Source organism: Streptomyces sp. NRRL S-37 (assembly GCF_000721605.1).
GTDB lineage: Bacteria > Actinomycetota > Actinomycetes > Streptomycetales > Streptomycetaceae > Streptomyces.
The window spans coordinates 57,672-114,480 of the sequence record NZ_JOIZ01000009.1 but is presented as its reverse complement, the minus strand read 5'-3'; the positions used below and the strand labels follow the sequence as shown (position 1 = coordinate 114,480).

At 73.0% G+C, this 56,809-nt stretch carries 46 protein-coding genes and 1 pseudogene (2 of these 47 only partly in view); 20 read left to right on the top strand and 27 right to left on the bottom strand.

Going from position 1 to position 56,809, the window contains the following annotated elements; all coding sequences use genetic code 11:
• Window positions 1–467 carry the 3' portion of a ZIP family metal transporter gene (locus IH50_RS0115825; RefSeq protein WP_030861749.1) on the top strand. 295 nt of this gene lie to the left of the window's left edge, so 467 of the gene's 762 nt are visible here — the last part of the coding sequence; its start codon lies off the left edge, out of view; the stop codon is at window positions 465–467.
• Window positions 468–535: 68 nt separating this feature from the next.
• Here IH50_RS0115825 and IH50_RS0115820 read toward each other — a convergent pair whose 3' ends face one another.
• Window positions 536–904, bottom strand: a complete 369-nt coding sequence (locus IH50_RS0115820) for a transglycosylase family protein (protein WP_030861748.1) — start codon at window positions 902–904, stop codon at window positions 536–538.
• Between the two features lie 152 nt (window positions 905–1,056).
• On the opposite strand from IH50_RS0115820, the pseudogene IH50_RS0115815 reads away from it, so the two are divergent.
• A pseudogene (locus IH50_RS0115815) lies at window positions 1,057–2,400 on the top strand (erythromycin esterase family protein); the annotation flags it as partial.
• 30 nt (window positions 2,401–2,430) lie between these two features.
• On the opposite strand, the gene IH50_RS42545 reads toward IH50_RS0115815, so the two are convergent.
• The 6 genes from IH50_RS42545 to IH50_RS41645 form a co-directional block, all read right to left on the bottom strand.
• Window positions 2,431–2,871 (bottom strand): DoxX family protein, encoded by a 441-nt coding sequence (locus IH50_RS42545; protein WP_030861745.1) that lies wholly within the window; start codon window positions 2,869–2,871, stop codon window positions 2,431–2,433.
• 182 nt (window positions 2,872–3,053) lie between these two features.
• On the bottom strand, window positions 3,054–6,302 hold the full coding sequence (locus IH50_RS0115805; protein ID WP_030861742.1) for a family 78 glycoside hydrolase catalytic domain: 3,249 nt from the start codon (window positions 6,300–6,302) through the stop codon (window positions 3,054–3,056).
• 260 nt (window positions 6,303–6,562) lie between these two features.
• Window positions 6,563–9,991 (bottom strand): glycosylhydrolase-like jelly roll fold domain-containing protein, encoded by a 3,429-nt coding sequence (locus IH50_RS0115800; protein ID WP_030861740.1) that lies wholly within the window; start codon window positions 9,989–9,991, stop codon window positions 6,563–6,565.
• Window positions 9,992–10,054: 63 nt separating this feature from the next.
• Entirely contained in the window at window positions 10,055–12,664 is a 2,610-nt protein-coding gene (locus IH50_RS0115795) for a beta-L-arabinofuranosidase domain-containing protein (RefSeq protein WP_030861738.1), read from the bottom strand.
• Window positions 12,665–12,950: 286 nt separating this feature from the next.
• Window positions 12,951–15,950, bottom strand: coding sequence for a glycosyl hydrolase (locus tag IH50_RS0115790; RefSeq protein ID WP_234328166.1), 3,000 nt, complete (start codon window positions 15,948–15,950; stop codon window positions 12,951–12,953).
• 444 nt (window positions 15,951–16,394) lie between these two features.
• On the bottom strand, window positions 16,395–16,538 hold the full coding sequence (locus IH50_RS41645; protein WP_158801240.1) for a hypothetical protein: 144 nt from the start codon (window positions 16,536–16,538) through the stop codon (window positions 16,395–16,397).
• Between the two features lie 151 nt (window positions 16,539–16,689).
• Here IH50_RS41645 and IH50_RS0115780 point away from each other — a divergent pair, with 151 nt between their 5' ends.
• The 3 genes from IH50_RS0115780 to IH50_RS0115770 all read left to right on the top strand — a co-directional run bounded on the left by IH50_RS0115780 (window position 16,690) and on the right by IH50_RS0115770 (window position 18,821).
• Window positions 16,690–17,316, top strand: a complete 627-nt coding sequence (locus tag IH50_RS0115780) for an SAM-dependent methyltransferase (RefSeq protein WP_030861734.1) — start codon at window positions 16,690–16,692, stop codon at window positions 17,314–17,316.
• Window positions 17,317–17,345: 29 nt separating this feature from the next.
• Window positions 17,346–17,834, top strand: coding sequence for a DinB family protein (locus IH50_RS0115775; protein ID WP_030861731.1), 489 nt, complete (start codon window positions 17,346–17,348; stop codon window positions 17,832–17,834).
• 87 nt (window positions 17,835–17,921) lie between these two features.
• Window positions 17,922–18,821 carry an NAD-dependent protein deacetylase gene (locus tag IH50_RS0115770; RefSeq protein ID WP_030861729.1) on the top strand — a complete coding sequence of 300 codons (900 nt, stop codon included), beginning with the start codon at window positions 17,922–17,924 and terminating at the stop codon, window positions 18,819–18,821.
• A gap of 31 nt (window positions 18,822–18,852) precedes the next feature.
• On the opposite strand, the gene IH50_RS0115765 is transcribed toward IH50_RS0115770, so the two are convergent.
• The 8 genes from IH50_RS0115765 to IH50_RS0115730 form a co-directional block, all read right to left on the bottom strand.
• Window positions 18,853–21,840: a hypothetical protein gene (locus IH50_RS0115765; RefSeq protein ID WP_030861728.1), complete on the bottom strand. Its 2,988-nt coding sequence runs from the start codon at window positions 21,838–21,840 to the stop codon at window positions 18,853–18,855.
• Between the two features lie 2 nt (window positions 21,841–21,842).
• On the bottom strand, window positions 21,843–23,684 hold the full coding sequence (locus tag IH50_RS0115760) for an HSP90 family protein (protein WP_030861726.1): 1,842 nt from the start codon (window positions 23,682–23,684) through the stop codon (window positions 21,843–21,845).
• Between the two features lie 50 nt (window positions 23,685–23,734).
• Window positions 23,735–24,721: a hypothetical protein gene (locus IH50_RS0115755; RefSeq protein ID WP_030861724.1), complete on the bottom strand. Its 987-nt coding sequence runs from the start codon at window positions 24,719–24,721 to the stop codon at window positions 23,735–23,737.
• Window positions 24,722–24,872: 151 nt separating this feature from the next.
• Window positions 24,873–25,280, bottom strand: a complete 408-nt coding sequence (locus IH50_RS0115750; RefSeq protein WP_030861722.1) for a RidA family protein — start codon at window positions 25,278–25,280, stop codon at window positions 24,873–24,875.
• A gap of 167 nt (window positions 25,281–25,447) precedes the next feature.
• Window positions 25,448–25,855, bottom strand: coding sequence for a hypothetical protein (locus tag IH50_RS37700; RefSeq protein WP_051767325.1), 408 nt, complete (start codon window positions 25,853–25,855; stop codon window positions 25,448–25,450).
• Entirely contained in the window at window positions 25,839–26,330 is a 492-nt protein-coding gene (locus IH50_RS0115740) for an RNA polymerase sigma factor (RefSeq protein WP_030861718.1), read from the bottom strand. Before IH50_RS0115740 ends, IH50_RS37700 begins: the two co-directional genes overlap by 17 nt.
• Window positions 26,331–26,431: 101 nt before the next feature.
• Entirely contained in the window at window positions 26,432–27,046 is a 615-nt protein-coding gene (locus IH50_RS0115735; protein ID WP_030861717.1) for a class F sortase, read from the bottom strand.
• Window positions 27,043–27,396, bottom strand: a complete 354-nt coding sequence (locus IH50_RS0115730) for a hypothetical protein (RefSeq protein ID WP_030861715.1) — start codon at window positions 27,394–27,396, stop codon at window positions 27,043–27,045. Before IH50_RS0115730 ends, IH50_RS0115735 begins: the two co-directional genes overlap by 4 nt.
• Window positions 27,397–27,757: 361 nt before the next feature.
• Here IH50_RS0115730 and IH50_RS0115725 point away from each other — a divergent pair, with 361 nt between their 5' ends.
• The 3 genes from IH50_RS0115725 to IH50_RS0115715 all read left to right on the top strand — a co-directional run bounded on the left by IH50_RS0115725 (window position 27,758) and on the right by IH50_RS0115715 (window position 30,779).
• The gene (locus IH50_RS0115725; RefSeq protein ID WP_030861713.1) at window positions 27,758–28,000 is read left to right on the top strand and encodes a DUF6411 family protein; all 243 of its coding nucleotides are present in this window, start codon (window positions 27,758–27,760) and stop codon (window positions 27,998–28,000) included.
• Window positions 28,001–28,243: 243 nt separating this feature from the next.
• Complete coding sequence (locus tag IH50_RS0115720; RefSeq protein WP_030861711.1) at window positions 28,244–30,133, top strand: LamG-like jellyroll fold domain-containing protein; 1,890 nt, start codon at window positions 28,244–28,246, stop codon at window positions 30,131–30,133.
• A 196-nt stretch (window positions 30,134–30,329) separates the two neighbouring features.
• Window positions 30,330–30,779: a hypothetical protein gene (locus IH50_RS0115715; RefSeq protein WP_030861709.1), complete on the top strand. Its 450-nt coding sequence runs from the start codon at window positions 30,330–30,332 to the stop codon at window positions 30,777–30,779.
• Window positions 30,780–30,994: 215 nt separating this feature from the next.
• Here the strand turns inward: IH50_RS0115715 and IH50_RS0115710 are convergent, their stop codons facing one another.
• The 3 genes from IH50_RS0115710 to IH50_RS0115700 form a co-directional block, all read right to left on the bottom strand.
• Complete coding sequence (locus IH50_RS0115710) at window positions 30,995–31,216, bottom strand: hypothetical protein (RefSeq protein ID WP_030861707.1); 222 nt, start codon at window positions 31,214–31,216, stop codon at window positions 30,995–30,997.
• A 78-nt stretch (window positions 31,217–31,294) separates the two neighbouring features.
• Window positions 31,295–31,537, bottom strand: a complete 243-nt coding sequence (locus IH50_RS0115705) for a hypothetical protein (RefSeq protein ID WP_030861705.1) — start codon at window positions 31,535–31,537, stop codon at window positions 31,295–31,297.
• Between the two features lie 83 nt (window positions 31,538–31,620).
• Window positions 31,621–32,037, bottom strand: a complete 417-nt coding sequence (locus tag IH50_RS0115700) for a DUF2809 domain-containing protein (protein ID WP_030861702.1) — start codon at window positions 32,035–32,037, stop codon at window positions 31,621–31,623.
• A 238-nt stretch (window positions 32,038–32,275) separates the two neighbouring features.
• Between IH50_RS0115700 and IH50_RS0115695 the strand changes: the two genes are divergently transcribed.
• The 6 genes from IH50_RS0115695 (at window position 32,276) to IH50_RS0115670 (ending at window position 39,148) form a co-directional block, all read left to right on the top strand.
• Window positions 32,276–33,961 carry an ABC-F family ATP-binding cassette domain-containing protein gene (locus IH50_RS0115695; protein WP_037872453.1) on the top strand — a complete coding sequence of 562 codons (1,686 nt, stop codon included), beginning with the start codon at window positions 32,276–32,278 and terminating at the stop codon, window positions 33,959–33,961.
• A 159-nt stretch (window positions 33,962–34,120) separates the two neighbouring features.
• Entirely contained in the window at window positions 34,121–34,564 is a 444-nt protein-coding gene (locus IH50_RS0115690) for a glutaredoxin domain-containing protein (RefSeq protein ID WP_030861699.1), read from the top strand.
• Between the two features lie 169 nt (window positions 34,565–34,733).
• Complete coding sequence (locus IH50_RS0115685) at window positions 34,734–35,756, top strand: LacI family DNA-binding transcriptional regulator (RefSeq protein ID WP_030861697.1); 1,023 nt, start codon at window positions 34,734–34,736, stop codon at window positions 35,754–35,756.
• Between the two features lie 262 nt (window positions 35,757–36,018).
• Entirely contained in the window at window positions 36,019–37,146 is a 1,128-nt protein-coding gene (locus tag IH50_RS0115680) for a GH12 family glycosyl hydrolase domain-containing protein (protein ID WP_030861695.1), read from the top strand.
• Between the two features lie 193 nt (window positions 37,147–37,339).
• Window positions 37,340–38,425 carry a lytic polysaccharide monooxygenase auxiliary activity family 9 protein gene (locus IH50_RS0115675; RefSeq protein WP_030861694.1) on the top strand — a complete coding sequence of 362 codons (1,086 nt, stop codon included), beginning with the start codon at window positions 37,340–37,342 and terminating at the stop codon, window positions 38,423–38,425.
• Window positions 38,426–38,530: 105 nt separating this feature from the next.
• Window positions 38,531–39,148, top strand: a complete 618-nt coding sequence (locus tag IH50_RS0115670; protein ID WP_030861692.1) for a TOPRIM nucleotidyl transferase/hydrolase domain-containing protein — start codon at window positions 38,531–38,533, stop codon at window positions 39,146–39,148.
• Here the strand turns inward: IH50_RS0115670 and IH50_RS0115665 are convergent.
• The gene (locus IH50_RS0115665; RefSeq protein WP_078913981.1) at window positions 39,070–40,308 is read right to left on the bottom strand and encodes an NAD(P)/FAD-dependent oxidoreductase; all 1,239 of its coding nucleotides are present in this window, start codon (window positions 40,306–40,308) and stop codon (window positions 39,070–39,072) included. The genes IH50_RS0115670 and IH50_RS0115665 overlap by 79 nt on opposite strands.
• Window positions 40,309–40,566: 258 nt before the next feature.
• Here IH50_RS0115665 and IH50_RS0115660 point away from each other — a divergent pair, with 258 nt between their 5' ends.
• Complete coding sequence (locus IH50_RS0115660; RefSeq protein ID WP_030861689.1) at window positions 40,567–41,616, top strand: LLM class flavin-dependent oxidoreductase; 1,050 nt, start codon at window positions 40,567–40,569, stop codon at window positions 41,614–41,616.
• A gap of 20 nt (window positions 41,617–41,636) precedes the next feature.
• Here the strand turns inward: IH50_RS0115660 and IH50_RS0115655 are convergent, their stop codons facing one another.
• From IH50_RS0115655 to IH50_RS0115630, 6 genes are read right to left on the bottom strand one after another with little or no spacing between them, the layout of a single operon-like run.
• Window positions 41,637–42,635 carry a formylglycine-generating enzyme family protein gene (locus IH50_RS0115655; protein WP_030861688.1) on the bottom strand — a complete coding sequence of 333 codons (999 nt, stop codon included), beginning with the start codon at window positions 42,633–42,635 and terminating at the stop codon, window positions 41,637–41,639.
• A gap of 24 nt (window positions 42,636–42,659) precedes the next feature.
• Entirely contained in the window at window positions 42,660–44,168 is a 1,509-nt protein-coding gene (locus IH50_RS0115650; RefSeq protein WP_030861687.1) for a sulfatase-like hydrolase/transferase, read from the bottom strand.
• A complete protein-coding gene (locus IH50_RS0115645) occupies window positions 44,165–45,166 on the bottom strand; it encodes an aliphatic sulfonate ABC transporter substrate-binding protein (protein ID WP_030861686.1) in 1,002 nt (333 codons plus the stop codon). Before IH50_RS0115645 ends, IH50_RS0115650 begins: the two co-directional genes overlap by 4 nt.
• A gap of 20 nt (window positions 45,167–45,186) precedes the next feature.
• Window positions 45,187–45,996, bottom strand: coding sequence for an ABC transporter ATP-binding protein (locus tag IH50_RS0115640; RefSeq protein WP_030861685.1), 810 nt, complete (start codon window positions 45,994–45,996; stop codon window positions 45,187–45,189).
• Window positions 45,993–46,850 carry an ABC transporter permease gene (locus tag IH50_RS0115635; protein ID WP_030861684.1) on the bottom strand — a complete coding sequence of 286 codons (858 nt, stop codon included), beginning with the start codon at window positions 46,848–46,850 and terminating at the stop codon, window positions 45,993–45,995. Before IH50_RS0115635 ends, IH50_RS0115640 begins: the two co-directional genes overlap by 4 nt.
• Complete coding sequence (locus tag IH50_RS0115630; RefSeq protein ID WP_030861683.1) at window positions 46,837–48,102, bottom strand: ROK family transcriptional regulator; 1,266 nt, start codon at window positions 48,100–48,102, stop codon at window positions 46,837–46,839. Before IH50_RS0115630 ends, IH50_RS0115635 begins: the two co-directional genes overlap by 14 nt.
• Before the next feature lie 241 nt (window positions 48,103–48,343).
• Here IH50_RS0115630 and IH50_RS0115625 point away from each other — a divergent pair, with 241 nt between their 5' ends.
• Complete coding sequence (locus tag IH50_RS0115625) at window positions 48,344–49,678, top strand: family 43 glycosylhydrolase (protein ID WP_030861681.1); 1,335 nt, start codon at window positions 48,344–48,346, stop codon at window positions 49,676–49,678.
• 186 nt (window positions 49,679–49,864) lie between these two features.
• Entirely contained in the window at window positions 49,865–51,328 is a 1,464-nt protein-coding gene (locus tag IH50_RS0115620; protein WP_030861679.1) for an MFS transporter, read from the top strand.
• Between the two features lie 21 nt (window positions 51,329–51,349).
• Here the strand turns inward: IH50_RS0115620 and IH50_RS0115615 are convergent, their stop codons facing one another.
• Window positions 51,350–52,207 (bottom strand): endonuclease/exonuclease/phosphatase family protein, encoded by an 858-nt coding sequence (locus IH50_RS0115615; RefSeq protein WP_030861677.1) that lies wholly within the window; start codon window positions 52,205–52,207, stop codon window positions 51,350–51,352.
• A gap of 419 nt (window positions 52,208–52,626) precedes the next feature.
• Here IH50_RS0115615 and IH50_RS0115610 point away from each other — a divergent pair, with 419 nt between their 5' ends.
• Window positions 52,627–53,523 carry an RNA polymerase sigma-70 factor gene (locus IH50_RS0115610; protein ID WP_030861676.1) on the top strand — a complete coding sequence of 299 codons (897 nt, stop codon included), beginning with the start codon at window positions 52,627–52,629 and terminating at the stop codon, window positions 53,521–53,523.
• A 120-nt stretch (window positions 53,524–53,643) separates the two neighbouring features.
• Here IH50_RS0115610 and IH50_RS0115605 read toward each other — a convergent pair whose 3' ends face one another.
• The gene (locus IH50_RS0115605) at window positions 53,644–55,152 is read right to left on the bottom strand and encodes a PTS transporter subunit EIIC (protein ID WP_030861675.1); all 1,509 of its coding nucleotides are present in this window, start codon (window positions 55,150–55,152) and stop codon (window positions 53,644–53,646) included.
• 267 nt (window positions 55,153–55,419) lie between these two features.
• On the opposite strand from IH50_RS0115605, the gene IH50_RS0115600 reads away from it, so the two are divergent.
• Window positions 55,420–55,893 (top strand): carboxymuconolactone decarboxylase family protein, encoded by a 474-nt coding sequence (locus IH50_RS0115600; protein ID WP_030861668.1) that lies wholly within the window; start codon window positions 55,420–55,422, stop codon window positions 55,891–55,893.
• 390 nt (window positions 55,894–56,283) lie between these two features.
• A protein-coding gene (locus tag IH50_RS0115590; RefSeq protein WP_030861666.1) for an SDR family oxidoreductase crosses the window boundary here: on the top strand, window positions 56,284–56,809 show its 5' portion. The gene runs 221 nt beyond the window's last position; 526 of the gene's 747 nt are visible here — the first part of the coding sequence; it begins with the start codon at window positions 56,284–56,286; its stop codon lies beyond the right edge, outside the window.

The following is a 56,809-nucleotide window of genomic DNA, read 5'->3' as shown; positions in this document are numbered from 1 at the left end:
GGCGGGAACAGGCGCAGCCGTCGGAGGGACAGCAGGCCGGCTCCGGTCTCGCGCTCGCCTTCGGGGCGCTGCTCGACGGTGTCCCGGAGTCCGCGGTCATCGGCGTGAGTCTGCTCGACGGCGGAGCGGTGAGTCTGGTGACCGTGGCGGCGGTGTTCATCAGCAACGTCCCCGAAGGGATGTCCAGTTCGGCGGGCATGAAGAAGGCCGGACGCGGCAGGGCCTACGTCTTCGGGGTGTGGGCCGCCATCGCCGCCGCGAGCACCCTCGCGGCGGTCCTCGGCTACACGGTGATCGGGGATTTCTCCCCGGCTGTGATCGCCGCCGTGACCGCGGTGGCCGCCGGGGCCATCCTCGCGATGATCGCCGACACGATGATCCCCGAGGCGTTCGAGGAGGCCCACCTGGCCATCGGTCTGGTCACCGTGAGCGGCTTCCTGGTCTCCTTCGCCCTCTCCCACGGCTGAGGCCCGCCGTTCCGCCTCCGTCCACCGGCTGTCGGCCGGGCCGCCGCTCGCCGCCGCGGGGCGGGGAGTCAGGCGCAGGACCAGGCCGACATCCCCTGGATCCGGGCCAGACGCCTGGCCACGGCGATCTGTTCCTCGCGGGTCGCCAGGTCCGCACGCGGGGCGTACTCGAGTCCCCCGGCCGCGGCCCAGCTCGACTGCGTGAACTGCAGGCCGCCGTAGTGACCGTTGCCGGTGTTCGCCTGCCAGTCGCCGCCGGACTCGCACGCGGCGATGGCGTCCCAGTCGGTGCCCCGGGGAGCCGACGGGGACGACGCCTCCGCTTCGGCGGTCGTGCCCAGGGCTGCCGCGGCGACCAGGACGATCACGGCGGCCCGGATCCGGCTCCCCCGTGAACTCCGCACGTCGCCTGTAGGGGTACTTCGTCCATGACTCATACGGAACTGTTACACCGTGTCGTCGGGCGACGGCTCGTCGGCGGCCGTCTCCTTGCCCCGGACGGGGTACGTGGTGGTCCGTCTCGGCGATATTGGTCCGGTCGGGTGACCTCCGGAGCGCGGTCCGGCGTCGCGGCGGCGACGCTGACGCCATGACACCCTTCATATCGAGGCGGTCGGCCGCCGCGCTGCTGGTCTGGCTCGCCGTCGCCCCCGGGACGGCCGTGGCGGCGGCCCCGGCCGGCGGGGACCCCGGGGCCCCGGACGGATCTCCCACGGCCGCCGGTGACGCGCTGTCGCCCCTGGAGGAGGCCGCCCGTCCGCTGCGCACCACCGAGCCCTCGGGCCCCTTCGAGGACCTGCGCCCCTTCGGGGAGGCGGTCGGTGACGCCGTGGTGGTCGGCGTCGGCGAGGCCGCCCACGGCTCCCACGACTTCGTCACCTTCCGGCACCGGGTGCTGCGGTACCTGGTCGAGGAGAAGGGCTTCCGCTCCTTCGTCCTGGAGGCCAACTGGAGCGCGGGGCTGCGGCTGGACGACTACCTGCTCACCGGGCGCGGCGACCCCGCCCGGATCATGTCCGAAGAGTTCCGGAACGCCTACCTGCTGCTGCACAGCCAGGAGTACCTGGACATGATCCGCTGGATGCGCGCGTACAACGTCGCCCATCCCGGCGACCCGGTCAGGTTCGCCGGCACCGACAACGGCTACGCCGGCCCCGAGCTGTACGACCGGGTCGTCGGCCACGTCCGGCGCGCCCACCCCGGCCTGCTGCCCGCCGTCACCGAGCTGTACCGGGGGCTGCGCCCCGCCCTGCCCGTCGACGCGTGGATGCGCGCCGCCGTGACCGCGCCCCTGGACGAGCGCCGCGCGCGGGCCGAACGCACCGGCCGCGTCCTGGAACTGCTGCGCGCCCGCGGACCCGGCGGGACGGGCGACGACCACGCCTGGGCGCTCCGGCACGCCACCGTCATCGACCAGGTGGCGCGCCTGTACGCCTTCGACCTCTCCGACCCCCGGACCGGGCCGCAGGCCATGGCCTACCGCGACACCGTCATGGCGGAGAACACCCTGTGGTGGCACCGCCACACCGGCCACCGGCTCGTGCTCGGCGGGCACAACAGCCATCTGTACACCAGGAGTTCCACCCCCACGCTGCCCCTCACCCAGGGAGCGGTGCTCCGGCGGCGGCTGGGCGACGGCTATCTGGCGGTGGGGCTCTCCTTCGACCGGGGCGCCGTGCACGCCACCGCACAGGGCCTGCAGAACCCGGCCGACCAGGACGTCGGACGGGTCGAGGTGGAGCCCGCCGCTCCCGGCTCGGCCGAGCACGTCCTGGACCGGGTGGGACACCGGAACTGGTACGCCGACCTGCGCACCGCACCGCCCGCCGCCCGCGCCCTGCTGGACGTCACCCGGCCCAAGCGGGAGATCGGCACCGACTACCCGCCGGCCGGCGACCGGGTCGACCTGCTGCGGTCGGCGGACCTGGTGGTGCACCTGGACGAGATCCGGCCGAGCCACGCACTACCTCGATGCGGGGACCGCCTCGGTGTCCCCGGACGCACCGCGGCGGAGCAGACCCGTCAGGGACAGGGCGCCCGGCCCGAAGAAGACCAGGAGCAGGAAGCCCCAGCAGAACAACACCGGTGACAGACCGCCGTTCTGGAGGGGGAACAGACCGTCCTTCTGGTGTTCGGTGAAGTAGGCGAAGGCCATGGCCCCCGAGCTGAGGAACGCCGCGCCGCGGGTCGCGGCCCCGAGGAGGACGAGGACACCGCAGACGAGTTCGATCACGCCCGCGTACCAGAACGGCCAGTCACCCGCCGGGGCGGCCTTCCTGCCCAGTACGCCGAAGACCGTGGCGGCGCCCTCGCTGGTGAACAGCAGGCCGAGGACGATGCGGAACAGGCCCAGAACGAGCGGTTGGTGACCGGCCAGCCGGTCGCTCAGGCGTGCGGTGCTCATCGTCGCGTACTCCTCGCGTCGGTCGGTGCAACGTGGAGGGCCGGCGCCGGGGGGCGCGTGTGCGAAAGGCCGTCCGCCCTTCTCCCACGTTCCCGGCGGTCCGCCCGTTCAGCCGGACCGCCGTGAACGTGCGGCCGGGCGGCGACGCGCTGTCGTCGCCGCCCGGCGGGAGGAGTCGTCGCTCAGGACCGCGGCGGGGCCGAGCGGAAGGTCCAGTGTCCCGACCCCACCTGGTACACGGCCTCCTCCCCGGACGTGTGCAGCAGGCGCGCTCCCTTCGGCGCCCCGGCCCGGCCGCCGGCCGCGGGGACGTGCACCTCGGCGGTGCTGCCGGCGGGGACGTCCACGGTCAGCCGGAAGCGGCCGTCCGTCCGCTCCCAGTCGCTGCGGGCGATGCCGTACGGCGTCCGGTAGGAACCCGACGCCGAGGTCATGTCGCCCTCGACGGCCGGGTCGATCAGCAGCTCGGCGTAACCGACCGAGTCGGCGGTCTGGGAGATGCCGGCGACCCGGGTGGTGAACCAGGAGTCGATGGCGCCGAGCATGAAGTGGTTCTGCGACTGGCCGGGGCCGCCGTCCCAGGACTCGCCGAGGGTGGTGTTGCCGGCGCGTACCTGGTAGCCGTAGCTGGGGCTGGTGGTCTGCGTGGCGATGGCGTGCACGATGTCGTCGCGCCCCGCCCCGCTGAGGACCCGGAAGGCGGCGGGCAGGGAGATCTCGCCCAGGATCAGGTGGTGGCCCGCGTCCTTGACCGCGGTGGTGAAGTGGGTGAGCAGGCGGTCCCGCTCCCCCGCCGGGTGGGCGCCCATGTCCAGGGCGAGCGCCTCGGCCCCGTGACCGCCGCCGCCGAAGGTGCCGGTGGTGGTGTCGTAGTACTTCGCGGACAGGGCCTCGGCGCTGGCGTCGGCCTTGGCGCGGTACTCGTCCTCGGCCGCCTCGTCGCCGAGGACGCCGGCGATGCGGCCGAGGGCGTCGGCGACCCGCCAGTAGCCGTAGGTGCCGGCCACGGCGCGCGGGAAGGTCCGGTCGGGCGTGAACCAGTCGCCGAGGCCGTAGTCGAGGATGCCGTCCTTGACCTGGGTCTCCAGGAAGGCCGCGTACTGCCGCATGCGCGGGTAGTACGTCCGCAGGGTCTCCTCGTCGCCGTAGGTGGTGTAGAGCTGCCAGGGGACGAGGACGAAGGCGCCGCCCCAGTTGGAGTCGTTGCGGTAGCCGCCGGGCAGGCTGGTGTACTCCGGGACCGTGCTCGGGATCAGTCCCTCGGTGGTCTGCGCGTCCGCCATGTCCCGGACGATCTTGCGCAGGTAGGCCTGCATGTCGTAGTTGCCGGCGAGCGCCGGGAAGACCAGCTGGTTCTGTTCCAGCCAGCCCAGCTTCTCGCGGCTCGGGCAGTCGGTGAGGACGCTCATCATGTTGCCCTCGATGGAGCGGCGGATCAGCGCGTGGATGTCGTTGATCAGCGGGTCGGAGCTGGTGAAGTCACCGGCGGAGGTGTTGTCGGTGCGCAGGACGTGCCCGCGCACGCTCACCGTCGCGCCCTCGGGCACACCCCTCAGGTCGAGGTAGCGGAAGCCGTGGTAGCTGAAGCGCGGGTGCCAGGTCTCGTCGCCGCGGCCCCGGGCGGTGTAGGAGTCCCACAGGGGGGCGCCGACGTTGCTGAGGGACTGGAAGGCGCGGCCGTCCTTCAGGCTCTCCGCGGGATAGACCCGGATCGTGGTGCCCTCGGGGGCGTTCACGGTGATCTCCGGCCAGCCTGCGATGTTGCGTCCGAGGTCGAAGACGCGGCTGCCCTCGGCACCGTCCACCTCCCGGCCCTCGAGGGTCTCGACGACCCGGATGGGCTCCGTCTCGCGGGCGCTGAGCGCGGCGGGCCGTTCGGCGGTGCCGGGGCCCGCCACCACGGTCGCCCGCCGCCAGTCGGAGCGGTCGCCGGCGGGCTCGTCCCAGCGGGGGATCTCCCGGCGGGCGTCGTAGTCCTCGCCGCCGTACCAGTTCGAGGAGGTGGTGGGCCCGAGGGTGGTGCGCCAGTCGTCCCCGCTGGTGAGGGTGCGGACCCGGCCGTCGGCCAGGGTGACCTCCAGCCGGGCGATCAGCTTGGGGTCGGACAGGTTGCCGTAGAGCTTGCGGTAGCGGTCGGCGGTGCTGACGACGTTGGACATGCCGTTGCCCAGGGCCACGCCGATGGTGTTGGCGCCGGTCCGCAGGCGCTCGGTGACGTCGTAGGTGGCGTACTGGACGCGCTCGGCGTAGTCGGTGTTGGCCGGTTCGAGGACCGCGTCGCCCACGGGCTCGCCGTTGATGCTGGCCTCGTAGACGCCGAGGCCGGCGATGTGGAGACGGGCGCTGCGCACCGCCTTGGGGAGGGTGAAGTCGTCGGCGAGCAGGGGCAGTCCGGCCGGCAGGTACGGGGCGGGCGGCCGCTGGCCGGTGACCCGGGTGAGCCCGGTGAACGGGCCGGTCGCGCCGTCGGCGGAGGAGACGGCGTAGTCGACGGGGAAGTTGGGGACGCGTCCGTCGTCGGTGAGGACGTCGGCGCGCGGGTACAGCGCCAGTTCGTCGAAGGTCTTCACCGACTTCAGGTCGAGCGTGAGGGTGACCGGGGCGGCGGAGACGTCCGGGCCGGTGTGCGGGGCGCTCGCGTAGCCGGCCGCGGTCTGCAGGGCGCTGTTGGGCAGGCCGTCCACCGCCAGCGCGGGTTCCCAGGTCTTGCGCAGCGTGTTGCTCTCGGACGCGGTGACCGCGGCGCCGCGGGCGAGGCCGGTGGTGGAGGTGGTGGAGTCGCGGAGGTCGATCTCACCGAGCTGGAGCCGCCAGGTGCGGTCGGGGAAGGACTCGGCGAGCGGCAGGCCGAGCCGGGTGACGTCCAGACGGACGTAGCGGGCGGTGGTCCTGGGGAGCCGTACGACGACGGGTTCGGCCGTGCGCCCGCTCAGCCGCCAGTCGGGGTGGGTGATCCACTCGGCTCCCCAGTCCGAGCGCTTCGTCAGGCCGGTCTCGAAGACGGCGGTGCGGCTCCAGCCGCCGTGTCTGTGTCCGGGCCCGGACCAGAGCATGACACGCCAGTAGACGCGGGTGCGGGACCCCAGTTCCTTCCCGTCGTACGTGGTGGCGGGCACGGCCGAGTCGACACGGCCGGAGTCCCACAGGTCGGGGCGGGAGGAGTCGAGCAGCCGGGGCGAGGTGGCGGCCTGCACCCGGTAGGCGGACTGCCGGGCGCCGGGGTGGCCGGCGTCGATCTCCCAGCTGAGTTCGGGGGTGGTGTCGTCGATGCCGAGGGCCTGGGTGAGGTGCTGGGTGCGCAGCCGGGCCGGGGAGACGTCGCCGGTGGCGGCGTCGGCGGTGACCGCGCCGGCCAGCACGGTCGCGAAGGCGGTGGCCGCGGCCAGGGCGGCGGACCACCCGGGTCTGCGGTGCGGGTGCGATGTGGGCATGTGGCTTCCTGCCGGGTGTGGGTGGGACGGATCGGGGACGGGGATCACCGCCCGGTTCCGGGGCCGCGGTTTTTCGCGGTCCCGGGACCGGGTGTCTTCACGGCTCCGGGGCCGTGCGTCTTCACGGCCGCGGGACAGGGGTCTTCGCGGCCGCGGGACGGGGGTCTTTACGGTCCCGCGGCCGGAGGGCCTGCCCGGCCGCGCGGGCCGGGGACCGCGCGGTGTCGGCGCGCGGGACCGTCGGGGTGCCGGGACGGGGTTCAGACGCGGCGCAGTTCGGCCGTGACGCGGTGCCGGAACCGCAGGGTCACGGGGCCGAGCAGGCCGGACGGCAGCGGCTTCTTGCGCTCGTTGGACAGTGTGTTGGAGACGCGCACGCTCAGGGTGTTGCGGCCGGGGCGCAGCCGCCCGGTGACGTCGGCGACGAACGGCGCCCACAGCAGCGGCGGCAGCGCGGTGCCGTTGACGGTGACCTCCGCGACGTCGCGCACGTCGCCGAGGTCCAGCAGGACGCGGCGTCCGCGCAGCCGGCCGGCGTCGACGTCGACGGTGGTGGTGTAGGTTCCGCTGCCGGAGAACAGCGGGTCGTGCGCGGTCCAGCTGCCCAGCGGCGCGGTGACGGGGGCGGCGCCGTCGCGGGCGAAGGCGAACGTCCAGTCGCCGGTCACCGGGACCGGTTCGAGCGGGTCGTCGACGCGTACGGTGCCCCGGTACGGGTGGCCGCCGTCGGTGCCGGTGAGGGTGTGGGTGCCGGGCTCGGCGGCCTCCACGGTGGCCCTGAGCACCGCTGCGCGGCGTTCCACGGCCAGGACCGGCAGGGGCGATTCCGTGAGGTGGGGCTCGTGCCGGACGCCGGGGCTCACCACGACGACCAGGCTCCGGTACGGCTCCAGGTCCAGCGGGAGCCGTACGCCGTCCTTGGTGCTCCGGTACAGCGGTGCCGGGCCGCCGGTGCCGGTCTCCGGGTCCCAGATCCGGGGCACGCCGGCGGCGGGCAGGTCTGCGACGGTCCGGACCCGCTCGCCGCTCTCGTTGTTGATCAGGAAGACGGTGTCCGCGCCCTGCCGTACCCGCAGCACCCGGACGGCGTCCCGGGGCGGGTCGAGGACGGCGGCGGCCGCCCCGGCGCCGGTCACGGCGGCGCCCAGCGCGCCGGTGTCCGCGACGCGTACGGCGCGGCCGCGCCCGAGGGTCCGGCTGCCGGGAACACGGTCGCCGAAGAGGTCGCGCAGACCGTGGGCGAGGGTGCGGTCGCTGCCGTCGGCCTCGTCGGTGTCCAGGGCGCCCACCGCGATCACGGTGCCGCCCGCGCGGACGAACGCGCGCAGCACCCGCAGTCCGTCCGCGGCCAGGGTCGGCGTCCCGGGAACGACCACCAGGTCGTAGGCGGCGTGGCCGACCACGAGCCGGCCTCCCCGGACGTCGGCGTGGGCCCGCAGGGCCGGGTCCCCGGTGAGGGCGCCCTCGTGCAGCAGGTCGAAGTCGACCTGGGAGCGTTCCAGGGCGTAGGCAGCGTCGGCGAGCGGGCCGTCGACGTCGCCCTGCCGGTCGGTGCCGGTCGCCTGCTCGGCCGCGCGCTGCGGTTGCAGCAGCGCGGTGCGGGCGGCGGAGGTGCCGCGGCCGGCCTCCATGAGCCGTCCGATCCACTCGGCGAGCGGGCGCATCGCCCACCACCAGGGTGCGCGCGGGCCGAACGGCGGCGGGAAGTACACGCGGGCCTCGTCGGTCCACAGCGCGTGCAGCACCGTCAGGTTGACGCCGCGGGCCGCCTGCGCGCCCACGGTCGCGCGCACGAAGGCGGGGGTGACCTGCCAGCCCATGTTGCCGAACATCTCCAGCAGGGCCCGTTCACGGCCCATCTGGTGGGCGACGGAGACCGGGTTGCGGGGGATCATGGTGGGCTCGCCGGCCTGGTACTCGGCGGTGATGATGTCGCCGCCGGGCACCTGCGCCCACTGGTGGACCTTGTGCAGGTCGCCGGTGGTGACGATGCGCTTGGCGGGGGCGGTCTCGTCGTAGAGCGGGTTGGTGATGAGGGCGACGCCCCACTCGTCGTACAGCCGGGCCTGCTTCTCGAAGGCCTTGGCGAAGCGGTCGGAGACGGCCTGCCAGTAGCGGCCGCGGACGGTGCGGCCCGTGCGGCCGAGGTCGTCGAAGGCGGCGGCGTAGGCGGCGCCGGGGGTGACGCCGACGGCGCGCAGGGCCCCTTCGAGGGAGGGTGACCACGGCAGGCGCTTGAAGTGGGCCTCGGCGGAGGCGAAGAAGGGCTCGTCGTCCCAGAAGCCGGGGACGACCGTGCCGAAGTACCGTCCGAAGCGGCGGTGGTACTCAGCGGGGACGATGTCGAGGAACAGCTCGACCGGTTCGTCGTCGAGCAGGTCGACGTAACTGCGGCTGTATCCCTGGGAGTCGTCGACGAGGAGGACCCCGCCGAAGAGGTCCACCTGCCACTCCCCCGCCGGCACCTGCCAGGTGTGGTCGCCGGTCAGCCGGCCGGTGAGGTCGGTGACGTCGGCCGCGCCCACGGGGCGTGCGGCCGCGGCGGCGACCGTGAAGTCCCCGGCCGGCAGCTCCTTCTCGGGGAAGTCCCGGGCGGCGGCGGGGTCGTCGAAGGCCGCGTCGTACAGGACGGCGCCGTCGGCGCCCTCGACGGTGAGGTTCTCCCAGAGGGCACGCTGGTCGTCGACGGCGCGCACGCCGGCGCCGCCCGTGGCGTGGGCGGAGTCCCGGACGGTGCCCTTGTCCCGGCCGTCGAGGGTGACGGACACCGTGTCGGCGCGGACGGTGACCCGCAGGGTGTGGAACCTGGTCTTGTTGAAGCCGTCGGTGCGGGTGCTGCGCAGCAGCTCGGCGGGTTCCGTGCCGGGGGCCAGCCGGTGGACGGTGGTCACTCCGGTCTGGTCGAAGGTGACGGCGTACCCGGAGCGTCCGTCGGCCGAGCCGCGGACGACGAGACCGGCCGCGCCGTGCTCGGCCTTGGCGCTGCCGGTGACGGTGTAGTCGGTCCAGCCGGCGCTGTCGCGCAGGACGGTGGCGCCGTGGAGCACGGCGGCGTCGGCCACCAGGCGTCCCGCCTCGACCCCGACTCCGGTGCTGCGGCGCAGGTCGACGGCGGCCGGGCCGCGCACCACGGTGGTGGAGCGGGCCAGTGCCTTCAGGCGCAGGTCGGGCCGGGGGGCGTAGGTGCGGCCGCCGACCTGTCCGCCCTTGACGATGAACTCCCCCGCGCGTCCGCTGGGGAAGTGGTCGTCGTTGAACAGCCACACCCGCATGCCGGTGCGTTCGGCGGTGCGCAGGACGTGGCCCACGATGCCGAACCACTCCTCGGTGAAGAACACCGGGCTCATCTCGGCGTTGTCGAAGGAGAAGAGGACGACCTCGTACATGCCCTTGTCCCGGAGGTCCGCCATCTGGCGGTCCACGAGTTCGGGGGTGACGGGGCCGTTCCAGTACCAGTAGACGGTGGGGCGGCTGTCGCGGCGCGGGTCGGCGAAGCGCCGGGGCGAGAAGGCGTCCCGGCCGTGTCCCGCGGCGGTCTTCGCCGCTCCGTCGGCGGAGGCGGCGGAGGCGGCCTCGGGGAGGCCGACGGCGGCCAGGGCGCCGGTGGCGCCCGCGGCGGCCACGAACCGGCGTCTGGAGAGGGCGCCGTCGGGGCCGTCGGGGCGTTCGGGGGTCACGTCTTCGGGCATGGCGGAGCTCCTGGAGTGGGTGATGGGGGGCGGGGCGGGCGGGCCGTGGGCGCGGGGTGCCGCTCAGCCCTGGGCGAGCCGGCGCACCTCGTCGGCGGTCAGGGCCCGGTTGCGCAGCCGGAAGTCGCGGACGGCCCCGCGCAGACAGGGGTGGGTGCTGTTCTGCGAGCGGCCGAGGAAGTTGCGGCTGGTGCGGCCGAGGAGGAGGGGGCCGGCCACCATGGCCGGGTTGCGGCCCGCTTCGGCTCCGTCGACGTAGAGCACTCCGGTGCCGCCGCCGAGGGTGAGTGCCACGTGGACCCACCGGCCGGTCGGCAGCGGGCCGGTGGCGTCGACGACGTCCTCCCGCTCCATGCCGGAGATCTTCAGGGCCGCGCGGGCGCGGCCTGCGCCCGTGGTCGCGGCGAGGAAGAGGTAGGTGTCCTTGTGGTAGCCGAGGTCGAAGACGCGCGCGGAGGGCGCGAGGGCGTCCACCCGCACGCGTACCGCCACGGTCAGCTCGTCGAGGCCGCCGGGCAGTCCGGCGGGCAGCGCGACGTGGCCGTCGCGCCCGTCGAGGGTCACCGCGGGCACGCCGTCGTCGGAGCTCCAGGCGGCGCCGCCGGCGAGGGCGGCGTCGGCGAAGGTCCCGGTGCGGTCCGCGGCCGAGGTGCCGCCGCCCTCGTCGAGGGGGTAGTGGGCGACGTCCCGCGCAGGTGTGCGGCGCGGTGTGACCGCCCAGTACACGTTGTAGTTCTGGTGGTGGACCTCGTGGAAGGGGCGCAGGGCGACGCGGCCGCCGTCCGCGACCGCGGTGAACGCGGTCTTCTCGCCGGGGGTGCGGCGCAGGGTGTCGGGGCGGATGACGGGGAGGGTCGCGAGGCCGGTGTCTCCGTATGCGCCGGCCAGCACCAGCGGACCGTAGGACAACGATGCCACCTGCGGGTTGTCGGGCGCCGGGCGCCAGACGGGGACGCGCGGCAGGACGAGTTCCACGGTGTCCCCGGTGCGCCAGTGGCGGGTGACGGCGGCGTAGCCGCCCGCCGCGGGCCGCGTCCCGGCGGTCCGGCCGTTGACCTTCAGCACGGCCCGCCGCCCGTCGGCGTCGGCGACCCAGGCGGGGACGCGGATCCGCAGGGTGAAGCGCGCCTGTCCGGCGGTGACGGTGAGGCGGGTGCGGTCGCCCGCGGGGTACTCCGTCTCCTGACGCAGCGTCACCCCCTTCTGCTCCCAGCGCACTTCGGAGGGGATGAACAGGTTGACGTACAGCTCGGGCCGGCGGGTGCCGCGGGAGCGGAAGTAGATGGTGTCGGCGAACTTGGTGTGCGTCTCCAGGCCGGTGCCGTGGTCGCAGGAGAAGTTGTCGTAGTCCCCGCTGTAGCTGCCGGGGGCGGCGCCCAGCCCGCCCTTGGGCTCCCGCCGCGAGCCCGCCCACAGCCCCGTGTAGTAGGTGACGAAGCCGTGCTCGGAGTCGGGGTCCTGCTCGGCGAGCATCTGGTTGTAGAGGGTCCACTCGTAGTGGTCCAGGTAGTCGGCGCGCTCGGGGCGGTGGCGGAAGAGGTGGCGGCCGAGCTTGAGCATGTTGTAGCTGTTGCAGTTCTCGCAGGTGACCGTCGAGAGCCGGCTGACGATCTCGCCGGGAGGCCCGAAGAGTTCCTTGTCGGAGTTGCCTCCGATGGCGTACGAGTGGTCGCGTACGACGGTGGTCCAGAAGGTGTCGGCGATGTCCAGGTAGCGTCGTTCGCCGGTGGCCTCGTAGCCCGGTACGGCGCCGACCACCTTGGCGATCTCCGTGTTGGCGTGGCGGCCGGCGAGTTCGTCGCGGCCGGCGGCCAGCGGCGCGTACAGCTCGTCGTGGTCGAAGCGCCGGGCGGTGCGCAGGTGCGCCGGGTCGCCGGTCACCAGGTACAGCCGGGTGAGGACGTCGTTCATGCCACCGAACTCGACCTTCAGCACGCTCTGCATCCGCTCGTGGGACAGCGGCGCGGTGCGGGCCTCGGCCCAGGCGGCCATCTCCAGCAGGACGTCCAGGGCCTGCGCGTCACCGGCCAGCCGGTACTGGTCCAGCAGACCGGCCATGATCTTGTGCAGCGTGTAGTAGGGCGCCCACGGCTTCCCGCCGGCCTCCAGCTGGTCGAAGACCGTCTCCGGGAACGCGGAGAGGTAGCCCCGGTGGAAGCCGGCCGACGGTGCCGCCCGCTGGCACTCGGCGAGCGCCGGGACGAGCGCGCGGGCCTTGTCCGCGTAGGCGCGGTCACCGGTGGCGGCGTGGGCCTGGGCCAGGGCGCTGAGCAGGTGCCCGGTGGTGTGGCCGCGCAGCTGGACGGTGGGGGCCTCCCAGCCGCCGCAGGGTTGTGCCGACGACGGCAGGCCGACGTTCAGGCGGAAGGTGTGCAGCAGCCGGTCGGTGTCGACGAAGAGCAGATAGGCGCAGGTGCGGCGCATGTTGGCGAGGAACGGGCTCTCGAGCAGCCGGACCTCGGAGAGCGCGAACTCGTCCAGCGCCGGCTCCGGGCCGGTCGCGCCGGCCCGTCCGGGGGGCACGGACGCCGGTGCGGGTACGGACGCCGGTGCGGACATGGGTGCCGCAGCGGCCGGGGACGAGGGGGCCGTCACCGCCGCGGCGGTCGCGGCGGACGCGGTGAACAGGATCTGACGTCTGGACGGGGCGGGCCTGCCGGAGGACGCGGGCATGGCGCGGGGCTCCCTTCACTGGCAACGGCGGCGGGTGGGTCAGGAACGGGGAGACCAAGGGGAGTTGAATCGTTTTACTCGACTCGGCGCAGACGCTAAGCGCCGCCGCAGCGAGCGTCAAGGGTTCTCACAGGATGCGCAGGGAGGCGACAAGTGCCCCTATGACGTGCACGATTCGGGCGCACGCGGGCATGCCGCCGCGCGGACGGGCGTGGGCACCGTCCGCGCGGCGGCTGTCTCATGGCCGGGCGGCCCCGGCGGGAATCGGAAGAGTTGAAACGTTCAATCAGAGGGTGGTCTGGGCGTACGGCACCAGGCGGACCGGGCCCACGAGTCCGTGGTCCTGGCGGGCGACCCCGCCGAAGACCTCCGGGCGGGTCGTCCGCAGGCGGTTGACGAGCGGTGTCGCCACCTCGATCTCGAGGGTGTTCTCGCCCCGCCGCAGCAGCGGACCGACGTCGATGACGGGGCACAGGCGGTCGGCGGGGCCCGCGGCCCGCCCGTTGACCGTCACCCGGAAGGTGTCGCTGACCTGCCCCAGGTCCAGCACGGCGCCGTGGGAGGAGGTCCAGTCGTCCGGGAGCACGACGGTGGTGCGGTACGTGCCGACGCCTGCCGAGTCCGCCAGTTCGGGGATGCGCGACCAGGGCAGCAGGGTGTCGAGGTCGACGCCGCGGCGCACGGTCTCGGTCCGGGTCGCGTCGGCGCCGGGGAACCAGTCGTCCACGTCGAGGTGCCAGCGCTCCGGCTCGATCGCGGCGGGCACGTCCGGGAGGGTGGTGGTGACCGTGCGGCCCTGCGACAGCCGGGTCCGGTACGTGCCTCCGGCGCCGGCCCGCACGGTGAGCCCGCCACGGGTGAACAACACCTCGTCGGCGTCCGAGGAGACGGCGTGCGGACGGTTGCCGTTGCGGTCCCCGAAGAGCCCCGGCCGTCCCAGCGCCACGATCGTGGTCTGGCCGGGCCGCAGCGCGACGCGCAGGGTGACCTCGTCGCCCTGCGCCGTGTACCGCGCGGCGCGTTCGACCCGGCCCGTCCAGGGGTCGAGGAGGTAGGGCACGAACGCGCCGCCGCGGGTGCGGCGCAGGGTGACCTCGTGGTCGATCGCGGCGACGGGCGGCTTGACGGTCTCGGCGTGCTTGCCGTTGCACAGGTAGTAGAAGTCCGCCTGGTCCGTCACCCGGTGGGCGTTGAGGAGCGTGGAGGCGGTGGAGTAACGGACGTCGGGGGTGACGCCGAGGGACGCGAGCGCGCCGCCGACCGCCGTCTTGTCGGTGACCCGGACCACGTTGGGCAGGGCGAGCAGGCGGGCCAGGACGTCCCGCAGCCGCTCCGTCTCCCCGGACTCCGGGACGCCCGGCGTGAGCGCCTGGTCGAAGGCGCCGAGGAACACCGTGGGCAGCCCGGCCTCGGCGAAGCGGAGCAGCTTGCGGGCGTCGGCCAGGGCGAGGGTGGGGGTGGAGCCGTAGAAGAAGTCGCCCTCGACGAACAGGGCCTTGTAGGCCGGGCCGTCCGGGGCGAGCCGGCCGCCGGACACCTTGGCGTTCGGCAGGTCGAGCAGCGGGCCGCTGAGGAACTGGTGGGTCCATCCGAGCGGGACGCCGGTCGAGGTGAACCAGGAGGCGCCGATGCCGGTGGCGGAGTAGCCGGTCTGCCGGAAGACGGCGACGTCCGCGCGGACCGTGCCGGCCTGGAGGACCTGGTGGACGCGGCCGAGGTAGCCGGAGACGTCCTCGGCGTGCCGCCAGGTGGGCTGCCGGGGACCCCAGGACTCGCTGTAGCCGGCGGTGCCGTTGTAGGGGCTGAAGGCGGCGAAGCCCGGCCACTGCGACTCCGGGGCCTTCGCGTAGGAGAAGCCGTGCAGGACGGTCTGGTTGACGCCGGCCGCGTAGGCGCCGCCCATGGTGCGCAGCACGCGGTCCCAGGTGGTGCTGTAGGCGGAGCCGTTGTAGGCGCCCGACTCGCAGGAGAGCACGGTGTGCCCCGCCATGTCCCGGCCGCCGGCCAGGCAGCGGTAGTCGTCGAGGTTCTTGAAGCCGAGGGACTCGCCCTCGGCGATGTCGAGGATCGCGGCGGAGGCGATGGAGTCGGTCTGCAGGCCGTAGGGCTGGGCGCGCAGGGTCATGCCGAGGCCGTGCGCCCAGTCCCTGAGGGCGCGCACGTGGTGGCGGTTGAACAGGTCGGACACGGTGGCCCAGAAGTCGTGCCGGATCTGCCGGGTCAGCTGGGCGTCGAAGGCGAACACCTGGTTGCTGTCGTCGAGGACGACGGCGGGCAGGTGGGGCAGCAGGGGGCGGCCCGTGCGCTTCTCGAACTCCTCCGGCAGCCGCCGCGTCCAGACCAGTCCGTCGGTCTCCAGTTCCACGGAGTCCTCGAAGAAGGCACCGCCCGCGGCCCGGAGCAGGCTCCGCAGGGAGCCGGTGAGGATGTGGCGGTCCCAGAAACCGGTGACGGCGTCGGTGCCGGCCTCACCGAGGTGGTCGACCACGTAGGCGGCGGGGGCGGTGTGGGGGCCGGATTCGGGCTGCTGTCCCGAGCCGCGCCGCCAGTACGAGATCAGTACCCAGTCGCCCTCGGCGGGCGCGGTCCACTCCAGGGTGCCGTCGGTGACGGTGCCGGTCAGGTCGCGGACGCTGTCGGGGTCGAGCCCGGTCTCCTTGCGGGTGGAGTTGGCGGTGTCCACCCGGGCCGCCTGGACGGCGACGAGGTGCTCACGGGTGACGCCGGGGGCGGCCTCGTGCGCGGGCGGGGGGACCGGTCCGCGGTAGGTGGTACCGCCGGCCAGCGGGACCCGGCCGTGGACGAGTTCCTGGGCCGCCGCCTCGTCGTCGGGGGTGACACCGGGGACGGCCGCGGGCCAGCTCGGGCCGAGGGTGAGGTCCACGGTGAGGCCGCGTCTGGCCGCCCGGCGCAGGGCCGCCTCGACGCCGTCGCGCCAGGGTCTGCCGCCCCAGCCGTGCCGGGCGGTGTCGAGCAGCGACTTGTCCTTGATGCTGTGGTGCACGGCGGCGATCTCGGCTCCGCCGAAGCCCGCGTCCGCGATCTGGTCGATCTCGCGGGCTATCTCGTCCGGGTCCACGAGACCGTCCGGCCACCACCACCGGAACTTCGGGCGCACCGACCGGGCGGGGGCGGCGAACCAGTCGGCGGCCGGTGCGGCGCCTTTGGCCGCGGAGGTCGCGGCGGCACCGGCGGCGGGGCTCGCGGCGGCACCGGGTGAGGCGGCGCCGAGGGCGGCCGCGGTCCCCGCGGTCACCGCCGCGGCCAGGACCGTGCGCCGGGACATCCCGCCACGTTGCGGGACGGATTCGTCGTACATGAGTGCACCCCAGAGAAGTTCACATGGATTGAATCGTTTCAATCGCTACCGAACGCGGGAACGCTAAACCGCGCGGTTCGAAGGGGTCAAGATGTGGGACGCCAGGTGTTTTCCGGAACCGGTGACGCGCACGGACGGGATCGACGGGGTCCGCGACCCAGGGGCGCGACCGCCGGCACCTCCGTCGACCGGGCTTCGCACATCCCGTTCGCGTACGCACAGGAACGAGGGCGATTCCGATGCGTTCACGTCGGAGGGCGGACGGCCTCGGCCCGGTCGGCGGCCGCATCCGCCGCGTACTCCGTGGTCAGAAGCGATTCGGCCCCACTGCCGGACCCCACGTGGCGATCGTCCCGAACGGGGACGCTCCCTTCGCTTCCGCCATCAACTCCACTTAAGGGAAGGGCGCGTTCACGTCCCCATCACGGCGGCCCGGCGCCGGCGCACGCCGCGGAAGCGTCCCTGGAACGCCGCCCGTACGAGCCGGAGGACCGTGCCCACCGCGGCCCGGTCCTTCACCACGAGGCCCGGCACCGGGCGATGCCGGCGGTCCACGGTGGCCGGTACCCGGTGGGACACCCCGAAGCCCGCCAGGCCCTCGGCTGACGGGCTCCACGGGCGTCTTGCCGGAACGGCAACATCTCTTGGCGGTCCGCCGTGGGCCGGGTGAGGCTCGGACGCGTTTCCCCGGCAGAAGGAGTCATGCATGAGCACCGACGACGCGGTCAGGTTCTGGGACGACGTCTACGCGGCCCGGCCCGCGGCCACCGCTCCACGGCCGAACGCACGCCTCACCGAGACCGTCGCGGATCTGCCGCCCGGCGACGTGCTGGACCTCGGATGCGGTGCCGGTGGCGACGCGCTGTGGCTGGCCCGCCGGGGATGGCGCGTCACCGCCGTCGACGTCTCGTCCGTGGCGGTCGAGCGCCTCGCCTCACTCGCCGTCTCGCACGGCCTGGCCGACCGGATCACCGCCCGGCGGCACGACCTGCGGGAGTCGTTCCCCGACGGCGCGTTCGACGTCGTCTGCGCCCACTACCTGCACACCCCCCTCGACCTGGACCGGTCGGCCGTGCTGCGGAGGGCCGCGCACGCCCTGCGGCCGGGCGGGCGGCTGCTGGTCGTCGACCACGGATCGACCGCTCCGTGGTCGTGGAACCAGGACCCCGACGTCCGGTACCCGGACCCGCGGGAGGTGGCCGCGGGCATCGGCCTGGACCCGGCGGCCTGGACGGTCGAACGTGCCGACTCGCCCCGCCGGATCGCGACCGGACCGGACGGACGGACCGCCGAGGTCACCGACCACGTCCTGATCGTCCGCCGCACGGCCTGACCCGGCCCCGCCCCGCACGAGGAGGAACCATGCACCGCGGACACCGGGGCGACACCCCGCCGCCCCGCACCGGAAGCAGCGAGACCGAGGTGCTGCGCGGCTTCCTCGACTACCTGCGGAACTCCGTCGCCGCGAAGGTCGAGGACGCCCCCGAACCACAGGTCCGGACCGCCTCCGTGCCCTCGGGCACGAACCTGCTCGGGCTGCTCGGCCACCTCACCTCCGTCGAACGGGCCACGTTCCTCGGGGAGCGGGTCGGCGACTGGCAGGCCACCTTCCATGCCGTGCCCACGGACAGCGTGGCCGATGTCGTCACCCGCTACCGGGAGGCGGTGGCCCGGGCGAACGACGTGCTCGACACGTGCGCCGACCTCGGCGCGCCGGTCCCCCGCCCCCGGCCGGGCGGCCCCGCTCCGAGCGTCCGCTGGGCGCTCACCCACATGATCGAGGAGACCGGCCGCCACGCCGGTCACGCGGACATCCTCCGCGAGCTGATCGACGGGGCGACCGGACGCTGACCCGCCCCGGGTGCCGTGCCGCCGAGGAGCGCCCCTCGGCGGGCCGGCGCCCGGCACGGTGCGGGCCGCGTTCCGTACCCTGGCGGCATGCGCATGCGCCCCACTCTGAGCTGGACCCCCGAAGAAGACCTGCCGCCGGGCTCCACGGACCTGGAACCGGTCGCCGACGCGCTGGGCGCCGGCGGTGTGGTGGTGCTCAGCGGGGCGGGCCTCTCCACCGAGTCGGGCATCCCCGACTACCGGGGCGAGGGCGGGAGCCTGAGCCGCCACACGCCGATGACCTACCAGGACTTCACCGGCAGCGAGCGGGCACGGCGCCGGTACTGGGCGCGCAGCCACCTCGGCTGGCGCACCTTCCGCCGGGCCCTGCCCAACGCCGGGCACCGGGCCGTGGCCGCGTTCGGGCGGCACGGCCTGCTCTCGGGTGTGATCACGCAGAACGTCGACGGTCTGCACCAGGCCGCCGGAAGCGAGGGCGTCGTGGAACTCCACGGCGGCCTGGACCGGGTCGTCTGCCTCTCCTGCGGTGACGTCAGCCGGCGCCGTGAACTGGCCCGGCGGCTGGAGGAGGCCAACGCGGGCTTCGCTCCGGTGGCCGCGGGGATCAACCCCGACGGCGACGCCGACCTCACCGACGAACAGGTCGGGGACTTCCGTGTGGTGCCCTGCGCGGTCTGCGGCGGTGTCCTCAAGCCGGACGTGGTGTTCTTCGGTGAGAACGTGCCGCCGCGGCGGGTCGAGCACTGCCGCGCGCTGGTCCGTGAGGCGGCCTCGCTGCTCGTTCTCGGGTCGTCGCTGACGGTGATGTCCGGGCTCCGGTTCGTCCGTCAGGCCGCCCGGGCCGGCACGCCGGTACTGGTCGTCAACCGGGATCCGACCCGGGGCGACCGGCACGCCGTCACCCGGGTCGCGCTCCCCCTGGGAACGGCCCTCACCACCGTGGCCGACCGGCTGGGCGTCCCGGTGGACGGGCGGACGGCGGCCTGAGCGGCTGCCGTCCGTCCGTGTGTCCGCCGTGTCACTCCTCGTCGCGCAGCCGGGCCGCCAGTGAGGTCAGCGGCTCGGCCACCTCGGTGTGCCCCAGCGCGGTGAGGCGGGAGACCGCCGCGTCGAGGCGGGTGAGGGCCGGGGCGGGGCGTTCCAGGTAGATGCCCTCCACGGCACCCGCGAGGCGGACGCACTCGGCCCACTCGCCGGCGTGCTCCCGCTCCGCCCCCGGTTCGCCCAGCAGGGCGAGCGCCTTCTCCAGGGCGGTCAGGGCGTCCTCGTACTCACCGGCGTACGCGTTGACGCGGCCGTGTTCGTAGGCCAGGGCGGCGTCCAGGGGGCGGCCCTGGGCCTCGTACCCGGCGGCGCGGGCCTCGTCGGCGATCCGGCCGGCGTCGGCGAGGAAGGCGCGGGCGCCGGCCAGGCCGTCGGGGCCCTGCCGCTCCGCCTGGAGCCGGGCGAGTTCGCGCAGGCAGTTGCTGAGCTGCTCGGGGCGCGGCTCCTCGGCGTGGGCGGCGAGTGCCTGGTCCGCGGCCTCGCGGGCGCGGCCGAACTCGCCGGACTCGCCGAGGAGTACGGCGGTCTCGGCGGCGATCATGGCGTGGCTGCCCGGGTCGTCGTCCCAGCCGGCCGACTCGGCCGCGAGGGCGACGAACTCCGCCGTGGCGGCCTTGAGGTCGTCCCCCGCGTGCAGCGCGCGGGCGCGGGTCAGCCGCAGTTGGGCGACGAGCCGGTCGTCCACTTCCCCGGCGGCGACGTCCGGTTCGGCGAGCACGGAGTCGAGCAGCGCGATGCAGTCCTCGACGCGGCCGAGGTCGAGGCTGAGCTGGGCCGCGTTGCTGTAGGTGCAGTACGCGTCGAACCGGCTGCCGTGGCGGAGGTCCAGCTCGGCGGAGCGGGTCAGGTGCCGCAGCGCCTCGTCGGGGCGGCCCAGGTGCAGGCAGGCCCCGGCCAGGTCGCTGTGGAGGCGGGAAGTGTCGACCGTGTCGGCCGGCCAGTCGGCGGCCAGCCGCAGGCCCTCGGCCAGGTCCGTGTACGCGGCCTGCGCGTTCCGCAGGCCGAGCTGGAGCCGCCCGCGCAGGGCGAGGGTACGGGGCAGGTGCCAGGCCGGGCCGTGCTCCTTGAGCCGGTCGAGGGCGCCGTCGGTCTCGGTGAGCGCGGCGGGCAGGTCGCCGGTCATGGCGTGCGTGGTGGCCCGCAGCAGCAGGGCTCCGGCGGTCTGCGCGTCGATGCCGTGCCGGGTGGCGAAGGTGTGCAGCAGGTCCACCTCGGCGAGGAGCGGCGCGATGTGCTCCTCGCTTCCCGACGTCTGCAGGCGCATGCCGAGCACGGTGGCCCGCAGCCGCAGCAGGCGGGCCTCCTGGTGCGGAGTGAGGCCGGGCGTCTCCTCGTGCAGGCGGACCATGGACGTGTGGGCGGCGGTCAGCGCGGCGGCCTTCGCCTCGGCGTCACCGGCACCTTGCGCCCGGGTGTCGTCGGCATCGCTGTCCTGTGCCGTGCCGGTGCCCTGCGCCGGGAGCTCCGCGGCGGCGAGCAGGGCGCAGGCGTGGGCGAGGGCCGCGTGGCCCGGCTGCCCGGCGTCCTCGTACAGGCCGGCGGCCTCCTCGTGGAGGGCGGCGGCGTCGGCGAACTCGTCCTTCTCGCGGGCCCGTCCCGCCTCGTCGTCCAGCAGGTCCGCGCGCAGCCGGACGAGCGGGCCCACGGCCGGGTCGTCGGGGTGGGTGTAGTCGCGGGCGGCGACGAGCGTGCGCAGCCGGGCCCAGCAGGCCCGCGCGTCCGGGTGTCCTTGTTCGTCCAGTTCCCGCGCGCGGGCGATGAGTTCGGGCAGCGATTCGGGGACGGCGGGGGCCGTCCGCGTGGTGGGCGCGGCAGCCGGGGCCGCCGGGGCCACGTCGTCGAGGGTGCGGGTGCGCAGGGTCAGTTCCAGCGCGTCCAGGAGGGGGGCGCGGTCGAGCCGGGCTCTGCGGCGGTCGGTGTGGGCGGTGGTGCCGTTGCGGGCGTCGAAGCGGGCGGCGAGGTCGTCGGCACGCTCCCGCACCTCGGCGCGCAGGCCGGTCACCGTCCAGGTGCGGCCCGCGAATCCGGCGGCGGGCAGCTCGCCGTGGCCGAGGTGCTCGACGCGCCGGAGGAGGACCTCCACACCGGTGAGGAAGTCGAACAGCTCCCGCGGCGAGTCCACCTCGTCGAACAGGCTCCGGTTCTCGGCGAGGAGTTCCAGGCCGCGTGCCTCGTTGCCGGTCAGCGCGCAGAACTCCAGGTGCCGCCCGACCTCCCCGGACATCGAGGGGTTGCGGCGGCAGCCGCGGTAGCCGGCGAGGTGCAGTTCGCGGGCCCGTTCGGCGTGGCCGGCCCGCAGCAGGGGCAGCAGCGCGTACGAGAAGGAGCGGGCCGGCTCCTCCTGGCAGGACTCCTTCCCGGCCAGGACGGGCTCCCAGACGCGCAGCGCCCGCTCGTCGTCGCCCGCCGCCAGGTGGTACAGGGCGCGCTCGCAGATCTCGCAGGCCTCGCAGTCGCTGAGCCGGGTGCGGGCGCGGCCGGCCCACAGCTCGTAGGCGAGGGCGGTGTCCTCGCCCACGTGGGCGGCGAGCTGGTAGGCCTGTCCGTAGTAGGGCTGGAGGTCGAGGCCGGCCTTCTCGTAGCGGTCGCGCATCTCCGTCAGCCACTGGCGCAGGCTGGCCAGCGGGATCTCGGGCAGCGCGCGCAGGGCGTTCGCCACCCACTTGAACCGCCAGAACAGCGTGTGGCGCAGGCGCTCGTCGAAGACGTCGGGCTGCTCGTCGAAGAGGGTGAGCAGGCGGGCGAAGACGACGGGCGACTTCCGGGGTTCGGAGCCGTAGGTGTACGCCTCCTGCAGTTCGAGGAGCGCGCGGACGAGCGGGACGGGCTCCTCGAACCGCTCGGCGGCGTCGACGAGTTCCTCGGCGGTGACGGTGCGGGGGCGGCCGTAGGGGCGCCGGCGGTTCTCCTGGAGCGCCTGGTACAGCTCGTCGGTGCTCTGGGGGTGGGGTGCGGTGGGCATCGTCAGCTGTCCTTGCGGAGGGCGTGGGCGAGGAGGTCGAGGAAGGAGCGGTTGATGAGGCTCGACTCGGCGGGTCTGAGCGGTCGCCGGGACAGCAGCGCGGCCTGGCCGTAGAGGGCTTCGGCGCTGGTACGGGCCAGCTCGGGCTCGTCGATGGTGACGGCGGTGCGCACCAGCGGGTTGAGCTGGTTGAGGATGAGCTGGGCCCGCGGTGCCTCCTGGCGCAGGGCGCCGAGGATGTCGCCCCACAGGCCGCCCTCCTGTTCGCGGGCGAGCTGGGAGCGGGTGCGTTCGTGCCGGGCCTCGCGGCTGTCGACGAGGAGGGCGGGGGCGGAGGCGGGCTGGAAGGCGCGCAGCGCGACGTCGCAGTCGAAGACGGCGAGGGCGTCGCGGGCCCGGGCGAGGTAGGCCGCGGCGGCGAGTTCCGTCTCCCGGTCGACGGGGTCGAGGTGGGCGGTGAGGGTCGCCGGGTCGAGGTCGGCGACGGTGACCTCGGACCTGATCTCGGGCAGCCGGTGGACCAGTTCGCGGTCGTAGGTGTAGCCGCCGTTGACGACGCCGAGCCCGGCGGCCGAGGCGATCGCCGCGACCTGCCGGAACTCCTCCACGCTCGAGGTCACGAGCACGGTGCGGTGGGTGCGCGCGAACTCGTCGAGGGTGGTGTGCCCGTCGGTGGTCTCGAACGGCAGCCAGGGCAGCAGCATCCGCAGGATCTCGTCGTCGTGCACGGCGAGCGACTTCACGGCCAGGTGGTGGGCCTGGAGGAAGCGGTGGAGCAGGTCCGGGTCGCTGGCGGCGGCCCGGGCGATCCAGGCGCGCAGCCGCTCGGCGAGGGCGTCGCGGACGGCGGCGAGGGTGTCGTCCTCGTACAGGGACTCGCGGGAGGCGGTCGGGCGCAGGCTCTCGGCGTCGACGACGCAGCGGACGAAGAACGCCCACTCGGGCAGGATCTCCTCGGCCTGCTCGGACAGGAGCATGCCCTTGACGTGCACGCGGTGGCCGTGGCTGCGGCCGGCCGGCACCGTCTCGGGCAGCACGCACGCGATGCCCTTGAGGCCCACGGCGGGCAGGTCCAGCTCGATGGTGTCCAGCGGCTTGAAGCCGAAGACCTCCTCGCCGTACGCGGCCAGCGCGCGGGAGCGGGCTCCCGGTGTGGGGTACGTACGGGCCCAGGGGGCGGGCTCGGGATTGACGGACGTGGCGCCCGTGCCGTCGTCGAAGGTCACCGGGTGGCGCAGCAGGGAGCCGAAGTGCCGGGCCAGCGCGTGGACTTGCGCCGGGCGGGTCCACTCGCCCGCGTCGGTGCGGGGCGTCAGGGTGACGGTGGTGCCGGGCCGGGGGCGGGCGGTGGCGGGCAGGACGCGGACGGTGTAACTGCCGTCGCCGCGTCCCCGCCACTCCACGGCGGGCGCGTCGGGGGTGCGGGCGGAGCGGCTCAGGACGTGGATCTCGTCCGCGACCAGGAAGCAGGAGAGCAGTCCGATGCCGAACTGGCCGATGAAGTCGCCGCGTTGCTCGGCGATCCTCTCGGCGCGCTTGCTGCTGCGGCCGATGGTGGCGAGGAAGGTGTGCACATCGGCCTCGGTGAGGCCGACGCCGTCGTCCTCGACACGCACCGCCGTGCCGTCGGCGTACAGGCGGACGCCGAAGGCGTCGGCGGGGGCGGCCGGTTCGAGGGTGTGCCGGGCGGTCAGCGCGTCCACCGCGTTCTGCAGGAGTTCGCGCAGGTAGACGCGGGGGCTGGAGTAGAGGTGGTGGGAGAGGAGGTCGACGAGGCCGCGCAGGTCCACCTGGAAGGTGCGGTCGGCGCCGGCCGGGCTCGCGGGGGTGTCGGGCAGAGTCATCGGGCAGTCCGGGGTGGGAGGGGCGACGGGCGAAGTGGCGGGGCGTGCGCTCAGGCGCGCCGGTGGCGGCGGGCGAACTCCTTCTCGGGTTCCGCGAAGAAGGTCCAGGGCCACTTGGTGCAGGCGCCGTCGAGCGTCCGGAAGACGCGCCGGACGGTGTGGCGCTCGTCGGCCAGCGACAGGGCCATGGCGAACATGTTGAAGTCGCCCTGCCAGCCCGGACGCCACACGTAGTCGGGGTGGAGGATGCTGTGGTCGGCCGCTTCCCGCAACTCCGCCTGGATCTCGGGGGTTTCGAGGCAGTCCCCGCGGTCCGACTCGACCCATTCCTCGATGTGCGCCATGGCGATCACGCAGCCCAGGTTGTGCCCCTGCGGGGCGCGGGCGAGGGCGTCCCGGGCGAACGCCAGGGCCTGGCCGGGCTCACCGCCCCAGCGGGGCTGCAGCTGCGCCAGCCACTCGGTGTGGATCTCCAGGTCCAGCGGGTCGCGGCGCAGGCCGGCGTCGAACCGGGTCTCGTTGACGGCGGGGCCCAGCGACATGCCGCGACCGGAGGTGAGGAGCTGACGCCACGGCGTCACCCATTCCGGCCGCAGTTCGGCGGCCTCGAACAGTTGCTCCTCGGCGATGCGGAGCCGTTCGTGGAAGACCCGCCACTGCTCCTGCGTGACGTGCACGGCGCGGGCGGCGGTACGCGCCTCCCAGCCCCAGCTGATGTGGCGCGCCCCGGATATCAGCAGGGCCGTCGCCCGGTGCTCCTTGTCCTCCTCGACGGCCCGCCCGATCCAGTCCTGTACGCCGTCCAGGACGGCCAGTTCGCCGAGGACCTGGTGGTCACGGCCGAGGTCGAAGGGGGCCAGCGCCTCCTTGACCGCCGCCCAGTCACCCGCGTCGGCCGCCTCCACCAGCGCGAGCACCCGCGTGTCCCCGAGCGCGCGCAGCGCGTACGTCCCGTTCCGCTGTCTGCGCGGGGCGGGAAGGACGTGCGGATCCGCCGCCGGTCTCTCCGCACCCCCGCCGAACAACCTGCCGAACATCCCGCGCCCTCCCCTGGTCCTGCGTGATCATCCGGTGCAGCATAAGTGACACCACCGACACTGGTTCCACAGGGTTTTCACCGGCACTTCACGGCCGGGGCGCTCCGGCCGGCGCGGGCACGCCGGCACCCGGAGCGGCGCGCGAGGTCCCTCAGTCGAGGACCGCGACGGCCTCGATCTCCACCAGGTGTTCGGGGATGTCGAGTGCCGCCACACCCAGGAGCGTGGCCGGCGGGACCGGGGTGACTCCCAGCTTCGCGGCCGCGCGGGAGATCCCCTCCAGGAGCAGGGGCATCTTGTCGGGGGTCCAGTCGACGACGTGGACCGTCAGTTTCGCCACGTCGTCGAAGGAGCCGCCGGCCCCGGCCAGGGCGGTGCCGATGTTGAGGTAGCACCGCTCGACCTGCGCGGCGAGGTCACCCGCCCCGACCGTGACCCCCTCCGCGTCCCAGGCGACCTGCCCGGCGATGAAGACCAGTTTCGACCCCGAGGCGATGGACACCTGCCGGTAGACGTCGATCTCCGGCAGTCCGTCGGGGTTCAGCAGAGTGATGGCCATGCTGTCCGTCTCCTTGTCACGCGAGACCCTTGTGGTCTCTTCCGGTTACTGGGGAACCATAGGAAAGTGATCGCTGACATGGAAGAACGCACTTTTTGGTGACTGAGGAACCTCTTGGTGACCGAGCGGTTCCAGGGCTGTGAAGGCCGCGGGGGCGGACTGGGGGCTCACCTCGGGCCGGAGACGGGGGAGACCTCGGTCACCGGGGTTCCGGGAACGTCGGTCGGGGCCTGGGGGGTGGGGCGGGCTTCGGTCGGTTCCGTTGACGCCGACGGAGAGGGAGAGGGTGTGACGGAAGGGCTGCTCACGGGCGGCGGGGCGAGCGGGACCGACGGGGACACCGGATCGCCGGGGGGCGACGACCGCGGCAGCAGCACGACGAGGGCGGCGACGGCACACGCCAGTCCGGCCCCGGCCCCGGCCGCGGCACGGACCAGCCGGCGCCGCGCCGCGGCGCGGCGGATCTCCTCGTACCGGCCGGGGGGCGGGCCGAGGCGGTCGCAGGCCGGCCGCAGGATGACGGCGAGGGGGTCGTCGGGTTCGAACTCCGGACCGTCGTCAGAGTATGTGATCAAGGCTTCTCCTCAGATGGGCGCGGAGCAGTTCCCTGGCCGCGTGGAGGTCGGCCTTGACGGTTCCCTCCTTGCGTCCGGTCACCGCGGACACCTCCCGGACCGGCATGTCAGCGTAGTAGTGCAGCAGGATCGGGACACGCAGTCGTTCCGGCAGCGACTGCACGAGCAGGCGTACGGACGGGTCGGACTGTTCGGTGTGCGGGCGGACGGCGGTCTCGGCGGTGACACGGCGTACGGCCTTGCGTTCGCGTTCGAGGGTGCGCCAGTGGTCCCGGACGAGGTTGGCGGCGGTGACGTAGAGGAAGCCCCGTGGCTCGGCCACGGACGTCCAGCGGGCCCACAGCCGGGTGAACGCCTCCGAGGCGATCTCGTGGGCCGTCTCGTCGTCGTCGACCAGCCGGCGGCACCAGCCGGCGAGGCGTGGGTAGAGGGCGGCGAAGAGCTCGGACGCCTCCTGCTCTCGGGACCGTTTCAACGCTCTCCATGGTCGTGGCGGTACGGATGTCGTGGGACCCGTGGCGGGTCGGTTCCCGGGCCGCGGGCGCACGGCCCGCGGCCCGGGAACGCGGTGGTGGATCAGGGACTCGCCGAGGTCAGCGAGGCGAACACGATCACGTTGTCGCGGTACTCGTCGCCGGTACGCGGACCGCCGCACGTGATGAGCCGCAGCTCCGGCCGGCCGACGTCACCGTAGACCGCGTCCGTCGGGAAGTCCGCCTTGGCGACCGTCCGGACCGAGTCGACGGTGAACACCGCAGCGGTGCCGTTCTCCAGGCGCACCACGGCCTTGTCCCCCGGGCGCAGACGTGCGAGGTGCCGGAAGACGCCGTCCCCGTAGGTGCCGACCGTGACATGGCCGAGGATCACCGACGGGCCGGTCTGGCCGGGCGTCGGCGAGTGCCGGTACCAGCCCGCCCGGTCATGGGCCGTGACCGGAGGCACCTGGACCGTGCGGTCCGGGGCCAGCCCCAGCCGGATGACCGGCGTGTCGACCCCGATGTCCGGTATCTCCAGCCCGACCGGGACCGAACGCCCGAGGGCACGCGCCGGTTTCCCGGAGGGCCGGGTGGACGGCGTCGTGCTCCCGGGGTGTCCGGCCGGGGACCGGTCGGTCCGGTGGCCGCCTCCGCAGCCGCCGAGGAGCGCGGCCGTCGCCGTGACGGCGAAGGCACGCCTGGAGAGCGACGTCATGCCGTGGTCGCCCGCCGGCGACGTACGAGCAGGGCCGCCGCGCCGCCGGCGGCGAGCACCGCGGCGGCGCTCCCGCCGATCAGCGCACCGTCGGTTCCGGACTCCGCGGACGCGGCCGCGACACCGGTGTCGGGCGCACCGCTCGGTACGACGGTGACCTCGCCGGGAGCCTGTGCCTCGTTCTCGGCCGGTACGGGGCTCGGGCCCGTGGCGTCGGCCGGGGCCGGCGCCTCGCTGGGGGCCACGGTGGTCGCCGGGACCGGGGACGGCCCGTCGGCGAAGGCGGGCATCGCGCTCGCCAGCACGGCGGTGCAGGCAAGTGCCGTGGCACTCAGGACAGTTCGGCGCATGGATCGCTCTCTTTCGTCGTTCCGCCCGCAGGATGGCCCGGCGGGCTGGGTCATGGATCGTGCGAAGAGACGGGACGGCGACGGCACGGGTTGTAAAGAGAAGGCAAAGCCCTGAGGAGGGGAAGGACCGCATGGGCACGATCCGCTCCCCTGTGGCCGGGTCCACGCCCGGTCGTCACCTCGGGATGCCGCGCGAGGCGGGTGTCGCGCGGACCTCCCGGGAGGGCACGGTGCCATGTGACGCCGCGGCGCGGTGAAGTCCTCGTTGCCCGGTTCAGGGCGTGTTCACGTAGGAACGGGGCAAGCGGTCCCCTGCGGACCGACCGGTCCGGTGTCCCCGTTCCCGATTCCGGAGGCTTCCATGATGGTCGTTGGCATCGTCGCCGTCTGCGTGGTGATCGCCGTCCTCGCCTTCTTCGTCCCCCGTCTCTCCCGGCACCCGCAGAACGGAGCGCAACGTACCCTCGGCGCCGGCTCCCGGGCCGGGTCCAAGGCACCGGGCCCGCTCGGGCGCCTCCTCAGCAAGCCCTTCCGCTCGAGCTCCCGCGCGGTCGGCCGCAGCGGCTCCGCGGGACGGCGTGCGCGCGGGCGGCTTCCGTTCTGACGCGCGGGCCCGGGACACGGCCCCGACGCCAGGAGGGGTCACGTCGGCGCGGGGTCCGCTCGGGCACAGGGCCCGGTCAGGTCCACGTACCCGCCGGTCGTCCGGCGGGAGCACCCGCGCCGTCGGGCCGTCGGCGGACGCACCACCGTGCGGCCGGTGTTCAGCTCCGCGCCATCGGGCGGTCAGCACGGGTGAGCAGCATGCGGGCTGACCCCGTCCCGACACCCGGCCCGTGGAGCCCTGATGAGCGCGGAGCGACAGACACATCCCCACCAGACCCTGCACAGACGCGCGTTGCTGCGCGCGGCGGTGGTCGTACCGGCGGCCGGTGCCGCGGCCGGTGCCGCGGCCGCCGGTACGGCCGCGGCGTCGGAAGTCTCCCCGGCTGCCGGCGGCCGGTTCGATGCCGAAAGTCCGCGCTTCGCGCTGGCGGTGCTGCCCGACACCCAGTACCTCTTCGACGCCGACAGCGCCGACCCCGCCCCGCTGCGGGAGACGTTCCGGTACCTCGCCGCCGAGCGGTCGAGGGCCAACATCGCCTTCATGACGCACCTCGGCGACGTCACCGAGCACGGCACCGAGGACGAGATCGGCCTCGCGTCCGACACCTTCCGCCTCCTGCACGGCAAGGTGCCCTACAGCGTGCTGGCGGGCAACCACGACATCAGCTCGTCCACCGACGACCAGCGGGGCGGCTCCGCCTATCTCTCCGCGTTCGGGCCCGGCCGTTACCGGTCCATGCCGACGTTCGGCGGCGCCTCGCCCGACGGTTACAACAGCTACCACGTCCTGCGGGCGGGTGGCCGGAGGTGGCTCGTCCTCGCCCTGGACTGGCGGGTCTCCGACAAGGGACTGGCATGGGCGCAGGAGGTGCTCGACGCGCACCGCGACCTCCCGGCGGTGCTCACCACGCACGACATCGCCTGGTCCGGCGACGACGGAGAGGCCCGGCTGTCCGGCAACGGCCGGCGCCTCTGGGAACGTCTGATCAAGGGCAACGACCAGATCTTCCTGGCGCTGGGCGGGCACTACTGGCCGCCGGGCCGCACGGTTCTGACCAACGACGCGGGCAACGACGTCCACGTCCACATCACGAACTACCAGGACCGCTACTACGGCGGCGCCGGAATGATCCGCACCTACGGGTTCGACCTGGTGCGCGGGGTCATCGACGTCGAGACGTTCTCGCCCTGGTTCCTGGCCCGGGACCCCGGGAAGCGTTCCCCCCTGGCCGCCGAGACGATCGAACTGACCGGTCCCGCCGACCGGTTCGGTCTCACCGTCGACTTCGACGAACGGTTCGCCGGCTTCGCCCCCGTCACGCCCGCCGAGCCCCGCCCCGCCCGCGCCGTGATGCCCCGCGGCACCCTCGCCTACTGGCGCTTCGACGCCGCCGGGACCGACGCCGCGGGCTCCTCCGGTGCCGTCGTCGCCGACGGCACCGTCGTGAGGGACCTGACCGGCAACGGCAACGACCTGACGGTGCGGCGGCTGCACTCCAGCGGTGCCGAGGCGCTCACCTGGTCGGCCAACCACCACCGGGGACAGCCCGCGCACGCCAGCCTCCGTTTCGACGGCGGGAAGGGCCCCGACCGCGGCGCCGTCCTCACCACCGCCGCCCGTGCCGCCCTGAACAGCGAGAAGTTCCTCCGCGGGTACACCATCGAGACCTTCGTCCGGCTGCCCGAGCCGTTCGAGGGCGACCACAGCTGGATGGGCATCCTCAGCTGGGAGGGCCGCAACGCGGAGGCGGGCAAGACGACGGGCTGGTCGCCGCTAGAACCGACCTGCAGTCTCAATCTGTCGCCCGAGCGGTTCCTGCAGTTCGTCGTCTACCCGCACGAGCAGGACGCCGACCCCACGTCGTGGAGCCACGCCGTGCCGACCGGGCGCTGGATGCACATCGCCGTCGTCAACGACACCCGCCGCACGGTGATGTACGTCGACGGTTCGAGGATCGCCCGCAACCCGGCGCAGGCATCGACCGGCATCGCCACCCTGGGCAAGCCCTTCGTGCTGGGCGCCACCCAGTTCGACGGAACCTTCGGCCAGGGGTTCTACGGCTGGATGGGCGACACCCGGATCGTCGGCCGGCCCCTGTCGGTGAAGGAGTTCCTCACCCCCTTCGACTGATCCGGTCACCTGCCGGAAGAAGGACGGCACCCCGCCCGCGCCGCCCGACGCGTCGCTGCGGCGCCGCTGCCCGATCCCCGCCGCGAACCCGTGGACCGGGCAAGGGAGTTCACCGTCGAACACGGCACAACCCTTTGCCCGGTCCGTGGGTCACACCAGACAGGAGCAACCGCTCCAAGAGCCGCAAGGGGGAAATATGAGATTCAGCCGTTCCGTCCTGACTGCCTCCGCACTGGCCGCCCTGTCGGTGGGAGCCACGACCGCCCTGGCGTCGCCGGCCTCGGCCGCGCCCAACACCACACCGCAGAAGGTCTGCGGAAGCGGCTACAAGACAGTGAACTCGGCAGCCGTCGGCTCACTGGGCACCGTCTACCTGACGTACAACTCGGCCAACGGCCAGAACTGCGTCGCGACCATCCGCACCAACCCCGGCACCAGGCTTGACATGTCCGCATGGATCTACGTCCCCGACACCGAGGAGAGTGCCCAGGACGACGGACGGTTCACGTCGTACGCGGGACCGGTCTACGTCCACGGCAAGGGCCACTGCGTGGACTGGGGCGGCGGCATCGACAACGTGTACGTGCAGGTGTTCGGCTCCAACTGCGGCGCTCTGAAGGAGCACCGGGTCACCTTCACCCGCTGACCCGCGCCTCCCGACGGACCGCTTCGCCCTGACAGGACCGCAAGGCCCTGTCAGGGCTCCGGCGCGTCGGACTTCCCGAAGAGTGACGGGCTCTCTCCGTCCCGGGCGGGCTCCCCGCGCACCGCGCGCACGGCCCCGGCGAGCCCCACCCGGGCATCGTCGGCCTGCCCCGGTCCCTCCCGCTCCGCCGCGTCGTGGCGTTCCCGGCGTACCGGTCAGCCGTGGGCGCTCCACACGTCCGGGCCGCCACCGCGCCACTCGACCGTCGCGGACCGGCGCAGCCAGTCGTCGTCGACGCCCTCCAGCCCTTCGAGGCGCAGGAACTCCACCACGTCCAGCAGCCCGTACGCCATCCCGAGGAACCGCGCGCCGTCACGGACGCGCCGGCCGCCGTCCGCGCCGGGCGGGTAGATCACGATGGGCTGATCGCTCGCCATCGCACCAGCGTGCACCGAGTGGTGTCCGCCCGCACGCCGGAACACCCGGCCGGGCAGGGCTGTGACGTGCCCGCGCCGTCAGCCGACGGCGGGGCCGGCCTTCCCGGTGCCGGACAGCCGGGCCAGGTACCGGTGGCAGCGGGCCGCGCGCTCCGCGTCCTGTTCCGCGACCTCCCTGAAGAAGTCGGCGATCTCCTTCTCGTCCGCGTTCTCCGCGTCGCGGACGTACCGGCCGTAGTCGTGACCCGCCTTCAGCGAGTGGTACTGCACGGAGATCAGGTCGTACACGACATCACTGAAGCCCGTCTCGCCGGTTGCCATGAGTCCTCCTGCGCGTGGGGGAACAGGTCGGTGGGCCGGGTATCACCTCCCCGCCGGGTGAAACCGGCACCGTGCACCGTGGGTCACGGCTTCCCGGCCGGCGCCGCGCGTCCCCGCGCGAGGAGCCAGCCGGCGCCCGCGCCGATCGCGTACCAGAACAGGTCCGGCGCGTTGAAGGTGGAACCGAGGACCAGACGGGCCGCGACGCTGTGCCGGGAGAGTTCCGCCGGCACCCCGGTGAGCTGCAGGAACTCGATCCCCCAGCTGACGGCGAGCGCGATCCCGGCGGCCCTCGGCGGTGTCACCCGCGGCGCCGCCAGGATCACCAGGGCGAAGATCAGGAGGGTGTAGAGGGCGTCCCCGCCGTACTTGGCCACGTCCCCCGTCGCCACGGCCCGCAGGCCCAGTCCCGCGCCGACGGTCACCAGCGCGGCCACGGCCGCCGCGGCACGGGTCCGTGCCGGATCGCCGCCGGGACGGGTTCTGAGGAAGAGTGTCATGGCCGTCATGATCCCGCAGGGGTGCCCGGCGTCCCGCAGGGGTGCCCGTCGAAAACCGGGGGAACCAGGGGCACCGGTCCTGTTAGGGTGCTCGGCATGGCACGAGGTATCTGGTCGCAGAAGGTTCGATCCGCCCGCTGACGGCGGCGCCTTCTCCCTGAATCAGCGCACGCCGTTCCGGTCCCGCCGGGCGGCTTTTTCGTGCTGCCCGGCTCCACTGCGAGCCGCGGAGCGTCCGTTGAACCCCACCCCGACCCCCGAAGCCCTGTCCCTGCCCGTCGAGGCGGGCGGCCGTGCCCATGTCCGTGCCGACGGCATCACCGTCACCCGCGGCTCCCGGCGCGTCCTGTACGACGTCTCGGTCACCGTCTCCGCCCGGTCACGGATCGCCGTCGTCGGCGAGAACGGCCGTGGCAAGACGACCCTGCTGCACGTCCTCGCCGGACTGGTCGCACCCGACGAGGGCACCGTGCACCGGGCGGGCACGCTCGGTCTGGCCCGCCAGGAGCTGTCCGCGCGCGACGGTGAGACCGTCGGCACCCTCACGTCGGCGGCGCTGGCCCCGTCCCTGGCGGCCCTCGCCGCGCTGGACGAGGCGGCCCTCGCCCTGGCCGGGGGCGACCCCGCCGCCGACGACCGCTACACCGCCGCGCTCGACGCCGCCACCCGCCTCGACGCCTGGGACGCCGAACGCCGCGTCGACGTCGCCCTGGCGGCCCTCGGTGCCTGCGCCGACCGGGAGCGGCCGCTGTCGGCCCTGTCGGTCGGACAGCGCTACCGCGTCCGGCTGGCATGCCTGCTCGGCGCGCGGCACGACGTCCTGCTGCTCGACGAGCCGACCAACCACCTCGACTCCGACGGCCTGGACTTCCTGACCCGCAGGCTCCGCGAACACGACGGCGGTCTCGCCGTCGTCAGCCACGACCGGGCGCTGCTGCGCGACGTCGCGGACCGGTTCCTCGACCTCGACCCCACCCGCGACGGGAGGCCGCGCCTGTACGCCGGCGGCTACGACGCGTGGCAGGAGGCCCGGCGCCGTGAGCGGGAACGCTGGGAGCAGGACCACGAGCGGCAGCAGAGCGAGCACCGGCGGCTGCAGGACGCGGTGTCGCGGGCCCGCGACCGGCTCTCCACCGGCTGGCGGCCGGAGAAGGGAACCGGCAGGCACCAGCGCCAGTCCCGCGTGCCGGGCGTCGTACAGGCCCTGAACCGGCAGCAGGAGGCACTGGACGCGCACCGGATCGACGTGCCGGAGCCGCCGCCCGTCCTGCGGTGGCCCCGGCTGGACGTCCGGCCGGGCGCGCCGCAGCTGCGGGCGCACGGTGTCGCCGTGGACGGGCGGCTGGCCCCTCCCGTCGACCTCGCCCTCGACGGCGGCGAACGGCTGCTCGTCACCGGGCCCAACGGCGCCGGGAAGTCCACGCTGCTCGCGGTGCTGGCCGGCGCCCTCCGGCCCACCGACGGGCACGTGTGGACGGCGGGCGGGGCGCGGGTGGTCCGGGTCACCCAGGAGACCGCCCGGCAGGATCCCCGGCTCACCGCCCGCGAGGTGTACGACCGGCACGTCGGGCGGCTGGTGGCCGGCAGGGTGCTCCGGGACGGCGACGCCGTCCCGCTGGGCTCCCTCGGGCTGCTGGACTCCGACGCGACGGGCACGCCGGTCGGGCGGCTGTCCCAGGGGCAGCAGCGGCGTCTCGGCCTGGCGCTGGCGTTGTCCGGGCGGCCCACGCTGATCCTGCTCGACGAGCCGACCAACCACCTGTCGGCGCCGCTGGTCGACGAGCTGACCGGGGCGCTCCGCGACACCGGTGCCGGCGTCGTCGTCGCGACCCACGACCGTCAGCTTCTGCGGGACCTCGCGGACTGGCCGCTCCTGCGGGTGGGCGGAGCACCGGCGCCGGGAGCACGCCGTACGCCGTCCTGACGTACCGCCTCCGCCGGCGGGGGCGGGTCCGTGGCCGCCCTCCCGGTCCGGCGGACGGCGGCTTCCGCCGCACCCCGTGCCGGCGTCGTGGCGGGCGGCCGGCCGGGGAGCGCGGGGCGCGGCGGTGGTGTCCGCGGGCGCCCGATAGCCTGCGTCCTCATGATGCGCGTCTGGGTCCTTCCGATGCTGTTGGTGCTCTGCGGCTCCGTCGCCGCGGCCGGGCTGGTCCTCGCCGGCCGTCCCGGTGCGGCCGCGGCGCTTCTGCTGGTACTGGTGGCGTTCGCGGGCATGAACTCGCCCCTCGTCTTCCCGAGGTCGGTCGGCGCTGCGGAGGCACGACGCCGCAGCGCGGCCGACGGCCGGCCGGTCGCCTTCTGGCGGCCCGGCTGCACGTACTGCCTGCGGCTGCGTATCCGGCTGGGCCGGGCCGCCGGGCAGGTGCACTGGGTGAACATCTGGCGTGACCCGGACGGAGCGGCGGTGGTGAGGGCGGCCAACGACGGCGACGAGACCGTGCCGACGGTCGTCGTCGGTGGCCGGCCGCACGTCAACCCTGATCCCGCGTGGGTCCGCGAGCGGCTCTCCTCTCCGTCCGTGCCGTAGGAAGCCGGAGCGGTACCGGATCCGGTGATGCCCGCTCCTCTCCCCCGGCCGGCCGGGAGGCGGGTGCCGCTGTCCGGAACCGGTCGCCGTCCAGGTGTGAAGCGTGGGCCGGGAACGGCCGTTCCGTCACCCGGTGGCCGTAAGATCTAGGGATCTCGTGGGGGTGGTCATGCGCAGGCAGCGTCCCGGTACACCGACGCTGGAGGAGGTGGCCGCGCTCGCCGGTGTGGGGCGGGGCACCGTCTCCCGCGTCATCAACGACGCGGCGGGCGTGAAGGATTCGACGCGCCGTGCCGTGCAGCGCGCCATCGCCGAGCTGGGGTACGTCCCCAATCTGGCGGCCCGTTCGCTGGCGGGCCGGCGTGCCGACGCCGTCGCGCTGGTCATGACGGAGCCGGACTGGCGGCAGTTCGGTGAGCCGTTCTTCTCGGAGATCGTCCGCTCCGTCGGCGACGCGCTGACCGACACCAAGGTGCAGCTGCTGCTCACCCTGGTCCGTACGGACGCCGAACGGCAGCGCCTCGTGGAGTACGCGCGCGGCGGCCGGGTCGACGGCGTGATGCTGATGTCCGTGCACGCCGAGGACGCGTTGCCCGACATGCTGGCCGACGTGGGGCTGCCCACCGTCCTGTTGGGGCGGCGCTCGAGCGAGGAGAGCGTGACCTACGTCGACGCGGACAACACCGGTGGCGCCCGCGGCGCGGTGGCGCACCTGCTGGGTCTCGGACGCCGCTCGATCGCGACCATCACCGGACCGCTCGACATGTACGTGGCCCAGTGCCGGCTGCGCGGTTACCACGAGGCACTGGAGCGGGCGGGCGCCGAGAGCAGGGCGGCCTGGACCGTCGAGGGGGACTTCTCGGCGGACAGCGGACGCCGGGCGATGGCCGAACTCATCGAGCGCGCCCCGGAGATCGACGGTGTGTTCGCCGCGTCGGACACCATGGCCGCGGGCGCGCTCGACGCCCTGCGCGCGGCGGGACGCCGGGTGCCGGAGGACGTCGCGGTGATCGGGTTCGACGACTTCCCGCTCGCCCAGCACACCGATCCGAAGCTGACGACGGTGCGCCAGCCGCTGGAGGAGATCGGCCGGACGATGGTGCGGCTGCTCCTGGAGGAGATGGAGGAGCCGGAAGTGGCCTGGCGGCACGTCATCCTCCGTACGGAACTGGTGCCGCGCGACTCCGCCTGACCCGCCCTCCCTTCGGCCGCCTCGCGGGTCATGGCGTCATCGAATGTTTCGGGAGCGCTCCCGAGGCGGACGGACTTTGTGGATCACCTCTCTGACCTGCGGCTTCGAATTTAATTCGACAGTTTCCCGCGCACAGCCTTGTCAGGGACATGGGTAGCTCCTACAGTCCCGTTCCGAAACACAAATGGGAGCGCTCCCATCAATGGGGAGAGGGGAGCGCTCCCTCCCGGTCGCCCCCGCACCCTCTTGGAGAGGCCCCCGCATGCGACGGTTACCGCACCACACCCGGGCCCTGCGCGGCCTGTTCGCGACGCTCCTCACCGCTCTCGCCGTGGTCGCGGCGCTGGTGACCGGAACGGCACCGGCCCAGGCCGACACCACGATCTGCGAACAGTTCGGATCGGCCGTCATCCAGGGGCGCTACGTCGTCCAGAACAACCGCTGGGGCACCAGCGCCACCCAGTGCGTCACCGCCACGGACACCGGTTTCCGCGTCGCCCAGGCCGACGGCTCGGTGCCCACCAACGGCGCCCCGAAGTCGTACCCGTCGGTCTTCAACGGCTGCCACTACACCAACTGTTCGCCGGGAACCGCCCTCCCCGCGCGGATCAGCGGCATCTCCAGCGCGCCCAGCAGCATCTCGTACGGCTATGTCGGCGACGCCGTGTACAACGCCTCGTACGACATCTGGCTGGATCCGACGCCCCGGACCGACGGCGTGAACCGGACCGAGATCATGATCTGGCTGAACAAGGTGGGCCCGATCCAGCCGATCGGCTCCCAGGTCGGCACGGCCACCGTGGCCGGGCGCACCTGGCAGGTGTGGTCGGGCGGGAACGGCTCCAACGACGTGCTGTCGTTCGTCGCGCCGTCGGCGATCAGCAGCTGGAGCTTCGACGTGATGGACTTCGTCGAGGAGACCGTCGCGCGCGGGATGGCGCGGAACGACTGGTACCTGACGAGCGTCCAGGCCGGCTTCGAGCCCTGGCAGAACGGCGCCGGGCTCGCGGTGAACTCCTTCTCCTCCACCGTGAACACCGGCGGCGGCAACTCGGGGGAACCCGGCGGCCCGGCGGCGTGCACCGTGTCGTACGCCACGAACGTCTGGCAGGGCGGCTTCACCGCCGACGTCACCGTGCGGAACACCGGTCCGTCCGCCGTCGAGGGGTGGAAGCTCGCCTTCACCCTGCCCTCCGGGCAGCGCGTCACCAACGCCTGGAACGCGTCGGTCAGTCCCTCCTCGGGCGCGGTCACGGCGAGCGGGCTCGGCGGCAACGCGCGGATCGCGCCCGGCGGGAGCCAGACCTTCGGCTTCCAGGGAACCTACAGCGGCTCCTTCGCCCGGCCGGGCGGATTCAGCCTGAACGGCACCGCCTGCGCGGCCGCCTGACCCGGCCGGCGGGCCGCGCGCCCGCCGTGTCCCCCGGGCCCGGGGCCCGCTCTTCCTCCCTGCGCCGGCAGGGCGGGCTCCGGGTCCCGCCCCCCGAACCCCCCGCCCGTCCGGTCGACGCCCCTCCCCGACGGGCGGGGATTCCACTTCCCGCCACTCCCCGACCCATCCACTACCGGCACAGGAGATCCCCATGCTCTTACGACGGAGATTCGTCTCCTTGGCAGCAGTACTGGCCACCCTCCTCGGAGGGCTCGGCCTGAGCTTCCTCTGGCAGGACGACGCGCGGGCGCACGGCGTGGCGATGATGCCCGGATCGCGCACCTACCTCTGTCAGCTGGACGCCATCACCGGCACCGGCGCACTGGACCCGAGCAACCCGGCGTGCCAGGACGCGCTGGACCGGAGCGGCGCCACGGCGCTGTACAACTGGTTCGCCGTCCTCGACTCCAAGGCGGGCGGACGGGGCGCCGGTTATGTCCCGGACGGCACGCTCTGCAGCGCCGGTGACCGCTCCCCGTACGACTTCTCCGCCTACAACGCGGCCCGTTCCGACTGGCCCCGGACGCACCTGACGTCCGGAGCGACGGTCAAGGTGCAGTACAGCAACTGGGCGGCCCATCCCGGTGACTTCCGGGTCTACCTCACCAAGCCCGGCTGGTCGCCCACGTCGCAGCTGGGCTGGGACGACCTGGAGCTCATCCAGACCGTCACCAACCCGCCCCAGCAGGGCTCACCGGGTGCCAACGGCGGCCACTACTACTGGGATCTGAAGCTGCCGTCCGGGCGCTCCGGCGACGCGCTGATCTTCATGCAGTGGGTGCGTTCGGACAGCCAGGAGAACTTCTTCTCCTGCTCCGACGTCGTCTTCGACGGCGGCAACGGCGAGGTGACCGGCATCGGTGACGACGGCGGCACCCCGGACCCGGACCCGACGGACCCGGACCCGGATCCGACGGATCCGCACACCGGTTCCTGCATGGCCGTCTACAACGTGGTGAACTCCTGGAACGGCGGCTTCCAGGGCTCCGTCGAGGTGATGAACCACGGCACGTCACCGCTCGACGGCTGGGCCGTGCAGTGGAAGCCCGGCGCCGGGACCACGATCGGCAGTGCGTGGAACGGCTCCCTGACCAAGGGATCCGACGGCACGGTGACGGTACGGAACGTCGATCACAACCGTGTGGTCAACCCCGACGGAAGCGTGACGTTCGGCTTCACGGCCACGTCGTCGGGCAATGACTTCCCGGTGGGCACGATCGGCTGCGTGACCCCGTAGCCGGCACCGGCGGACGGCACCGGCGCCCGCCGGTGCCGTCCGCCCCGCTGGCCGCCGGCGGAAATCCCCTACCGCCGGCGCCCGGGGAAGGCGGAGACTCGTCCCATGGCTGACATGGAGTTGTTCCGGGACGCGGTCACCGCGTGGGCGGCCGGTGGCCCGGGCGGCCCCGCGCACGAGCTGGCGGCGCGGCTCGACGTCCGGACGGCGGTCCTGCTCGAAGGGCTGAGCGACGCCGCGGCGGTCGACGCGCTGGCCGCGGGCCGCGGCCGGGACCTGGCGGCCGAGGGGATCTGCGTCCTGCCGATGGGAGGCGCGATGAACATCGGGCGCTTCGCCCGCCTGCTCGGGCCGCCCGGCCTGGGCCTGCGCCTCACGGGCCTGTGCGACGAGGGCGAACGCGGTTACTACGCCCGCGGGCTGGAGCGGGCCGGTGTCGCACGGCGGGAGTTCTTCGTCTGTGCCGCGGACCTGGAGGACGAACTCATCCGCGCGCTGGGGGTGACGCGGGTGGAGGAACTGGTCCGGGCGGAGGGCGACCTGCGCCCCCTGCGGACCTTCCTGAGCCAGCCCGCCCAGCGGGACCGCACCCCGCAGCAGCGGTTGCGGCGTTTCCTCGGCACGAAGAAGGGCCGCAAGATCCACTACGGTCGTGTTCTCGTCGAGGCCCTCCGCCCCGAGCGCGTACCCGCTCCGCTCGACGGTCTGCTCGCCGGCCTCTGACCGGTGGGCGACGGGCCGGGGAAGGACCGGTCGCCGAAGAGGACACGGCCGGCCGCGGCCCGGCCGAACGGTGTGCGCAGCAGGGCGAACGCCGCGGTGGACGCGGCCGGTGTCCGTATGTGCGCCAGGCCCCTGCGCAGGGTGAGACGGCCCCGGAACCGCGCGCGCAGGGCGGCTCCGCTGTAGTGGGCCAGCGCCTCCGGCCGCCCCGACCGCAGCGCGTCGTCGAGGACGGAGGCGGCCAGCTCCGACAGTCGCAGGCACGGGTCCAGGCCGCCGGCGGTGAGCGGGGAGACCGCGCCCGCCGCGTCGCCCACGAGCAGTCCGTCACCACAGGCGATGCGCCGTAGTACTCCGCCGACGGGTATCGGGCCGCCGCGCCGCTCCACCGACTCGGGCCGCCGCACGCCGTCCAGTCCGGGAGCCGAGGCGCTGAACCGTTCCATGGTGCGGCGCAGGCCCTCGGGGAAGCGGTCGGCATAGCCCGCGACCCCGACATGGGCGTGTTGCCCGTCGTTGACCACCCAGGCCAGGTACCCGGGGGCGAGCGAGGGGTCGAGGACGCAGTGGAAGGTCGGGGGTTCACCGCTCGCGGGCACCTCGAAGACCTCCTCGGCCCCGATCAGCAGCCGGTGGTTGCGGTCGAGGCCGAGGTCGCGGGCGACGCTCGAACGTGCTCCGTCGGCGCCGACGACGAAGCGTGCCCGGACCGCGGCCGGCCCGTCGCGGCCCACCAGGCGGAAGGTGCCGTCCTGCCGGCCGGCGTAGCGGGTGCCCAGCGCCAGCCGCACGCCGGCGTCGACCGCGGCGGCGGCCGCCGCCTCGTACAGCGGCGCCATGTCCCCCACCCGGAACTCGTCACGGTCGCTGACCAGGCTGACGGGGCGGCGCAGGCCGGGCGGATACAGCACCACGCGCCGGATCGGCGGTCCGAGGTGCTCATCGGGCAGCGGAAAGTCGTCGAGCGTCTTCCGCACGAAGATCCCGGTGGTGCGGATCGCGCCGCCGAGGGCGGTCCGCCGTTCGGCCAGGAGCACGTCGTGGCCCTGACGGGCGAGCAGTGTGGCGACGTGGAGGCCGGCCAGTCCGGCACCGACCACCAGCACATCCGTTTCGACCGGGTCTCCGGGGCGGTGGGGGGTGGGGGCTGTTGTGGGCATGGCTGTGCTCCTTCAGGCCGTCGAAGGCGAACGCTTCGATCGAATCACGATGGGAAACTATCGAGATTCGATAGATGCGGCAAGCTCGTGCATACGGCTCGGGCTCGCGTCACACCCGCCGCGCCGGGTGTGAAGCGGGCGTGAACCTTGTTCGCCGAAAGTGGGAAGTGGCCTGTGCGCACCCTGGCCGGTGGCCGGACCGGCCTGAACACTGGTCGGGTCGGTGACCGATCGGCCGAGGCCGGAGAGGACACGCCCATGAGATTCAGCTACGCCCTGTTACCCGACTACCCGCTGCGGGATTCGCTGGCGTCCATCGAACTCGCCGACGAACTGGGCTTCTACGCCTGTTACGCCGCCGACGAGACCTGGCACAAGGACCTGTGGCTGCTGTTCGCCGCGGCCGCCGGCCGGACCCGCACCATCCGCCTGGGCCCCAGCGTCTCGCCCGTCACCCTGCGCGAGCCCACACTGATCGCGCAGGCCCTGGCCACACTCGACGAACTCTCCGACGGCCGTGCCGAGGCCGTGCTGTCCAGCGGCAACTTCGGCCTCCTGGCGCAGTACGGCATCGACTGGACCCGTACCCGGCCGCTGTCCCGCGTCAAGGAGGCGCTGCATGTGGTGCGGACGCTGCTGGACGAGGGCACCATCACCCACCGCGGCGACTTCTACTCCTACGACGGGCTGTTCACCTTCGCCCGCCCGGTCCAGAGGCACGTCCCCCTGAAGCTCGGGGCGATGCGGGGACCCAAGTCCTTCGAGGCGGCCGGTGAACTGTCCGACGGATGCCACCACGCGCTGAGCTACACCGCGGAGGCCTACGAGTACGCGGTCCGCCACATCAAGGCCGGCGCGGAGCGGGCGGGCAAGGACTGGCGCTCCCTCGACATCGGCGCCTGGGTGGTGTTCGCCACCGGACCCGACTCCCGGGCGGCGAAGGAGGCGGCCCGCAGCATGGTGGGCATCTACGCCTCCTCCATGCCCGAGGAGCAACTGCGCCGCAACGGCGTCGATCCCGCCGAGCTGAAACCGGTGATCGAGGCGATCGGCGCCGGCGATCTGGCACGGGGCATCGAACTCACCACGCCCGAGGTCGCCGAGCGGCTGTCCGTCGCGGGCACCCCGGCCGAGTGCGCGGAGAAGATCCGTACCCAGATCGCGCCCAGCGGTGTGAACCACGTCATCTGCGCCGTCACCGACCGGCGGCTGGTGCGGGCCTTCACCGGCCGGGATCTGGCGGACGTGGCGGACGCGGACGACCAACTGCGCCTCATCCACGAGGAGATCATGCCGGTACTGGCATGAGCCGGGGCGGCCCGGGCTCCTCACGGCGCGGGAGCACGGGAGCCCTTCGCGACATCGGCCGGACCCCCGGAGGTGTCGTTGGCGCAGCGGAAGCCGAGGTTGGCCGAGGACGACTCCGGGGTGTTGGACGAGCGGGCCGCAACCCGGTAGCGGTTGCAGTAGGAGTCGTGGCAGAGGTAGGAGCCGCCGCGCAGGACCCGTGCGGTCCCGGTGTCGGGGCCGGGCGGGTCCTGGGGCGCGGAGTGGGCGTAGTAGGTGGGTGAGAACCAGTCGGAGCACCATTCCCACACGTTGCCGGCGGTGTTCCACAGGCCGAAGCCGTTGGGGCGGTAGGACTTCACCGGCGCGGTGGTGAGGTGGCCGTCCTCGGCCGTGTTGGTGTGCGGGAAGCGGCCCTGCCAGATGTTGCAGCGCCAGTGGCCGTCGGGGGTGAGGTCGTCGCCCCAGGCGTAGCGGCGTCCCTCCAGGCCGCCGCGGGCCGCGTACTCCCACTCGGCCTCGGTGGGCAGGCGCTTGCCCGCCCACCGTGCGTAGGCGTTCGCGTCGTTCCACGAGACGTGGACGACCGGGTGGTTCTGCCGGCCGGTGATGTCGGACCGGCCGCCTTCGGGGCGGCGCCAGTGGGCGCCCCTGACATTGATCCACCAGGGCGTTCCGGCCGCGGCGCCGAGGACGTCGGACGGGTCGGCGTCGACCACGAGGTGGAAGACCGCCGAGGAGCCGTAGCGTTCGGCGTCGGTGACATGGCCGGTGGCCTTGACGAAGGTGGCGAACTGCGCGTTGGTGACGGCGGTCTCGTCGATGTGGAAGGGCGACAGGCGTACCGCGTGGACGGGGGTCTCGCCGTCGGCGCGGTAGCCCTCGTCGAAGGCGTCGCCCATGGCGAACTCGCCCGCGGGCAGGCGGACCTGCCCGCGGGTCGAGCGTTCCCTCACCGCGCCGGCCGCCGGGGCGGCCGGCGCGGTGAGGGTGACCGGGGTGCCGGCCGGGGTACAGCAGGAGGCGTGTTGACGCGTCATGGGGAGTCCAGGTGACGGGCCCGGTCAGGGCCGGTAGGTGGATTCGTCGAGTCCGCTCAGGGTGGGGTCGTGGCCCACCTCGCCGACGTCGTACATCGAGGTCATCCAGTGGTAGAACTTGTCGCCGCGCTCCCGCAGCACGTCGTACAGGCGGCGGGTCATCCGGGAGCGGATCTCGGCCATGTCGGGGTGGTCGTGGACGTTCTGGAGTTCGTCCGGATCGTTGTGCAGGTCGTAGAGCTCGTTGACCGAGTCGGGGTTGACGACGAGTTTGTAGCGGTCCTCGCGCAGCATGCGCTGCGGGTACGGGAAGTGGTGGCCGTGGAACTCGCAGACGATGTCCTCGTCCCAGTCCGTCTCCTCGCCGTGCACCAGGGGCAGCAGGCTGCGTGAGTCGACCGCGGGCTTGGGGTCGATGCCGGCCAGTTCGAGGATGGTCGCCGTGCAGTCGAGCAGGCTGACGAACTCGTCGCGCACGACGCCGCCGGGTGCGCCTGGGACGCGCAGCAGGCCGGGTGTGCGGTAGATGTCCTCGTACATCGCCGGGCCCTTGTCGTGCAGCCGGTGCGAGCCGGTGAACTCCCCGTGGTCGCAGGTGAAGAAGACAGCGGTGTCGTCGGTCAGTCCGAGGCGCTCCATGGCCTCCATGACCCGGCCGATCTGCCGGTCGATCAGCGCCACATAGCCCCAGTAGACGGCGATGAGTTTGCGGGTGGTCTCGATCGGCATGGTGTCGAAGGTCCAGTGCGCGCTGTAGTTGCGCTGGACCGGGGGTTTGCCGTGGAAGGTCTCGGCGATGGACCGCGGGAGTTCCACGTCGGCCGGGTCCACCAGGTCGAAGTACTCGTCGGGGAGGATGTACGGCAGGTGCGGTCCGAAGAAGTGCAGGGCGAGGAAGAACGGCTGTTCGCGTTCGCGGGAGTCCGCCGCGTACTTCTCCAGTTTCTCGATGGCGCGGGTGGCCAGGTAGTGCTCGAAGGTGGCCTCGACGGGCTGGTGCAGCCGGGCGGCGAGGAGGTTGCCGGGGCCGCCGTTGGGCAGGGTGCCGCGGATGCGGTCGCTGATCTCGTACGGCGGCAGTCCGTGCTCGTCGAGGTGGGCGAGGTAGTCCGGGTGGTCCACCGGGTTGTGCCAGCCGGGCAGTTCGGGGCCGTCGAAGCCGTAGTCGGCGGCCGTGCGCCGGGTGCCGACGTGCCACTTGCCGATGAGGCCGCAGTTGTAGCCGTTCTCCCGCAGGGCGTGGGAGAAGGTGAACTGGTCCTCGGCCAGGTCCTCCAGGTAGCCGACGTTGCGCTCGTGGTTGGCGAGCAGCTTGTGCCGGAAGGGGGCCTGGCCGGTCAGCAGGCTGGCCCGGGCCGGGGTGCAGATCGCGGTGGGGGTGTACCAGCGGTCGAACCGGGTGCCGGTGGCGGCGAGTTCGTCGAGGACCGGGGTGTGCGCCAGCGGGTTGCCGTACGTGCCCAGGGTGTCGGCCCGGTGCTGGTCGGTCATGAGGAAGAGGATGTTCTTCCTGGACGTGCCGGACTGGGTCACTTGCCTGCTCCGATGAAGAGGTCGCCGGTGTAGTACTTCTCGGGGTCGACGGGCTGCTTGAGCTTGCCCGCCTCGACGAAGTAGTCGTTCATGCCCTTCAGCCACTTGTTCACGGTGCCGTCCTCGGTGAGCTTGTCGAGTTCCTCGACGCTGAGCACCTTGTTGTTGGCGGCGTCGGCCTTCACCTGGTCGGCCGGGATCTTCAGCATCTCGGCGGTGAGGCCGATGGCCTCGTCGGTGTGCTCGCTCCGGAACTTCATGGCCTCGCGCAGGACGGCGAGGACCTTCTCGGCCTTCTCCGGGTCGTCGGCCACCAGCTTGTTGCCGGCCACGAAGGCGGTGGGGAAGGAGACCTCGTCCTCGAAGTCGGTGTTCTTGGCGAGTTCGACCAGGTCCGGGATCTGCTTCTTGATCGTGGCGGCCGCGGGGTACCAGAAGCCCGCGCCGTCGACCTGCTGGGAGGAGACGGCGGAGACGATGGTCGACGGGTCCATGGGGACGAGCTTCAGGTCGTCCTTGGTCATGCCCGCCTTCTTCAGGGCGAGCGAGAGGATCATGTCGCCGGAGGTGCCTTCGGGGACGGCCACGGTCTTGCCCTTGAGCTCCTGCATCGAGGTGATGCCCGGCTGGGCGAGGACCCGGTCGGAGTTGCCGAGGGTGTTGATCGCGACGATCTTGGCCTGGCCGGAGGCGGGAAGCCACATCGCGCCGGGGCCTATGTAGCCGAAGTCGAGGTTGTCCGTGCCGAGTGCCTGGATCTGCAGGGGGCCGTTGGTGAAGACCTTGGCGTCCGCCTTGAGTCCGTGCTTCTTCCACAGGCCCTTGGCGTCGGCGATGGCGATGAGGCTGGCGCCGTTGAAGTCGTTGATGTAGCCGAAGCGCACCGTCTCACCGGAGCCGCCGGAGGAGTCGCCGCTGCCGCAGGCGGCGAGCAGGGCCGTCGCGGCCACACCGGCGAGGGAGACGGTGACGTGTCTGCGTGTGCGGGAGAGTCGCATGAGGGGTGGTTCCTTCCGGGTCAGTTCGTCGCGGAGCCGGCGGCCGCGGGGGCGGTGCGGCCTTCCTGGTGGTAGACGGAGTGCCACACGCGGTTGCGCAGCGCGGCGAACTCGGGGCTGAGGCGGAACGTTTCGTTTCGCTCGATGGCGGGGTCGACCTCGACGACGTCGTAGACGCGCCCGGGGCGGGCCGCCATGACGATCACCCGGTTGGCCAGGAACACGGCCTCGTCGACGTCGTGGGTGATGAACAGCACCGTGCGCTTGTCCTGGCTCCAGGTCTTCAGCAGCTGTTCCTGGAGTTTGACCCGGGTCAGTGCGTCGAGGGCGCCGAACGGTTCGTCCATCAGGAGGATGGAGGGGTCGACGGCGTAGGCGCGGGCGATGGCGCAGCGCTGGCGCATGCCGCCGGACAGGGTCTTGGGGAGCGCGTCGGCGAAGCGTTCGAGTCCCACCAGCTCGATGAAGTGCTCGGCCCGGCTGCGGCGTTCGGCCTTGGGCACGCCCGTGGTGCGCAGACCGAACTCGACGTTCTGGCGTACGGTCAGCCAGGGGAAGAGGGCGTACTGCTGGAAGATCACTCCTCGTTCGGGTCCCGGCCCCGAGACGGGCACGCCGTCCACGAGGGCGCGGCCCGCCGTGGGTGTCTCCAGCCCGGCGAGGATGTTCATGAGGGTGCTCTTGCCGCAGCCCGACGGGCCGACGACGGTGACGAACTCGTGGTCCGCGATGTCGAGCCAGACGTCGTCGAGGGCGGTGAAGGTGTCGCGGCCGAGGGCGAACGTCTTGGTGACGCCCTGGACGGATATCTTGGCCGGCTTGCTGGTCATCGGCGTTCCTGCCATCCGGTGAGCTTGCGTTCTGCGAGGAGCAGGATGCGGTCCATGAGCAGACCGAGGATCCCGATCGAGATCAGCCCGACGAAGATGGTCGGCAGATCGTAGTAGAGCTGGGCGTTCTGCATGCGGTAGCCGAGGCCCTCCTGGGCGGCGATGAGCTCCGCGGCGACCAGGGTGGCCCAGGCCGAGCCGAGGCCGACCCGCATGCCGACGAGGATGAAGGGGGTGGAGGCGGGCACCACCACGCGGGCGAAGATGACCGCGTCCCCGGCTCCCAGCACCCGGGCCGCGTTGATCAGGGTGCGGTCGACGTTCACCACGCCCTGGAAGGTGGAGATCACGCACGCCAGGAACGCGGCGAGGAAGATGACGAAGATTTTCGGGGTCTCGTCGATGCCCATGACGACCACGGCCAGCGGGATGATCGCCAGCGGTGGGACGGTGCGGAAGAACTGGATCCAGGGTTCCATCAGGCCGCGCGCGATGCCGTACCAGCCCATGAGGAAGCCGACCGGGACGGCCACGGCGGTGCCGAGGGCGAAGCCGATGAGGACGCGGGTCAGGCTGGCGAGGACGTCCTCGCCGAGGGTCCCGTCCGCGATCAGCGTCCCGGCCCGGGAGACGACCTCCGGCGGTGTCGGCAGTTTGAAGCCGGCGGCCGCCGCGGCCCACCACAGTGCGATGCCGAGCGCGACGGACACGGCGTTGAGGATCAGGGGGAGCCCGCGCCGGCCCGTCCGCGAAGACTCCGCCGCGGTCTTCGTGGCGTTCGTGGCGCCGGCGTCGTCCGGGGCCGGGGGCGACTTCTCGGATGTTCCGGCGTCCCGCTTCTCAAGAACGGACATGGGCGGCTCCTTCGGTGGTGGAAACGCGGGCATCGGTGTCGCCCTTCACGTCGGCGGTTTCGGGATACCTCGCCAGCAGCGGGGAGTTGTGGAAGACGGCGGCGAGGGCGCCGATCGCCCCGTCGTCGTCCGAGAGCCGCGCGGCCTCGACGACGGGACCGGCCGACGCGGTCGGGAAGAGGTCGGCGGCGAGCGTGGCGGCGACCTGCTCCACGATGACCGGGGCCAGCTGTGTGATCTCGCCGCCGATGACGACCTTCGCCGGGTTGAGGGTCATGGTCGCCGCTCCGACGACGCGTCCCAGGGCCCCGGCCGCCTCGCGCAGCACCCGGTCGACGACGGGGTGCGCACGGGCCGCGGCGTCCGCCAGGTCCCGCAGGTTCTCCAGGGGCAGACTGAACTCCCAGCAGGCCGCGAGGATCGCGGGGACCGAGGCCACCGTCTCCAGACAGCCTCGCTTGCCGCACCGGCAGGGCCGGCCCGCCGGTTCGACGGTGACGTGCCCGAGCTCGCCGGCCAGTCCGGCCGAGCCGGTCACCAGGTGCCCGCCGACGACGAGACCGCCGCCGACGCCGTCCGACAGCCGTACGTAGACCAGGTCGGCGACGCTCTCGGTGCCGCTGATCGCCTCGGCGAGGGCGGCCAGGCGGGTGTTGTTGTCGACGATCACCGGCGCGTCGAAGCGTTCGGCGAAGGCGACGTCGACCCCCTCCGGGGCCGGGCGGAGCGCCGTCCCCAAGGGGGTGGTGCGGGGCGGGGCCGCCGCCTCCGGGGCCGGGTAGGGTCCCGGCACGCCGATGCCGATGCCCTGCAGCGCCCCGTAGTGGACACCGGCCTCGGCGCTCAGCCGCTCGACCAGGTCCAGGGCGAGCCCGGTCCGCACCCGCCAGGACGCCGTGTCGTCGTAGCGGGCCGCCCCCGAGGCCATGATCTCGTGCGAGGCGTCGGCCACGGCGACATGGACGCGCCGGTGGCCGAAGTCGACACCCATGAACTGCGCCGACGCGGGGTCGAGCGCCAGCCGCTCGGCCGGCCGGCCACTCCCCTCGCGCCGGGAGGCGTCGGTGTCCACGACCACGATGGCGCCTCGCTGCAGGAGGCTTCCCGTGATCTCGGACAGGGTGGTACGGGACAGGCCCACGACCCGGGCTATCTCACCGCGGCTCATGGCGCCGTTCTCCTGCAGCGCACGCAGGACGCGTTCCTCATGGGTACGCCTGACCAGTGCGTGCACTCCGCTGGGCATCTGCATGCCGGTCAACGTAGGGAGGCCGGATTATTTCGTCAACACTCCGACAGAAAAACGCAACGAAGCGTTCATAAGGCCTGATGGGCAGTGCCCTGAGTGGGCCGGTCAACGAGGATTATTCGTCCGGGGTGTTGACGTAAATGCGCCGGTGTTCGCATGCTGTGCGGCACACCCCCGCCCCGCAGCCCGCCCCGGGCTGCCCTTCACGGGTTCCCGGCGGGGCCGACGAAGGAGAACGCGCCTGATGGCCGATGCCCAGAACCGTTTGCGCCGTCGCTCTCTGCTGGCCGGTGCCGCCGGCGTGGGGGCGGCGGCCGCCCTTCCCGCGACCGCCGCGCAGGCCGCCGCACCCGCGCCGTCACCGGCCGCGCCGGCGCGGCGCCACCCGTCGAACTGGCCCGACCCCGAGCCGTACGGTGTCGCGGACACCCGGCTGGACCTGTGGCCGCGGGAGGACAACTCCTTCCTGCTCCCGCTCGAGCTGCGCCCCCGTGACGAGGAGCGCGGCCAGGTGTGGATACGGGACACCTACGTCAACTGCTTCGTGGTCGACGGCCGCCCGGTCTACGTCGCCACCGGCACCACCCGGGTGCCCGGGCTGGACGCGGCCGGCCCGTGGAACGACGGCATCTTCGTGTGGCTGGCGCCCTCCCTCAAGGGCCCGTGGAGACTCGCCGACACCACCGGCATCCGTCCGGACGCCGAGAAGGGCAAGGTGTGGTCGCCCGAGTTCGCCGGGGAGAACCGGCCGGGGCGTACGGTCGTCGCTCCGTGGCAGGAGTACTGGCACGACGAACGGTTCGGCAAGCGCGGCAACGCGTGGGCCCCGGAGGTGCACTACTTCAGGGGCCGCTGGTACATCGTCGCGTGCATGGGCGACCACTCCCGCAAGGTGGGCTCGTTCATGCTGGTGAGCGAGGGCGGCGTCGAGGGCCCGTACCGGCTGGTCGAGGGGAACCTGGAGAAGCCCTTCGGTGAATCGTTCATCGGGGGACCCGCGTTCATCGAGCCCGGCGCCTACCACCACATCGACGGCGGCCTCTACAGCGAGGGCGACGACGCGTGGCTCGTGCTGCACAACGACCTCTACGCCAAGTTCCGGGACGACATGGAGGACATCGTCACGCCGACGGACCTCCCGAGGTTCCGGCAGACGCCCTACTCCCCCGAGCCGTACCTCGAGGGCGCGTACGTGTTCAAGTACAAGGGCAAGTACTACCTGGTCCACGCCGCGTGGGACCGCACGTCGGTCGACGCCTACGGAAGCACGCGCAACGCCTACGACCCGCCCGGGGCGGGCCGCGTGCAGTACCAGTACGACGCGGTCGTCGCCGTCTCGGACCGCTTCGAGGGCCCGTACTCCGAGCGGTGGACCGCGGGTGTCGGCGCCGGTCACAACAACTTCTTCGAGGACCACAGGGGCGGCCTGTGGGCGACGTTCTTCCGGAACCCGGCCCAGGGCTACTGGAAGGACCCGGAGCGCGTCGCCGACGCCGCCGTGCCCGGTGTCGTACGGCTGGAGTGGACCGGCGGGAAGGACGCCCGCCTGTACGTCGAGCGCCGGGGCGCGGGCCGATGACAGGCGGTTGACCCGGTGAGCCGGTGAGGGGGCGGGCCGTGGTGATCGAGATGTAGGCAATGGGACGTGCGCGTACGGTCGAACGGTGGACCCCCGAAAGGGTGACCCGGCATGACCAGAAGCAGTCCGCGATCGACCTCCGCACCGCAGAACGCCGCCCAGGACACCGGCGGCGGCGGGAACACGATGGCGCTGCTGGTCATCGCGTCGTGTCAGCTGATGGTGGTGCTGGACATCACCATCGTGAACATCGCGCTGCCGCACATCCAGCGCTCCCTCGACTTCTCCACCACCGGCCTGTCGTGGGTGGTCAACGCCTACACCCTGACCTTCGGCGGTCTGCTGCTGCTCGGCGGCCGGACCGGCGACATCCTCGGCAGACGGCGCGTCTTCGTCGTCGGCGTGCTGCTCTTCGCGCTGGCCTCGCTGCTCGGCGGGTTCGCCCAGAACTCCGGCCAACTCCTCGCCGCCCGCGCCCTCCAGGGCGTGGGAGGCGCCATCGCCTCCCCGACGGCCCTCGCCCTGATCAGCACCACCTTCCGCGAAGGGCCGGAACGCAACCGGGCCTTCGGGGTCTTCGCCGCGGTGTCGGCGGGCGGCGGAGCGATCGGGCTGCTCGCCGGGGGCGTGCTCGTCGAGTGGCTGAACTGGCGGTGGGTGCTTTTCGTCAACGTCCCGATCGGGCTGCTCATCGCCCTCGCCGCGCCACGCTGGATCAGAAAGTCCGAACGCCACCCGGGCCATTTCGACGTCACCGGCGCGCTGGCCTCCACCGTCGGCATGGTGCTGCTGGTCTACGGGTTCATCAGGGCCGCGCAGGACGGCTGGCGGGACCCGCTCACCCTGGCCTCGTTCGCCGCGGCCGTCCTCGTCCTCGCCGGGTTCGTCCTGGTCGAGAGGAGGTCGAGGCAGCCCATCACCCCGTTGCACATGTTCGCCGACCGCAACCGCGCGGGCACGTACGGCATCATGCTGTGCCTGGCCGCGGCGATGTTCGGCATGTTCTTCTTCCTGACGCTCTTCGTGCAGGACGTGCTGGACTTCAGCCCCCTGCGGGCCGGACTCGCCTTCCTGCCGGTCAGCGCGGTCATCGCGGTCGGCGCCGGACTGGCCTCACGGTTCCTGCCCGTGTACGGGCCCAAACCCTTCATGGTCGGGGGTGGTGTGCTCGCGGCGGCGGGCCTGGGCTGGCTGACGCTGACCGACGTCCACTCCACCTACGCGGGCAGCGTCCTCGGGCCGATGCTGGTCTTCAGCCTCGGCATGGGCATGGAGTTCGTGTCGCTGACGCTGATGGCACTGTCGGACGTGCCCGTGCGGGAGAGCGGCGCGGCCTCCGGTCTCCTCAACGCCACCCAGCAGGTCGGCGGCTCGCTCGGCCTGTCCATCCTGGTCACGGTGTTCGGTACGGCGAGCGGCAACGAAGCGGAGAAACAGGTTCCGCTCTTCCTGCGGCAGGCGACCCCCGCCGAGCGCCTGCGCTTCCGGAGCACCGGGGAACTGCCGCCGCCCTGGGCCGACGAGGTCCTCACCTCCGGTGTCTCGGCGGCCTTCGTCATGGCGGCGATCTTCGCCGTGCTCGCCGCGCTGATCGCCTTGGTGGCCATTCAGGTCCGCCCCTCCGACCTGCGACGCCTCCAGGGCGGGTGAGCGGGCCCGCCGGTGGCCGGTTCAGCGGCCGCGCCCGCGGACCTCCAGGTCCGCGACCACGGGCCGGTGGTCCGACGCCTCCGTCGCCACCGTACGGGCGCCGGTCACGCGGATGCCGGGCGAGACGGTGACGAGGTCGATGCGCTTGACCGGGTCGATCGCCGGATACGTCCCGCCGGCGTCGGGGGCGGCGTCCCGCAGCCGTTCCCACAGCGGCGCCAGCTCGGGGGCGCTCGCCTCGGCGTTGAAGTCGCCGACCAGGACCTTCGGTCCGCGGTCGGCGGCCAGGACGCCGAGCATGTCCGCCACCTGGGCCTCGCGGACCGACGGGTCGGCCCGGTAGTCCAGGTGCGTGGTGTAGACGTGCACGCGCGCGCCCCGCACATCGACCACCACCTCGGCGAAGCCGGGCGCCGGGGCCGGCACCGGATCGGGTGTCTGGGTGGAGAGCCGGGTGATCTCGTGGTTCTCGGCGGCGAGCACCGGGTGGCGACTCAGCACGGCGACGCCGAACCGCCGCCGTTCGCCGTTCCCGTCGGCCGGGTCCAGGTCGTAGATCGGTGCGAAGAAGACCCGCATGCCCAGCTTCCCGGCCAGTGCGCGTGCCTCGTCGGCGAAGTCGCTCCGGGCACCCCAGTGGACGTCGACCTCCTGGAGGCCGATCACGTCGGCGCGCAGGCCGCGCAGGGCCGCCGCGGTGCGGTCCAGGTCGAAGACCTGGTCCTGGCCGGCCCCGGCGTGGATGTTGTACGTCGCCACCCGCAGCGGCACCGCGGGAGCACCGGCGGCCGTGGCCGGTGCGGCCACGGCCGGCAGGGCGGCGGCGAGTACGGCGGCGCATACGGCGGCGTGGACAGGACGTCGGGATCTGGGCTTCACACCTTCTCCAGGTCGGGCGGGGACAGGACCGGCGCAGTGCGTTCCGCGGGGACTTTCGTCCGTCGCCGCAGCACCGTACCGCCCGGCCGGGGCCTGCCGGAATCTCCCCGTGCGCCTCCGTGGGACACCCGCCCGCGCACGGCCGCGTGGTGACGCCCCGTCATGCCCCGGGGCCGGCGTGGCCGGTCCCCGCACGTCACCCGCGTCCGCCGACGGGCCGGAACAGCCGGGACCGCCACAGCGCCACGCCGATGGCGTACGGCGGCGTGCTGCCGTCGCAGGCCGGGCGGTCATCGGCATGAGGTCTGCCATGAGGTCCGAAGTGCACACCGTGTCACACGATGTGTCGCTCATCTCCCCGGACGCACGCCACTGAACCCGCTTGTAGCATGGTCGCGCGGGAGCCGGAAGGGACGATCATGCACACCGGGGACGACGCCGATTCCCTCGAGCGGGCCACGAGGGACTTCATCGCGGCACGTCCGCGGCTGTTCGGCATCGCGTACCGCGTGCTCGGCAGTTCCGCGGAGGCCGAGGACGTCCTCCAGGAGGCCTGGCTGCGGTGGCAGAACACCGACCGCGGCGGCATCCACGAGCCCACGGCCTTCCTGACCACGATCACCACGCGTCTGGCCATCAACGTCGCGCGGTCCGCGCGGATGCGGCGGGAGTCCTACATCGGGCCGTGGCTTCCCGAACCGGTCGACACCGGTCAGGACCCGCAGATGGGCGCGGAGCGCGCCGAGGCGCTGGAACTGGCGGTCCTCCTCCTGCTCGAGAGGCTGAACCCGCTGGAGCGGGGCGCCTACGTGCTGCGGGAAGCCTTCGGCTACCCCTACCAGCAGATCGCGGACATCCTGGAGACCGGTGAGGTCAACACGCGGCAGCTGGTGAGCCGTGCGCGCAAGCACCTCGCCGCCGAGCGCAGGGAACCCGTCAGCCCCGCCGATCACCGGCGCCTGCTGGAGGTGTTCCTCGCCGCCGCGCAGAAGGGCGATCTGGCGGTGCTGGAGAAGGTCCTCGCCGCCGACGTCGTCAGCTACGCGGACGGCGGAGGCATCCGGGGCGCGTCGAGGATCCCGGTCGTGGGACGTGACCGTGTCTCCAGGTACCTCGCCGCCTTCGCGCCGCGGTTCTGGCCGTCGGCACGGACCCGGTGGGTCGAGGCCAACGGCCGGCCGGCCGTACTCGTCTCCGTCGGCGAGAACGCCGTGGCCCTGCTGTCCGTCGACGTGTCGGCGGACGGGATCGACCGGATCATGTGGGTGATGAACCCGGACAAGCTGTCTGCCTATGTGGCGTCCCTGGACGGCTGAACCGCTTCCGGGCCCGGACTCCCCGGGACCTGCCCGTGCCGGGCCGCCGTGCTCGAAGCGTGTCCGCGCCGGCCGCGTCGTACGGAATCCCCCGTCGTACCGGCCCGTTCCGGGACCGGGTCAGACCTTCTCGGCGGCCCGGTCCGCGGGGACGGGCCGTCCCTCCGCCGGGGAGGCGGGTGCCTTGTCGAGTTCCGCGAGCATGGTCTTCGTGAAGCCGAAGCAGTAGGTGGCGAGGAAGCCCGTCACGTACCCGACGATCAGACCGGCGGTGTAGACGGCGACCGTCCGCCCCAGGCCGTGGTTGCCGTCGAGGAGGGGGAACAGGGCCCACCCCGAGGGACCGATCGCGGTCGAACCGACGTCCGTGCCCAGCTGGTTGAAGAGGCCGACGAACGCGCCGCCGAAGGCTCCGCCCGCGCAGGCGGTGACGAACGGACGCCCCAGGGGGAGGGACACGCCGTAGATGAGGGGCTCTCCGACGCCGAGAAGGCCGGGCCAGAGCGCGGACTTGACGGTCGTACGGACCGAGGTGTTGTGCGGCAGCCGGCAGTAGACCGCGATCGCCGCACCGACCTGTCCCGCACCCGCCATCGCGAGGATCGGCAGCAGGACGGTGAAGCCGGCGCCCTCGATGAGGGTGGTGTGGATGGGGATCAGGGCCTGGTGCAGGCCCAGCATGACCAGCGGCAGGAAGAGGCCCCCGAGAAGGAACCCGGCGCCCGCGCCACCGTGGGACAGCAGCCAGTCGGCGGCGTCGCCGATCCAGGCGGACACCTCGCCGGCGAGGAACATCAGCCCGAACAGGGTCGCCAGTCCGGCCACGAGCACGGTGACGGTGGGCGTGACCAGGACGTCGACGGCCTCGGGCACCCGGCGCCGGCACCACTTCTCCACGTGCGCGCCGAGCCACGCGGCACCCAGGGCACCGAGCACGCCGCCCTGTCCCGGTGAGAGGTGCCGGCCGAACGCCTCGACGTCCGCCACTCCCGCGTAGACGACGACCGACGCGACGGCACCGCCCAGGATCGGCGTACCGCCGAACTCCTTGGCCGTGTTGTGGCCGACGAAGACGGCGATCAGGGCCATGAATCCGGACGCCAGGGCGGTCAGGGCCGGGGTGATCCCCGGCAGCCAGTGCAGGTTGACCAGCAGGCCGTTCAGGCCGGCGATGATGCCGCAGCCGATGAGCGCGGGGATCAGCGGCACGAAGATGTTCGCGACGCGGCGCAGGAACAGCTTGAACGGCGTGGCGTTCCTCGCCTTCCGCTCCGCCCGGAGCGCCGCTCCCCGTTCGGCGAGCGCCTCGGCCGTCACGGGGTCGCCCCCGCGGTCCGGGGCGGGGGACGCCGTCGCGGCCCCGGCCCTCTCCGCCTCGACCAGGGCCTCGAACTCCGGGGTGACGCGCGCCACCGCCCCCGGCCCCAGCACGATCTGGTAGGTGTCGTCCTCGACGACCCCCATGACCGCGGGAAGGGCCTTGAGCCGCTCGTCCTGCACGAGGGACCGGTCGCGCAGCCCCAGTCTGAGACGGGTCATGCAGTGGGCCACCGACGTCACGTTCCCCGCGCCTCCGACCAGGGGGAGGAGGGCGGCGGCGGTGGCGTGATGCTTGTTCTCTTCGCTCATGGTGCGGTCATGCCTTGCTGTGAGGGGGGAGCCGGCGCGTCTTGGAAATTTTCTTTCCTGAGTTCCACTTGGAAGCGAAAGATATTTTCAGCACCCCGGAGCGTCAAGAGCCCGGAAGCGGCGGGCCGGCCGCACATCGTCCGCCACCGTGCCGGCCGGAACACGCGGACACCCAGGCAGTGACGCACGTCACACCGGACCGCTGTCACAGAAGCCACCCCGTCCCGGTCATCCGGGTGTAACCGCACTACGGAGGATGGATCCCCCATGGACACTCGCATCGACTTCTTCGGCAACGCGCTCGCCGGCAAGGTGCTCAAGCACATCAACTCGGCGAACAAGGCGGTGCACGACTCGACGCTGCCGGTCACGACCCAGGAACTGGTGAAGATCCGCGCCAGCCAGATCAACGGCTGCGGCTTCTGCACCGACATGCACACCAAGGACGCCACCGCCGCGGGCGAGACCCAGCAGCGTCTCAACCTGGTGGCCGCGTGGCGTGAGGCCAAGGTCTTCACCGAGGCCGAGCGCGCCGCCCTGGAGCTGGCCGAGCAGGGGACCCGTATCGCGGACGCCGCCGGCGGTGTCACGGACGAGGCCTGGGCGAACGCCGCCAAGCACTTCGACGAGGACCAACTCGCCGCGCTGATCTCGCTGATCGCGATCATCAACGCCTACAACCGCGTCAACGTCATCAACCAGCAGCCCGCCGGCGACTACCAGCCCGGCCAGTTCGGCTGAGACACCCCTCCCGGCACCGGCGGACGAAGCCGGGAACCGGCGCGGGCGGCGGCGTGTTCGCACCCCGTGGCCGCCGTCCGGCGCCGGCCGGGTGCGGATCCGGGGCGACACGGTGCGCGCGGAAGACAGGCCGACGGCGCCCGGCGCGAGGCCCTCGCCGGTGCCGTCGCGGCCTTCGCCACCACGCTGAAGGACATCCACTACGAGGTGTCCGGCCCTGGCCTCTGCTGACTCAGCGAGCAGAGGCCAGGGCAGTAGGCGGACAGTCACCCGGACGGTCCGCCTTCCGGCGTCACACGCGCGCTCCGCCTTGCCTGCCGCGGCAGTGGCACTAACGTGTTGCCGGACAGGCCGCCAACACCCTGTCGTTCCTTCCCGGAAGGACACACCATGCGCATCGCAGTCTTCGGCGGTACCGGGCTGATCGGGTCGAAGGTCGTCGAGAAGCTGAACGCCGCCGGTCACGAAGCGGTGCCGCACTCGCTCTCGACCGGGGTGGACGTGCTCACCGGTGAGGGGCTGGAGGAGGCCGCCGCGGGCGCCGACGTGATCGTCAACCTGACGAACTCCCCCACCTTCGACGAGGCCTCACCCGGTTTCTTCCGGACCTCGATGGAGAAGCTGCTGGCCGCCGCGGAGAAGGCCGGAGCGCGTCACTTCGTCATCCTCTCCATCGTCGGTGTGGACCGGGTGCCGGAGCTGGACTACTACCGGGCGAAGGCCCTGCAGGAGGAGCTCCTGGCCGCCGGGCCGGTCCCGTACTCCATCGTGCGCGCCACCCAGTTCATGGAGTTCGTGGACGCGATCCTGTCCTGGACCACCGAAGGGGACACCGTCCGACTGCCCGGCACCCCGGTCCAGGTCATCGCCGCCGAGGACGTGGCCGACGCGGTCGCCTCGGTGGCCGCGGGCGCCC

Coding starts and splice junctions, on each gene's coding strand:
- IH50_RS0115820 (WP_030861748.1), bottom strand. CDS start 904: ATGAGTCATGGACGAAGTACCCCTACAGGCGACGTGCGGAGTTCACGG.
- IH50_RS42545 (WP_030861745.1), bottom strand. CDS start 2,871: ATGAGCACCGCACGCCTGAGCGACCGGCTGGCCGGTCACCAACCGCTC.
- IH50_RS0115805 (WP_030861742.1), bottom strand. CDS start 6,302: ATGCCCACATCGCACCCGCACCGCAGACCCGGGTGGTCCGCCGCCCTG.
- IH50_RS0115800 (WP_030861740.1), bottom strand. CDS start 9,991: ATGCCCGAAGACGTGACCCCCGAACGCCCCGACGGCCCCGACGGCGCC.
- IH50_RS0115795 (WP_030861738.1), bottom strand. CDS start 12,664: ATGCCCGCGTCCTCCGGCAGGCCCGCCCCGTCCAGACGTCAGATCCTG.
- IH50_RS0115790 (WP_234328166.1), bottom strand. CDS start 15,950: ATGTCCCGGCGCACGGTCCTGGCCGCGGCGGTGACCGCGGGGACCGCG.
- IH50_RS0115780 (WP_030861734.1), top strand. CDS start 16,690: ATGAGCACCGACGACGCGGTCAGGTTCTGGGACGACGTCTACGCGGCC.
- IH50_RS0115775 (WP_030861731.1), top strand. CDS start 17,346: ATGCACCGCGGACACCGGGGCGACACCCCGCCGCCCCGCACCGGAAGC.
- IH50_RS0115770 (WP_030861729.1), top strand. CDS start 17,922: ATGCGCATGCGCCCCACTCTGAGCTGGACCCCCGAAGAAGACCTGCCG.
- IH50_RS0115765 (WP_030861728.1), bottom strand. CDS start 21,840: ATGCCCACCGCACCCCACCCCCAGAGCACCGACGAGCTGTACCAGGCG.
- IH50_RS0115760 (WP_030861726.1), bottom strand. CDS start 23,684: ATGACTCTGCCCGACACCCCCGCGAGCCCGGCCGGCGCCGACCGCACC.
- IH50_RS0115755 (WP_030861724.1), bottom strand. CDS start 24,721: ATGTTCGGCAGGTTGTTCGGCGGGGGTGCGGAGAGACCGGCGGCGGAT.
- IH50_RS0115750 (WP_030861722.1), bottom strand. CDS start 25,280: ATGGCCATCACTCTGCTGAACCCCGACGGACTGCCGGAGATCGACGTC.
- IH50_RS0115735 (WP_030861717.1), bottom strand. CDS start 27,046: ATGACGTCGCTCTCCAGGCGTGCCTTCGCCGTCACGGCGACGGCCGCG.
- IH50_RS0115730 (WP_030861715.1), bottom strand. CDS start 27,396: ATGCGCCGAACTGTCCTGAGTGCCACGGCACTTGCCTGCACCGCCGTG.
- IH50_RS0115725 (WP_030861713.1), top strand. CDS start 27,758: ATGATGGTCGTTGGCATCGTCGCCGTCTGCGTGGTGATCGCCGTCCTC.
- IH50_RS0115720 (WP_030861711.1), top strand. CDS start 28,244: ATGAGCGCGGAGCGACAGACACATCCCCACCAGACCCTGCACAGACGC.
- IH50_RS0115715 (WP_030861709.1), top strand. CDS start 30,330: ATGAGATTCAGCCGTTCCGTCCTGACTGCCTCCGCACTGGCCGCCCTG.
- IH50_RS0115710 (WP_030861707.1), bottom strand. CDS start 31,216: ATGGCGAGCGATCAGCCCATCGTGATCTACCCGCCCGGCGCGGACGGC.
- IH50_RS0115705 (WP_030861705.1), bottom strand. CDS start 31,537: ATGGCAACCGGCGAGACGGGCTTCAGTGATGTCGTGTACGACCTGATC.
- IH50_RS0115700 (WP_030861702.1), bottom strand. CDS start 32,037: ATGACACTCTTCCTCAGAACCCGTCCCGGCGGCGATCCGGCACGGACC.
- IH50_RS0115690 (WP_030861699.1), top strand. CDS start 34,121: ATGATGCGCGTCTGGGTCCTTCCGATGCTGTTGGTGCTCTGCGGCTCC.
- IH50_RS0115685 (WP_030861697.1), top strand. CDS start 34,734: ATGCGCAGGCAGCGTCCCGGTACACCGACGCTGGAGGAGGTGGCCGCG.
- IH50_RS0115680 (WP_030861695.1), top strand. CDS start 36,019: ATGCGACGGTTACCGCACCACACCCGGGCCCTGCGCGGCCTGTTCGCG.
- IH50_RS0115675 (WP_030861694.1), top strand. CDS start 37,340: ATGCTCTTACGACGGAGATTCGTCTCCTTGGCAGCAGTACTGGCCACC.
- IH50_RS0115670 (WP_030861692.1), top strand. CDS start 38,531: ATGGCTGACATGGAGTTGTTCCGGGACGCGGTCACCGCGTGGGCGGCC.
- IH50_RS0115665 (WP_078913981.1), bottom strand. CDS start 40,308: ATGCCCACAACAGCCCCCACCCCCCACCGCCCCGGAGACCCGGTCGAA.
- IH50_RS0115660 (WP_030861689.1), top strand. CDS start 40,567: ATGAGATTCAGCTACGCCCTGTTACCCGACTACCCGCTGCGGGATTCG.
- IH50_RS0115655 (WP_030861688.1), bottom strand. CDS start 42,635: ATGACGCGTCAACACGCCTCCTGCTGTACCCCGGCCGGCACCCCGGTC.
- IH50_RS0115645 (WP_030861686.1), bottom strand. CDS start 45,166: ATGCGACTCTCCCGCACACGCAGACACGTCACCGTCTCCCTCGCCGGT.
- IH50_RS0115640 (WP_030861685.1), bottom strand. CDS start 45,996: ATGACCAGCAAGCCGGCCAAGATATCCGTCCAGGGCGTCACCAAGACG.
- IH50_RS0115635 (WP_030861684.1), bottom strand. CDS start 46,850: ATGTCCGTTCTTGAGAAGCGGGACGCCGGAACATCCGAGAAGTCGCCC.
- IH50_RS0115630 (WP_030861683.1), bottom strand. CDS start 48,102: ATGCAGATGCCCAGCGGAGTGCACGCACTGGTCAGGCGTACCCATGAG.
- IH50_RS0115625 (WP_030861681.1), top strand. CDS start 48,344: ATGGCCGATGCCCAGAACCGTTTGCGCCGTCGCTCTCTGCTGGCCGGT.
- IH50_RS0115620 (WP_030861679.1), top strand. CDS start 49,865: ATGGCGCTGCTGGTCATCGCGTCGTGTCAGCTGATGGTGGTGCTGGAC.
- IH50_RS0115610 (WP_030861676.1), top strand. CDS start 52,627: ATGCACACCGGGGACGACGCCGATTCCCTCGAGCGGGCCACGAGGGAC.
- IH50_RS0115605 (WP_030861675.1), bottom strand. CDS start 55,152: ATGAGCGAAGAGAACAAGCATCACGCCACCGCCGCCGCCCTCCTCCCC.
- IH50_RS0115600 (WP_030861668.1), top strand. CDS start 55,420: ATGGACACTCGCATCGACTTCTTCGGCAACGCGCTCGCCGGCAAGGTG.